The 57671-nt window shown below is 34.7% G+C and carries 52 protein-coding genes and 2 tRNA genes (1 of these 54 running past the window's edge); 24 read left to right on the top strand and 30 right to left on the bottom strand.

Annotated features, from left to right (window positions below):
* The 3 genes in view from FA046_RS16845 to FA046_RS16835 are tightly spaced (each overlapping or abutting the next) and all read left to right on the top strand, a layout consistent with a single transcriptional unit that may run on beyond the window.
* Positions 1-672, top strand: partial view of a DNA polymerase/3'-5' exonuclease PolX gene (locus tag FA046_RS16845; protein ID WP_136827708.1) — the final stretch only. Its footprint begins 1023 nt before the window's first position; only the last 672 of its 1695 coding nucleotides appear in the window; its start codon lies beyond the left edge, outside the window; its stop codon occupies positions 670-672.
* Positions 669-1655, top strand: a complete 987-nt coding sequence (locus FA046_RS16840) for a glycosyltransferase family 9 protein (protein WP_225870947.1) — start codon at positions 669-671, stop codon at positions 1653-1655. The genes FA046_RS16845 and FA046_RS16840 overlap by 4 nt, the downstream gene beginning before the upstream one ends.
* Complete coding sequence (locus FA046_RS16835; protein ID WP_136827707.1) at positions 1648-2151, top strand: SixA phosphatase family protein; 504 nt, start codon at positions 1648-1650, stop codon at positions 2149-2151. The genes FA046_RS16840 and FA046_RS16835 overlap by 8 nt, the downstream gene beginning before the upstream one ends.
* Positions 2152-2162: 11 nt before the next feature.
* Here FA046_RS16835 and dprA read toward each other — a convergent pair whose 3' ends face one another.
* From dprA to FA046_RS16815, 4 genes are all read right to left on the bottom strand, one after another.
* Complete coding sequence (dprA, locus tag FA046_RS16830) at positions 2163-3251, bottom strand: DNA-processing protein DprA (RefSeq protein WP_136827706.1); 1089 nt, start codon at positions 3249-3251, stop codon at positions 2163-2165.
* 95 nt (positions 3252-3346) lie between these two features.
* Positions 3347-3979 (bottom strand): 16S rRNA (guanine(527)-N(7))-methyltransferase RsmG, encoded by a 633-nt coding sequence (rsmG, locus tag FA046_RS16825; protein WP_136827705.1) that lies wholly within the window; start codon positions 3977-3979, stop codon positions 3347-3349.
* Positions 3969-4583, bottom strand: a complete 615-nt coding sequence (locus FA046_RS16820; RefSeq protein ID WP_136827704.1) for a sigma-70 family RNA polymerase sigma factor — start codon at positions 4581-4583, stop codon at positions 3969-3971. Before FA046_RS16820 ends, rsmG begins: the two co-directional genes overlap by 11 nt.
* The gene (locus FA046_RS16815) at positions 4574-5698 is read right to left on the bottom strand and encodes a glycosyltransferase (RefSeq protein WP_136827703.1); all 1125 of its coding nucleotides are present in this window, start codon (positions 5696-5698) and stop codon (positions 4574-4576) included. Before FA046_RS16815 ends, FA046_RS16820 begins: the two co-directional genes overlap by 10 nt.
* Before the next feature lie 124 nt (positions 5699-5822).
* Between FA046_RS16815 and tgt the strand changes: the two genes are divergently transcribed.
* The 10 genes from tgt to FA046_RS16765 all read left to right on the top strand — a co-directional run bounded on the left by tgt (position 5823) and on the right by FA046_RS16765 (position 17843).
* On the top strand, positions 5823-6953 hold the full coding sequence (tgt, locus tag FA046_RS16810; protein ID WP_136827702.1) for a tRNA guanosine(34) transglycosylase Tgt: 1131 nt from the start codon (positions 5823-5825) through the stop codon (positions 6951-6953).
* Positions 6953-8047, top strand: a complete 1095-nt coding sequence (locus FA046_RS16805; protein ID WP_205943692.1) for an LptF/LptG family permease — start codon at positions 6953-6955, stop codon at positions 8045-8047. Before tgt ends, FA046_RS16805 begins: the two co-directional genes overlap by 1 nt.
* A gap of 2 nt (positions 8048-8049) precedes the next feature.
* The gene (locus tag FA046_RS16800; RefSeq protein ID WP_136827701.1) at positions 8050-8955 is read left to right on the top strand and encodes a DMT family transporter; all 906 of its coding nucleotides are present in this window, start codon (positions 8050-8052) and stop codon (positions 8953-8955) included.
* A gap of 676 nt (positions 8956-9631) precedes the next feature.
* Positions 9632-12286, top strand: coding sequence for a TolB family protein (locus FA046_RS16795; RefSeq protein ID WP_136827700.1), 2655 nt, complete (start codon positions 9632-9634; stop codon positions 12284-12286).
* A 2-nt stretch (positions 12287-12288) separates the two neighbouring features.
* Entirely contained in the window at positions 12289-12618 is a 330-nt protein-coding gene (locus tag FA046_RS16790; protein WP_136827699.1) for a hypothetical protein, read from the top strand.
* A 41-nt stretch (positions 12619-12659) separates the two neighbouring features.
* Positions 12660-13037, top strand: coding sequence for a GxxExxY protein (locus tag FA046_RS16785; protein ID WP_136827698.1), 378 nt, complete (start codon positions 12660-12662; stop codon positions 13035-13037).
* 577 nt (positions 13038-13614) lie between these two features.
* Positions 13615-14496: an NAD(P)-dependent oxidoreductase gene (locus FA046_RS16780; RefSeq protein WP_136827697.1), complete on the top strand. Its 882-nt coding sequence runs from the start codon at positions 13615-13617 to the stop codon at positions 14494-14496.
* 9 nt (positions 14497-14505) lie between these two features.
* Positions 14506-15585, top strand: coding sequence for an MBL fold metallo-hydrolase (locus tag FA046_RS16775; RefSeq protein ID WP_225870946.1), 1080 nt, complete (start codon positions 14506-14508; stop codon positions 15583-15585).
* Between the two features lie 397 nt (positions 15586-15982).
* Positions 15983-17230 carry an OmpA family protein gene (locus FA046_RS16770; RefSeq protein WP_136827695.1) on the top strand — a complete coding sequence of 416 codons (1248 nt, stop codon included), beginning with the start codon at positions 15983-15985 and terminating at the stop codon, positions 17228-17230.
* Positions 17231-17552: 322 nt separating this feature from the next.
* On the top strand, positions 17553-17843 hold the full coding sequence (locus tag FA046_RS16765; RefSeq protein WP_136827694.1) for a DUF3817 domain-containing protein: 291 nt from the start codon (positions 17553-17555) through the stop codon (positions 17841-17843).
* Between the two features lie 2 nt (positions 17844-17845).
* Here the strand turns inward: FA046_RS16765 and FA046_RS16760 are convergent, their stop codons facing one another.
* The 10 genes from FA046_RS16760 to truA all read right to left on the bottom strand — a co-directional run bounded on the left by FA046_RS16760 (position 17846) and on the right by truA (position 28194).
* Entirely contained in the window at positions 17846-18202 is a 357-nt protein-coding gene (locus tag FA046_RS16760; RefSeq protein WP_136827693.1) for a septal ring lytic transglycosylase RlpA family protein, read from the bottom strand.
* 15 nt (positions 18203-18217) lie between these two features.
* Positions 18218-18580, bottom strand: a complete 363-nt coding sequence (locus FA046_RS16755) for a methionine-R-sulfoxide reductase (RefSeq protein ID WP_136827692.1) — start codon at positions 18578-18580, stop codon at positions 18218-18220.
* A 26-nt stretch (positions 18581-18606) separates the two neighbouring features.
* Complete coding sequence (locus FA046_RS16750) at positions 18607-18822, bottom strand: cysteine-rich CWC family protein (RefSeq protein WP_136827691.1); 216 nt, start codon at positions 18820-18822, stop codon at positions 18607-18609.
* 64 nt (positions 18823-18886) lie between these two features.
* Positions 18887-21256 (bottom strand): ribonucleoside-diphosphate reductase subunit alpha, encoded by a 2370-nt coding sequence (locus FA046_RS16745; protein ID WP_136827690.1) that lies wholly within the window; start codon positions 21254-21256, stop codon positions 18887-18889.
* Between the two features lie 80 nt (positions 21257-21336).
* Positions 21337-22305: a ribonucleoside-diphosphate reductase small subunit gene (locus tag FA046_RS16740; protein ID WP_136827689.1), complete on the bottom strand. Its 969-nt coding sequence runs from the start codon at positions 22303-22305 to the stop codon at positions 21337-21339.
* A gap of 427 nt (positions 22306-22732) precedes the next feature.
* Positions 22733-23095 carry a septal ring lytic transglycosylase RlpA family protein gene (locus FA046_RS16735; protein WP_136827688.1) on the bottom strand — a complete coding sequence of 121 codons (363 nt, stop codon included), beginning with the start codon at positions 23093-23095 and terminating at the stop codon, positions 22733-22735.
* Between the two features lie 270 nt (positions 23096-23365).
* On the bottom strand, positions 23366-24244 hold the full coding sequence (gene sucD / locus FA046_RS16730) for a succinate--CoA ligase subunit alpha (protein WP_136827687.1): 879 nt from the start codon (positions 24242-24244) through the stop codon (positions 23366-23368).
* 74 nt (positions 24245-24318) lie between these two features.
* Positions 24319-25581 (bottom strand): C4-dicarboxylate transporter DctA, encoded by a 1263-nt coding sequence (dctA, locus tag FA046_RS16725; RefSeq protein ID WP_136827686.1) that lies wholly within the window; start codon positions 25579-25581, stop codon positions 24319-24321.
* A 40-nt stretch (positions 25582-25621) separates the two neighbouring features.
* Complete coding sequence (locus FA046_RS16720; RefSeq protein ID WP_136827685.1) at positions 25622-27418, bottom strand: ABC transporter ATP-binding protein; 1797 nt, start codon at positions 27416-27418, stop codon at positions 25622-25624.
* Between the two features lie 11 nt (positions 27419-27429).
* On the bottom strand, positions 27430-28194 hold the full coding sequence (truA, locus tag FA046_RS16715) for a tRNA pseudouridine(38-40) synthase TruA (protein ID WP_136827684.1): 765 nt from the start codon (positions 28192-28194) through the stop codon (positions 27430-27432).
* A gap of 149 nt (positions 28195-28343) precedes the next feature.
* On the opposite strand from truA, the gene FA046_RS16710 reads away from it, so the two are divergent.
* Together FA046_RS16710 and FA046_RS16705 are read left to right on the top strand one after the other, a co-directional pair.
* Positions 28344-28805 carry a DUF4293 domain-containing protein gene (locus tag FA046_RS16710; protein WP_136827683.1) on the top strand — a complete coding sequence of 154 codons (462 nt, stop codon included), beginning with the start codon at positions 28344-28346 and terminating at the stop codon, positions 28803-28805.
* A 132-nt stretch (positions 28806-28937) separates the two neighbouring features.
* Positions 28938-30668, top strand: a complete 1731-nt coding sequence (locus tag FA046_RS16705; RefSeq protein ID WP_136827682.1) for a T9SS type A sorting domain-containing protein — start codon at positions 28938-28940, stop codon at positions 30666-30668.
* Positions 30669-30727: 59 nt separating this feature from the next.
* Here the strand turns inward: FA046_RS16705 and FA046_RS16700 are convergent, their stop codons facing one another.
* The gene (locus FA046_RS16700; protein WP_136827681.1) at positions 30728-31015 is read right to left on the bottom strand and encodes a YgaP family membrane protein; all 288 of its coding nucleotides are present in this window, start codon (positions 31013-31015) and stop codon (positions 30728-30730) included.
* Between the two features lie 112 nt (positions 31016-31127).
* Between FA046_RS16700 and FA046_RS16695 the strand changes: the two genes are divergently transcribed.
* The gene (locus FA046_RS16695; RefSeq protein ID WP_225870945.1) at positions 31128-32381 is read left to right on the top strand and encodes a DUF2130 domain-containing protein; all 1254 of its coding nucleotides are present in this window, start codon (positions 31128-31130) and stop codon (positions 32379-32381) included.
* Positions 32382-32569: 188 nt separating this feature from the next.
* Here the strand turns inward: FA046_RS16695 and FA046_RS16690 are convergent, their stop codons facing one another.
* From FA046_RS16690 to dinB, 4 genes are all read right to left on the bottom strand, one after another.
* The gene (locus tag FA046_RS16690; protein ID WP_136827680.1) at positions 32570-33040 is read right to left on the bottom strand and encodes an RES family NAD+ phosphorylase; all 471 of its coding nucleotides are present in this window, start codon (positions 33038-33040) and stop codon (positions 32570-32572) included.
* A gap of 4 nt (positions 33041-33044) precedes the next feature.
* On the bottom strand, positions 33045-33488 hold the full coding sequence (locus FA046_RS16685) for an antitoxin Xre/MbcA/ParS toxin-binding domain-containing protein (RefSeq protein WP_136827679.1): 444 nt from the start codon (positions 33486-33488) through the stop codon (positions 33045-33047).
* A gap of 284 nt (positions 33489-33772) precedes the next feature.
* A complete protein-coding gene (locus FA046_RS16680; RefSeq protein ID WP_136827678.1) occupies positions 33773-36742 on the bottom strand; it encodes a DNA polymerase III subunit alpha in 2970 nt (989 codons plus the stop codon).
* 16 nt (positions 36743-36758) lie between these two features.
* Positions 36759-37949: a DNA polymerase IV gene (dinB, locus tag FA046_RS16675; protein WP_136827677.1), complete on the bottom strand. Its 1191-nt coding sequence runs from the start codon at positions 37947-37949 to the stop codon at positions 36759-36761.
* A 75-nt stretch (positions 37950-38024) separates the two neighbouring features.
* Here dinB and FA046_RS16670 point away from each other — a divergent pair, with 75 nt between their 5' ends.
* From FA046_RS16670 to FA046_RS16645, 6 genes are all read left to right on the top strand, one after another.
* Positions 38025-38639 (top strand): 2'-5' RNA ligase family protein, encoded by a 615-nt coding sequence (locus FA046_RS16670; protein WP_169303407.1) that lies wholly within the window; start codon positions 38025-38027, stop codon positions 38637-38639.
* A 98-nt stretch (positions 38640-38737) separates the two neighbouring features.
* Positions 38738-39463: a peptidase gene (locus tag FA046_RS16665; protein WP_136827675.1), complete on the top strand. Its 726-nt coding sequence runs from the start codon at positions 38738-38740 to the stop codon at positions 39461-39463.
* 5 nt (positions 39464-39468) lie between these two features.
* On the top strand, positions 39469-40314 hold the full coding sequence (locus FA046_RS16660; RefSeq protein WP_136827674.1) for a transglutaminase-like domain-containing protein: 846 nt from the start codon (positions 39469-39471) through the stop codon (positions 40312-40314).
* A gap of 29 nt (positions 40315-40343) precedes the next feature.
* Positions 40344-41252: a DUF72 domain-containing protein gene (locus FA046_RS16655; protein WP_136827673.1), complete on the top strand. Its 909-nt coding sequence runs from the start codon at positions 40344-40346 to the stop codon at positions 41250-41252.
* Between the two features lie 133 nt (positions 41253-41385).
* Positions 41386-41461, top strand: a tRNA-Lys gene (locus tag FA046_RS16650).
* Positions 41462-41519: 58 nt separating this feature from the next.
* Positions 41520-41595, top strand: a tRNA-Lys gene (locus FA046_RS16645).
* 135 nt (positions 41596-41730) lie between these two features.
* Here the strand turns inward: FA046_RS16645 and FA046_RS16640 are convergent.
* From FA046_RS16640 to FA046_RS16625, 4 genes are read right to left on the bottom strand one after another with little or no spacing between them, the layout of a single operon-like run.
* On the bottom strand, positions 41731-42705 hold the full coding sequence (locus FA046_RS16640; RefSeq protein ID WP_136827672.1) for a polysaccharide deacetylase family protein: 975 nt from the start codon (positions 42703-42705) through the stop codon (positions 41731-41733).
* A gap of 39 nt (positions 42706-42744) precedes the next feature.
* The gene (locus FA046_RS16635; RefSeq protein WP_136827671.1) at positions 42745-43920 is read right to left on the bottom strand and encodes a glycoside hydrolase family 27 protein; all 1176 of its coding nucleotides are present in this window, start codon (positions 43918-43920) and stop codon (positions 42745-42747) included.
* 8 nt (positions 43921-43928) lie between these two features.
* Entirely contained in the window at positions 43929-46040 is a 2112-nt protein-coding gene (locus FA046_RS16630) for an alpha-L-rhamnosidase-related protein (RefSeq protein ID WP_136827670.1), read from the bottom strand.
* 53 nt (positions 46041-46093) lie between these two features.
* On the bottom strand, positions 46094-46948 hold the full coding sequence (locus FA046_RS16625) for a sialate O-acetylesterase (protein WP_136827669.1): 855 nt from the start codon (positions 46946-46948) through the stop codon (positions 46094-46096).
* 257 nt (positions 46949-47205) lie between these two features.
* Between FA046_RS16625 and FA046_RS16620 the strand changes: the two genes are divergently transcribed.
* Positions 47206-47757, top strand: coding sequence for a MutS-related protein (locus FA046_RS16620; RefSeq protein WP_225870944.1), 552 nt, complete (start codon positions 47206-47208; stop codon positions 47755-47757).
* A gap of 51 nt (positions 47758-47808) precedes the next feature.
* On the opposite strand, the gene FA046_RS16615 is transcribed toward FA046_RS16620, so the two are convergent.
* From FA046_RS16615 to FA046_RS16585, 7 genes are all read right to left on the bottom strand, one after another.
* Complete coding sequence (locus FA046_RS16615; protein WP_136827668.1) at positions 47809-48825, bottom strand: arabinan endo-1,5-alpha-L-arabinosidase; 1017 nt, start codon at positions 48823-48825, stop codon at positions 47809-47811.
* Between the two features lie 11 nt (positions 48826-48836).
* Entirely contained in the window at positions 48837-50816 is a 1980-nt protein-coding gene (locus FA046_RS16610; protein WP_136827667.1) for an alpha-L-arabinofuranosidase C-terminal domain-containing protein, read from the bottom strand.
* Positions 50817-51004: 188 nt separating this feature from the next.
* Positions 51005-52501 (bottom strand): L-arabinose isomerase, encoded by a 1497-nt coding sequence (araA, locus tag FA046_RS16605; RefSeq protein WP_136827666.1) that lies wholly within the window; start codon positions 52499-52501, stop codon positions 51005-51007.
* 84 nt (positions 52502-52585) lie between these two features.
* Positions 52586-53287, bottom strand: a complete 702-nt coding sequence (locus FA046_RS16600; protein WP_136827665.1) for an L-ribulose-5-phosphate 4-epimerase — start codon at positions 53285-53287, stop codon at positions 52586-52588.
* A 2-nt stretch (positions 53288-53289) separates the two neighbouring features.
* Positions 53290-54960, bottom strand: a complete 1671-nt coding sequence (locus FA046_RS16595; RefSeq protein ID WP_136827664.1) for a ribulokinase — start codon at positions 54958-54960, stop codon at positions 53290-53292.
* Positions 54961-55087: 127 nt separating this feature from the next.
* Positions 55088-55795 carry an NUDIX hydrolase gene (locus tag FA046_RS16590; protein WP_136827663.1) on the bottom strand — a complete coding sequence of 236 codons (708 nt, stop codon included), beginning with the start codon at positions 55793-55795 and terminating at the stop codon, positions 55088-55090.
* Positions 55796-56047: 252 nt separating this feature from the next.
* Complete coding sequence (locus FA046_RS16585) at positions 56048-57031, bottom strand: acyl-ACP desaturase (protein ID WP_136827662.1); 984 nt, start codon at positions 57029-57031, stop codon at positions 56048-56050.
* Between the two features lie 402 nt (positions 57032-57433).
* Between FA046_RS16585 and FA046_RS17430 the strand changes: the two genes are divergently transcribed.
* The coding region (locus tag FA046_RS17430) for an ISAon1 family transposase N-terminal region protein (RefSeq protein ID WP_205943678.1) at positions 57434-57671 on the top strand (238 nt) is incomplete at its 3' end.

The following is a 57671-nucleotide window of genomic DNA, read 5'->3' as shown; positions in this document are numbered from 1 at the left end:
ATGGCCATTTACTGTCGTGATACTTTAGCTTTGAGCTATTTGGGCATGTGTGACCATTCTAAAACAGCTGTTTATGCCAATGGATTAAGCATTGAAAGAGTTTTACAACAACAAGAAGAAATAGATTACTTAAACAAAAAACTGGCTCCTTTTAAAATTTTTAAAGGTATTGAATCTGATATTTTAGGTGATGGCAGTTTAGATTATCCTGATGAAATTCTCAAAAAATTTGATTTTGTGGTGGCATCTGTTCATTCTAATTTAAAAATGGATGAAGAAAAAGCGACGCAAAGGTTAATTAGAGCCATAGAAAATCCATACACTACTATTTTAGGTCATCCAACCGGTAGGTTATTATTAAGTAGAAGTGGCTACCCTTTAGACTTTAAAAAAATTATTGATGCTTGTGCTGCAAACCACGTGGTGATAGAAATTAACGCCAACCCTTTGCGCTTAGATTTAGATTGGAGATGGCATCAATACGCATTAGAGCAGGGTGTTTTATTATCTATTAATCCGGATGCGCATAGAAACGAAGGTTTTTTAGACATGCAATACGGAATTAATGTTGCAAGAAAAGGTGGTTTATATCCTCAAAAATGTTTAAACTCATTTTCTCTTCCTCAAATTAATACTTTCTTTGAAGAAAGAAAATCAACAATAAAAATTTGAAAACTAAAGGACTAAAAATACTGATTATCCGCTTTAGCTCTATGGGAGATATTATTTATACCTCTCCGGTAATTAGATGCCTAAAAAATCAGTTAGAAAATGTAGAGATTCATTACCTCACCAAACCTTCCTTTAAATTTTTATTAGACAACAATCCATACTTAGATCAGCTCCATTTATTACAACCCAAACTTGCTGATACCATTAGCGCTTTAAAAAAAGAGCAATTTGACATTGTGATTGATTTACACAACAGTTTAAGATCTCTTTTGGTTAAAACGCAGTTGGGTGTAAAATCATCAACCTATAAAAAAGAGCGTTTAAAAAAATGGTTGGCTATTAAGTGGAAAATCAATTTAATAAAGCCTGATCATTTGGTTGATCGTTATCTAAAAACAGTTGCCTTTTTAGGAATTAAAAATGATGCAAAAGCTATTGATTATTTTTTACCTGCTGACGCTTTATCCATAGAAAAAATACTTCCGCACTATTATAATAAGCCATATATTGCTTTTGTTATTGGAGCCACTCATTTCACCAAAAGAATGCCTAATAACAAGGTAATTGAACTTTGTGAACAACTAAATTTACCTGTTATTTTGTTAGGAGGAAAAGATGTAGAAGACAATGCCAATGCTATTCACCAGGCAACTATTGATAAAACGGTGAATATGGTTGGGAAAATAAATCTTAACGATTCTGTTACGATAGTTAAAAATGCAGCCCACGTAATAGGTTTTGATACAGGATTAACTCATATTGCCGAAGCATTTAATAAAAAACTAGTTACTATTTGGGGAAGCACAGTTCCTGAATTACTGGGTGTGCAACCCTATCAAGTTGATCATCATTACGAAGCTGGAGTAGAGCTAAGCTGTAGGCCATGTTCTAAATTTGGTTTATCGGCTTGTCCAAAAAAACATTTTAATTGTATGAAAACCATAGAACTGGAGAAAATCGTAAATTTTATAATTCATGAATAAAAAACTTCTGATTGTTCGCCACGCAAAATCTGATTGGAGTACTTCTTCAATTTCTGATTTTAATAGACCTTTAAATGATAGAGGCAAAAAAAACGCACCCATAATGGGTATTAAACTCAAGAAAAGAGATTTCGTACCTGATTATATAGTTTCTAGTCCAGCAAATAGAGCAATTTCCACAGCAAAATTAATAGCGAAAGAATTAGATATTGCTGTAGAAAAAATACAGCTTAATTCTTCCATTTATGATGCTTCTTGCGATACTTTACTAAAAATTGTAAATAATTTTGATCAAGAAACAAATGTTGCGACTTTGTTTGGTCACAATAATGGCATTACAGATTTAGCTGTTTATTTAACCGATGCAGATATTTTTAATATCCCTACTTGCGGAATGGTTTTAATTACTTTTCCTTTTGACGATTGGAAAATGGTGAGTAAAAATACCGGAGAAGTGGTTTTCTTTGATTTCCCAAAAAACTCAGAAATGGTTTAAATTTTTGTTTATTAGTTTAATCTATAAACTTTACCCGGCAAAGCAACAATTACAGATTGCATCTCTAAATTAAGTAAAGCCATTGCTAATTTACTTTGTGGAATATTCATTTTAAACTGCAAATCATCAATAGGAATACTACCATTCTCTTTAATTAAATTCACAATTTTTAGATCTTCAGTACTTAAATCTAATAAAAGTTGAGGTTCTATTTTTTGGGTGATTAGCTTGTCATCCATCCAACCCATAATGTATTCTATATCTTCTACTCTTGTTAAAAGTTGCGCCCTGTTAGTTTTAATTAAAAAATTACAACCGTCAGAAAACTCGTCATCTACTCTCCCTGGCACTGCAAAAACATCTTTATTGTAAGAATTGGCAATTTCGGCAGTAATTAATGCCCCACCTTTTCTGGTTGCTTCAATTACAATTGTGGCATCAGCCATACCTGCAATAATTCTATTCCTTTTTGGAAAATTAGACCTATCTGGATTGGTTTCTGAAGGAAACTCTGTAAGCAAGCCGCCTTGTGCTAGCATTTTCTCTGCAAATGGTCTATGCAAAGCTGGGTAAATTCTATCTAAACCATGCCCTAAAACCCCAACTGTTGCCATTTTTTGATTTAAAGCCGCTTTATGTGCTGCAATATCAATTCCGTAGGCTAAACCACTTACTACCAATAAACCATGTCTTTGTAAACCTTCTACTAGTTTATCACAAAAAGCTTTACCGTAATTAGTGGCATTTCTGGTTCCAACAATGGCTACTATCTTTTGATTATTAAGATTTGTGTTTCCCTTAAAATATAACAATGCAGGCGCATCGTAGCAATTTCTTAGTCTTTTAGGATAATTATTGGAAGTAATAAAAAGAGGTTCAATTTTATACTTTTCAATAAAATTGAGTTCCTTTTCTGCCCGCTCAAAAGTTTTATGCTTAATAATAGCTTCTGCTGTTACACCGCCAATTCCTGGGATTTTTTCTAATTGATTCTTTTTTGATTTAAAAACCTCTTCGGCATTACCACAATAGCTAATTAAAGATTTAATGGTTATTCCACCAATTCCTTTAATCATGGTGAGCGCTATTTCATGCAGCATACTTATTTAATGTTTTAGGTAGAAACAAATAATTATTAAGGCAAAATGACTGTGCAATGCAACATATTATATTCTCTATTTTGCAAGCTAAATGGTTATTGAGCAGGAAAATAAACAACAAATTTGGTTTGAAAAAATTCTTCCGTAAAATAATCTGACAAAGAATATAATTTGATATTTTTTAGTTGTGATGCGTTGAGTTCTTCCTTTAAGTCTCCTCCTTTTAGATAAAGTACCCCGTTAGGAAGCGTATGCTTACTTTCTTTCTTGAATTTACCTTTCACCCAAGGATAAAAATCTTTAAGCTGAGTAACCGCCCTAGAAACAATAAAATCAAAATTCTGATGAATTTGCTCGGCTCTGCTGTGCTTTGCCGTTAAATTTTTAAGCCCAATAGCTTGCGCAACCTCATTTACTACTTTAATTTTTTTTCCAATAGCATCAACCAATAAAAATTGTGTCTCTGGAAATAAAATAGCTAAAGGAATACCTGGAAAACCGCCCCCGGTACCCACATCTAACACCTGAGTGCCGGGTAAAAACTGACAAACTTTTGCTATCCCTAAAGAATGTAAAATATGCCTTTCATAAAGTTCATCAATATCTTTTCTACTGATTACATTGATTTGAGCATTCCAATTTTGATAAAGTTCAAAAAGTTGGTCGAATTGCTTAATCTGTGTAGGATTAAGATCTTGAAAATATTTTTGTATGATATTAGAAGTCACTTTTAAGGCTTTTCTTTCTACGGTTAAGTATGTTGTGTAATAAATCTCGTCCTCTAAACAATTGAGCTTTAACAGTGCCTAAAGGCAAATCTAATTGTACTGAAATTTCTTCGTAAGAAAGTTCATCAAAATATCTCAAAATAATTAGGGTTTTATAACGCAGCGGCAATTTATCTATAATTTCTTTTAACTGCTCTGTCTGTTGTTTTTTGATGGAGGTTTCTTCGGGATTTAAAACATCACTCCTAATTTCAAATGTTTTGTCTTCGCCTCCATCTCCTGATAAGGCATGAATAGAAGTAGTTTGAATTTTCTTTTTACGAATAAAATCTATACTTCCATTGGTAGCAATTCTAAACAACCATGTGCTAAAAGCATAATCAGGGCGGTATTTTTCTAAATTTTCAAAAGCTTTGGCAAAGGTTGTAACGGTAATATCCATTGCATCATCCTTGTTGTTTACCATCTTTAACACCATAAAAAAGATAGAATCTTTATAGCGCTGCATTAAATCTGCGTAAGCTCTTTGATCACCCTCTTTTGCCCTTTCTACAAGAGTAAAGTCGTTTTTAGCATTATCAGAAAAATTTGGATTTACTTCCATGTTGTTTTCTTTCTAAAAAAGCCTGCAAAACTTAAGGCTGTTAAATAAATATAGTAAAAAGGATCTAACAATATGAACCACCATCGTAAATCTTTATTTCTTAAGCTCACCATTGGTTTATAATAAGTGTACAATTGAGCTAAAAATCTTAAAAAAAAGATACTTCCCAAAGCAATAAGCTCTATTTTTAAGCTTAGGCAAATAATTAACAACAAATAAAACCCTACAGACGATATGGCTTGTAACCCTAAATTAAACTGATGCTGCTTTTTATATAAACTCCCTGCGCCCATGTGTCTCAATTTCTGATTCCAATAAGATTTCCAAGTAAGCTTTGGCTCGCTCCAAACATGAGACTCAGGTCTAATTTCTAATTCTGTATTTGCCGATGTTGAATTTTGGTTGACAAATAAATCATCATCACCAGATGGAATGTGCATGTGAGACGCAAAACCTTTTCCTTTAAAAAATAATGATTTTTTATACGATAAGTTTCTTCCGACACCCATATAAGGCATCCCATTTAAGGCAAAAGAAAAGTAATTAATAGCCGTTTGAAAAGTTTCATACCTTATCAATTTATTTAATACGCCACTTTTATGTAAGTATGGTGAATATCCTAACACAATTTCTGTAGCTGGATTGATATAGTTTACAGCTATTAATGATAGCCAATTTTCTGAATCGGGTTTACAATCAGCATCAGTAAATACTAAAATTTCATTGCTTGCGGCCTTAATTCCTAAAGTAACGGCAAACTTTTTAGCTGTTTTATAACGTGGATGCTCTTCTATCTTCACTACTTTTAAATGAGGGTATTTACCTTGAAAAACCCTTAAAACATCATCACTCCCATCTGATGAACAGTCGTTTACTACGATTACTTCAAAATCAGGGTATTTTTGCTCTAAAACAAAAGGTAAATATTGTTGCAAATTTTTAGCCTCGTTTCTAGCGCAAATTATTACAGATACAGGGAAGGTTGCCTCCGCAAGATTATTCTCTAAGGGCTTATAAGAAGAGAATTTTTTCTGAATTACCAAAAGGTAATAAAGCTGAATAATAAAACAAAGCTGGAAAAGAAAAAATAAGGTGTATTGTATGTAAATAATCAAGTGCTTGTATTAAGTTTGCAAATTTCTTAAAATTAGCTTAAAAACAAACTTTATGATGAAAATACTTAAACCTAAAGCTGCTTTAAATTTTACTATTTTTGCAAGCTATTACAATTTAAGGTAAATGAAGTTTAAGTTAGCAGTAAAAGATGCTTTTTCAAAAGCAAGAGCCGGAGAAATCACAACAGATCACGGAACAATACAAACACCTATATTTATGCCTGTAGGCACCGCAGGGACCGTTAAGGCGGTTCATCAGCGTGAGCTTAAAGAAGATATAGAAGCACAAATTATTTTAGGAAACACTTACCATCTTTATTTAAGACCTGGTTTAGAAACTATAAAATTAGCCGGTGGTTTACATAAATTTAATGGCTGGGACCATCCAATTTTAACAGATAGTGGCGGTTACCAGGTTTATTCTTTAACAGAAGTTAGAAAAATTAAAGAAGAAGGCGTCACTTTTAAATCTCATATTGATGGTTCAAAACATTTGTTTACGCCAGAAAACGTAATGGATATTCAAAGAGTTATAGGTGCTGATATCATTATGGCTTTTGATGAATGCACACCATACCCTTGTGATTACAACTATGCCAAACGTTCTATAGACATGACGCATAGATGGTTAAAACGCTGTATAAAGCGTTTTGATGAAACTGAACCACATTATAATTATTCGCAAACTTTGTTTCCTATTGTTCAAGGTTCCGTTTACAAGGATTTAAGGATGAAATCTGCGGAGTTTATTGCCAATCAAAATCAAGAAGGTAACGCCATTGGAGGCTTATCTGTTGGGGAGCCAGCCGAAGAAATGTATGCAATGACTGAGGTAGTTTGTAATATTTTACCAGAAGAAAAACCTCGCTATTTAATGGGCGTGGGTACTCCTATTAATTTACTGGAAAATATTGCTTTGGGAATTGATATGTTTGATTGTGTTATGCCAACCAGAAACGCCAGAAATGGAATGCTTTTCACCAAAAATGGAATCATCAATATTAAAAATGAGAAATGGAAAAACGACTTTTCACCAATTGAAAGTGACAGCGACCTTTTTTCAGATTTACATTATTCCAAAGCCTATTTAAGGCATTTGGTACATTCTAAAGAAATACTTGGCTCACAAATAGCTACACTTCACAATTTACATTTTTATATTTGGTTAGTTAAAGAGGCCAGAGAAAAAATAATATCAGGTGAGTTTTATGCCTGGAAAAACAAAATGGTTCAAATATTAGGTCAAAAACTTTAATGAATTTTTTGAATAAGTACATCAAAATTATAGACTGGTATATTATAAAAAAATACCTGGGAACCTTTGTTTTCACATTGGGTATTTTTGTTATTATCTCTATAGTTTTCGATATTTCAGAAAAACTAGACGATTTCTTAAAAAGCTCTGCAACATCCAGTCAAATTATATTTGAATATTATGGTGGCTTTATTCCTTTTTATCTAAACTTTTTATCTCCTTTAATCAACTTTATAGCTGTAATTTTCTTTACTGCAAAAATGGCTGATCAAACGGAAATAGTCCCCATACTTTGTGGTGGAGCCAGTTTTAATAGATTTTTAAGACCTTATTTTATTGCCTCAACCATTATATTTATTGTAAGTATGATATTTAATCAATTGATTATACCAGAGACCAATAGATTAATGACCAATTTTGAAAACACCTATCTAAAAAATCAAGACAATACCAGAAACAACATTCATATTCAACTAGACAGCAATACTTATGTTTATTTAGAATCATTTGACAATAAGACAGATATAGGTTACCGTTTTTCACTTGAAAAATTTAAAGGCGATGATTTAAAATCGAAGCTGATGTCTGATAGAATTGCCTGGGATTCTATTAGCAGAAAATGGAAAATATCAAATTACACCATCAGGTATGTAGATGGTTTAAAGGAGAAAATGGTAAGTGGAACAGAAAAAGACACCACTCTGGATATGAAACCCTTAGATTTTGATGTGAGAGACAACATTTATTCGGCAATGAATTTCAGGGAATTGAATGACAAAATCGAAAAAGAAAAGATAAGAGGCTCTGGTATCATGGTTAATTTAGAGTTAGAAAAATATAAAAGATGGTCTTATCCATTTTCAACCTATGTTTTAACGCTAATAGGCGTAGCTTTATCTTCCAGAAAAGTGAGAGGTGGCGTTGGCTTGCCTCTTGGAATTGGTATTGGGTTAAGTTTCTTGTACATATTATTGATACAATTTTCTAACGTTTTCGCCTTAAAAGGAGGCCTACCACCTATTATTGCTGTAATTATCCCTAATTTAATATTTGGAATACTGGGAGTAATCCTCGCTGTAAAAGCCCCAAAATAAACATGAAATTTTCTCTTAAAAGCAATTTACTCATACTACACCTTACGGTATTAGTTTGGGGCTTTACCGGCATTTTAGGTGCTTTAATATCTATCAATGAAATTTATTTGGTTTGGTATAGGGTATTAATAGCCGTAACTACGCTTTACATTTACTTTAAATGGAGCAATACTACTTTTAAAGTAAACAGAGAAACCTTTATTAAACTATTCTTTACAGGCGCTATAGTTGGCTTACATTGGATACTATTCTTTGGATCCATTAAAGCTTCTACCGTTTCTGTGGCTATGGTTTGCCTATCTTCCCTCACTTTATTTACGGCTGTTTTAGAGCCATTACTAAATAAAAGCAGAATGTCTAAGCTGGAAATACTAGCTGGTTTATTCATAATTTTTGGTATTTACCTTATTTTTAAATTCGAAACGCAGTACCAAACCGGTATTATTATGGGATTATGTTGTGCTCTTTGTGCCAGCATACTTTCAATTATTAACTCTAAACAAGTCAAAAACAGAGATGCATCTATCATTGGTTTTTACGAATTAACGGGCGCTTTTTTTTGGATAAGCCTTTACTTATTATTTACCGGCGGCTTTAATAGCGAAATTAAATTACCATTTTCAGACGTTATTTATTTACTGATTTTAGGCACCATTTGCACCTCGGTTGCCTATGTTGCAGGTGTATCTGTGATGAAAGAATTGAGTGCTTTTAGGGTAGCCTTAATTACCAATTTAGAACCCGTTTATGCTATTATTTTAGCACTAATTATCTTTGGAAAAAACGAACAAATGACCTTTGGATTTTATGCCGGAGCAAGCATTATTTTAGGTACTATATTTTTATATCCGGTAGTCAAAAATAAAATTGCTAAAAGAAAACTAAGAAAATCCATTCCTTTAGTTTAAAAATACAATACACTAAGCATCTTAATTAGTCACTTAAAATACAATATTAAGATTCAAAAACCACACTGAAAGATGAAATATATCTCCTCTTAAAACTCTTTATAAAGGCTTGAAATTCTAATTTTAAATCAAACTTAATCAAGTTATTTTTAAATTATTGGCTGCCGCTCTCTTCAATTTCGTGAAAAATATTACACTCAATTCAAAAAAACAAATAAGAATTAAGCTATAAAAACAAGCTACTTGGTGTATAATAATCTAAAATAAAAGCATTATCTTACTACAATCAAAAACACATTTTAATGCTCTTTTTTTAACAAAAAAACGTCTAAAAACATTAAAAAATGTTTAATTATGAAATTCAATCAAACATAAAATATAATTGATTATCAGTTATTTATAAAAATCAATTAAAATTAAAAATCAATTAGAAATCAATTCCAAATCTCTTAATTACTAAATAATTTAGCATTAGATTTATATGATACTAAAAAACTATTATAAATTATTACTAATCAGTACTTTATGTATAATAATATTATCAATTACTTCATACAGGGCTTTTTCACAATTATATAGTGCTGGACAAAATCCCCCAAGTGTAAAATTCAAGCAAATAAACACTCCTCAGTTCCAAATCATCTACCCTACCCCGCTTGAACAAGAGGCGCAAAGAATGGCAAATGTTTTAAATGCCATAGTAGCTGATGTAAGCAAAAGTTTAGGGCATGCGCCCAAGCCTATTTCCATTATCCTTCAAACACAGGGAGTACTCTCTAATGGCTTTGTACAAATGGGACCAAGAAGATCAGAATTTTACACTATCCCTGGTCAGGAATTTGACGCACAAGATTGGTTAAACAGTTTAGCGGTTCATGAGTTAAGACATGTGGTGCAATTTGATAAGTTGGCTCCCAACCTTAATGCCCCACTTTTTGAAGAGCTAAAATTAGCCTTGTTTGGCATCAACTTACCTCCCTGGTTTTTTGAAGGAGATGCCGTTGGAATTGAGACTATTTTAACTCAAGCCGGCAGAGGAAGACAGCCTGCTTTTGAAATGGTTTTAAGAGCCAATGAACTTTCGGGAAATCATTACAGTTATTCAAAAAATTATTTTGGTTCGTTAAAAAGTTACACCCCCGGTTATTATCCTTTAGGTTACTTTATGACCACAAAAATTAGAAGAGATTTTGGACCAAAAATTTTAGACCAAGTTTTAGAACGCATCAAACGTTTTCCCGTTAGGCCTTATAACTTCAGTTCGTCTTTAAAAAAATATAGCGGAAAAGGAACTCATCGGTTATACCAAGAAACCATGAAAGAAATAGACTCTTTATGGCGCATACAATCTAACGAAACAAAGCCCACTGTTTATACTTCTTTACAACAAGAAGACAACAAAATTCCAACCACCTATCTTTTTCCCTTTTCAACGGAAGATGGAGGCATCATTTGCTTTAAAGGATCTAAAGCCGAAACACCATCCATCATTTATATCAAAAACAAGAAAGAAGAAAAACTAATAAAAATTGGCTATCAAACAGAGCCTAATTTAAATTACGCAGCTCAAAAAGTTGTTTGGGATGAATATAGAGCTGACCAAAGGTTTGAGCAGCGTTCTTTTAATGTGATTTGCCTTTACAATTTGCAAACAAAAAAATATCAGCAACTAACGCACAAAAGCAGGTTGTTTTCTCCTGCCCTATCTTCGGATGGGAAAAAAATTGTAGCCGTAAAGGTCTCTACAGAGAATATTTTTAATCTGGTAGAGATCGATACAGAAACTGGAGAAGAAATTAAAAGCTATCCGAATCCTTCAAATTACACTTTACAAACACCTCAGTTTAACAAAACAGGAAATCAAATTATTGTAACCGCGGTAAACAACTTGGGAAAAACCTTATTACTTTACAATAGTGATGATGCTTCCTTTGTGCAACTGCTCCCACAAGAAAGACAAATTATATCGCGACCTACGTTTTACAAAAATCAAATTATCTACAAAGCTCACTACAACGGAATTGATAATATTTATGCTTTCGATCTCGATACAAAAAAAATAAGTCAGCTGAGTGCTGCTCAGTTTGGAGCATTTCATCCTTCGGTAAATGAAGAGCAACAGGTATTGTTGTTTAATGATTACCAACCAAAAGGCTACAACATCGCGTCGATTGATTTAAAAGCCGCTAATGCATTTCAGCTTACTGAACATACAAACACATTCGTGAATTATTTTGAGCCCCTTATAAAGCAGGAAAATGACTCAAATATTTTTAAACAAACACCAGAAAAAATTTTTGAAACTAGTGCTTACAGAGAAATAGACCATCTGTTTTATGTACATAGTTTAAGACTGATCAATGAAGACAACACCAACACTGATGACTTTAATTTTGGTTTTGATTTAGCATCAGATAATAAATTAAATACCGTTTCTTCTGCTTTAGGCTATCGTTACAATAACGCCTTAAATAAAAGTGAATATAGGGCTAGGATAATTTACCAAAAATTCTATCCACAAATTTCTGTTAATTATGAAAACAGGGCTCGTTTATCTTATGCCGAAGTAACCAACGGAACCATCAAAACAATAGTTCCTTTTCAATGGAGAGAAAATTACACTTCATTAAACGTAAACATTCCGTTTTTTGCCAACCGGTTAAATAAAAGTTTCAATTCTGGAATTAATGTAGAAACCTATTACACCAATAGATACCAACTGACTTTAAGACCCACAAATTTTTCGACTCAAATCAATTTCCCTTTGCAATATCAGGTTTTTGCCGGTTTCAACTCTCAAACTAGTCCACGAGATTTAGCACCAAAATGGGGTCAAAATTTTAGATTAAGTTATGAGCATCTCCCTTTTGATAAAAATTTAAATGGCAACAACCTTGTTTTTAAATCACAGTTTTATTTTCCGGGGTTAATGATGAACCATAGCTTACAGGCGAGCTTTAATTCTCAAAATAATGATGGGGTATATAATTTTAATACTGATATTTCAAGGGCAAACGGATATGCAAATATGGCTCCTCTGCAAAAGCTTTACAATACTTTGCTTTTAGATTATCGTTTCCCAATTGCTTACCCTGATTTAGAATTAGGGCCTTTAGCTTATATTAAAAGGATTAAAGGTGGCTTTTTTGCCGATTTTGAAAACATTGGCAATGGGAAAGGGTTAAGGTCTTACGGTGCAGAGCTACGAGCGGATATGAATTTATTAAGATTTTACCTTCCAAATTTTGATTTAGGCGGAAAAATCATCATCCCTAATGAAAGCAGTACAAAAAACCCGATATTCGAGCTAGGTTTAAACTTTTCTTTTTAATTATGAACTTTAAAACAATAGTGATTATAATTCTTGCAGTGCTAATCACTGTAATATTTATGCAAAATACAGATGAAGTAGTTTTCACTTTACTTTGGAAACAAATTTATATTTCTAAATTATGGATGATGCTTACCGTAACGCTGTTTGGTTTTATCATTGGCGTAATTGTAGCCCGACCAAAGAAAAAGAAAGAAATAGAAACTACGGCTTATCAAAACGCAAAAGATGTTCCTTTAGAAGTCAATAATATTTCTAAAGAAGATAATGATTACATCAGCATGAAAAAAACCAATCAGCTGAGTGATGAAGACCGTGATTATTTACAATAGAATTTTAAATACACTAAACCTATAAAGCTTTCGGAAAACAAATGGATACTAATATTATTTATCGTGAAGAGTCTTACGAAATAATAGGTAAATGTATGGAAGTTCATACCGCATTGGGGCATGGCTATTCTGAAATAGTTTATAAAGATGCGTTAGAAGTTATCTTCAGTCAAGATCAGATTTTTTATGATAGAGAAACAGCTTACGAAGTTTATTTTAGAGGAATATTATTACCCCGTAAATTTTACGCAGATTTTGTTGTTTATGATAAAATAATTTTGGAGGTCAAATCTGTTTCCTCATTAACTGATGATCATATTGCTCAAACAATTAATTATTTAAAGGTATCAGGTCATCAATTAGGCTTGTTGATTAACTTTGGAAGAGGCAAGCTTGAACACAAAAGGCTAATACTTTAATTAAATCAGAATATTATGCGCCCTGATTCGTGAAAATTCGTGTATTCGTGTCAAAAAAACAAAAATTAAATGCCACGAATACACGAATGAAAACTAATGCTGTACGTCTTATTTATAATTAAGCATAAATAGATGAACAAAATATTATGCGCCCAGATTCGTGAAAATTCTTGTATTCGTGGCAAAAAAAACAAAAATTAAATGCCACGAATACACGAATGAAAACTAATGCTGTACGTCTTATTTATAATTAAGCATAAATAGATGAACAAAATATTATGCGCCATGATTCGTGTATTCGTGGCAAAAAAAACAAAAATTAAATGCCACGAATACACGAATGAAAACTAATGCTAATACGCAGATGAACAAAAATATTATGTGCCCTGATTCGTGAAAATTCGTGTATTCGTGTCAAAAAAAACAAAAAAATATGCCACGAATACACGAATGAAAACTAATGCTGTACGTCTTATTTATCATTAAGCATAAATAGATGAACAAAAATATTATGCGCCATGATTCGTGAAAATTCGTGTATTCGTGGCAAAAAATCTTAAATCTAAAAATTAAAAAAATGTTAAAAATTGCTTTTATTGGCCTAGGAAATATGGGCATCGGAATGGCTCAAAATTTATTAAATGCAAATTACAGCCTAAACGTTTACAACAGAACAAAAGATAAATCATCTACCTTAAAAGGAGATGTAAAAGTTTTTGATCAACCAGATAAAGCTGTTGATGGGCAAGATATAGTAATCACCATGCTATCTGATGATGAAACTTTAAATCAATTAGCCAATGGCGAACATGGTTTTTTAGCATCCATGAAAAATGGCGCTATTCATATCAGTATGAGTACCATTTCTCCAGATACTTCCAGAGAATTATACAACATGCATAAAATTGCTGGCTCACATTATTTAACTGCTCCTGTTTTTGGTCGACCAAATGCAGCAGCTGAAGCTAAACTATTCATTTGTACCTCTGGCGATGTAGAAACCAAAGAAAAAGCAAAAGCTGTTTTAGAATTATTAGGTCAAGGGATTTATGATTTTGGCACCGAACCTGGCGCTGCAAACGTGGTAAAGTTGGCGGGTAACTTTATGATTATGGCATCTATGGAAACCATGGCTGAAGCTTTTACCTTGGCAGAAAAACAAGGTTTAGACCGTGAGCAAGTGGCAGAATTTTTTGGAAATACAGTTTTTAACGCCCCTATTTATAAAAACTACGGAACACTCATTGCAAAAAAACAATATCAACCTGTAGGTTTTAAATCTAAATTAGGCTTTAAAGATGCCCGTTTAGCCAGCAAAATGGCTTTAGATGCACAAATGCCAGCACCATTATTAAGTTTAGTTTACAACCGTTTGTTAAGTGCGGTAGCAAATGGAAATGGCGAAAATGATTGGGTAGAAGGTATTGCCGGAAGTGTTTCTACAGATGCGGGAGTTTAAAATATGATCATGTATATTGGCTTAGCAATAGCCGTAATTGCTTTTTTTGTCCTTTCTTTTTTAAATACCTCCGTTTTTGGTGCCGAGCCTAAGGAAGAGGATTTAAATCATTCTAAAAACTTTAGAGATGGCGTTTTCCATAATCAATCATTAACAGAAGTGATGCGCCCTGGTGCATCTTATTTTGAACTGATTAAAGATTTACTAACCAAGCCTAAAAACAACACACCAAACCAGCCTGTTGAGGTTATTAAGACAGATTTATTACAAATCAACTCCACAGAGCCTTATCTTATTTGGTTTGGGCACTCGTCTTACCTTTTGGTGGTTGATGGAAAGAAAATTTTGGTCGATCCTGTTTTTCACAACGCTTCGCCAGTTCCAATCTTTGGCAAGCCCTATCCTGCTACGCACAATTATCAAGCAGAAGATTTTCCGGAGATAGATTTAATACTCATCTCTCATGATCATTATGACCATTTAGATGAAAAAGCGATTAGAAAATTGATCCCAAAAACCAAGCATTTTTTAACTTCATTAGGTGTTGATGCGCATTTAAAACATTGGGGAATTTCTACAGAGAAAATCACCGCCTTAGACTGGGACCAAGAATTTTCTTTTGAAGGTTTAAAATTCACCGCTGCTCCTGCTCGTCATTTTTCTGGTCGTAAATTTAAAAGAGGAAATACTTTATGGAGCTCCTTTATTTTAAAAACTGCTACACAACAAATTTATTTAGGTGGTGATTCTGGTTATGATGAACATTTTAAATTGATTGGTGAACAACACGGACCTTTTGATTTAGCCATTTTAGAGTGCGGACAGTATGGTAGAGATTGGCCAAAAATCCACTTATTGCCAGAAGAAATGATTAAAGCAGCAAGCGAACTCCATGCTAAAAAACTAATTCCTGTACATTGGGGCAAATTTAGCTTAGCATTTCATCCCTGGACAGAACCAATAGAAAGAGCTTTAATAGCATCAGAAAACACAGAAATAGACATTTATACCCCACAAATTGGCGAGTTGCTACACTTTAATGAAGCTAATAAAACTACAAAATGGTGGAGAGCAATAAATAGTATCTAGAAATTTATTCCCCATTTTAGTTTTTTGAGAAGCACAAAGCCAGTGCTTCTCATCAACTTGTTTCCTGCTATACACTCATACTGCACCCCTTCGCACTATCTTTCGCTCGGCTTTAGCCTCTTTGCCGGTATCCGTTTCTATCAGGGCTAAAAACAACGTTCCATCTTTGTAAAAGCTTAAGCATTTGTGCATTTACAACACAATTCTACTCATTCCATTTATCAGCTTAAACAAATTAAAAACAAGCTCAATTTCATCAAATCCCACTAAAACATCATTTTTTCATTAAAAAAATTATGTAAACCCAGTATCCATTATTCTGTATTTTAAAACAATAGGTGCTTCTTTTGATAGCTAATTGCTTTGAATTTTATTGTTCACAATTAACACATTACCTATGTCTTACAATTTAGTAGAAACTGCAAAAAATTATTTTAGCAGCGAATTTATCAATCAAGCCTCTTCCTCTTTAGGAGAAAGTAGTTCGGGAATTTCTAAAGCATTATCTGCAATAGTCCCAACAAGTTTAGCTGGTGTTTTAAGCCATGCTACAGATAGTACCGATGGTGCAAATAGTGTATTTACTATGGCTAAAGCGGCTTCTACCACCCTTTCACCATCTCCAACATTGAGCAATCTTAAGAGCCACGAAACCAAAGGAGGAAACATCCTATCTCAATTATTTGGGAGTAACCAGTCGAATATCATCAGCAAAATTTCCCATTTTGCAGGTATAAAGGACTCTTCAGCAGGATCATTATTTAACATGGGTATTCCTGCAATCATGGGTCTTTTAGGTAAACATGCCGAACAAAACAACTTAAATTCCAGCGGATTAACTGATTTTATTTCTTCCCAAAAAGATCATATTATGGGTGCAATGCCATCTGGATTATCTTCTTTAACCAGCATGTTTGGGCTTGGTGCTTTAGGGAGCACAGCATCATCTATGGCTTCAAATGTAAAATCTTCTGTTGCCGATAGAACGCTTCATATAGCAGATAAGCCAAACGGAAGCTCTAAATGGTTAATCCCTTTAATACTTGTTATTGCTATAATTGCCGGACTTTTCTTCTTTTTAAGAACTTGCAATAAACCTGCAGACACCACTAACATAAATGATACGAGTAATGTAATCATCCCCGAAATTTCGGCTCCTTCAATTGCTGTAACTACCATTCCTGTAAAAGTAAAATTACCTAACGGAAAAGAGTTAGACGCTTTTAAAGGAGGAATTGAAGATCAATTAGTTGCTTTTTTAAACAGCGATTGGAAAGCAATGAGCGATGAAGAGCTCAAAGAAAAATGGTTTAATTTTGATAACCTAAACTTTGATATAGGAAAAGCTACTTTACTTCCTGCAAGTGAAAATCAGTTAGATAATCTTGCCGAAATATTAAAAGCTTTCCCTGATGCAAAGCTTAAAATTGGTGGCTATACAGATGCTTTAGGAAATCCAGAAAGCAATAAAAAACTTTCTCAAGATAGGGCAAATGCAGCAAAAGCAGGTTTAGAAAAACGAGGCGTTGGCTCCCAAATTATTGATGCCGAAGGTTATGGTTCTCAATTTGCAAAAGCTGCGGCTACTGCTCCTGATGCTGAAAGAGCTTTAGATCGTCATGTATCTGTTAGTGTAAGAAAATAATGATTTGTAGTTAAATCTGTCTTAAAACTCTTGTGATTTCAAATTCTCGCTTTAAGAAGTAGGAGTTTGAAATCACAAGAAAAGGCATTTTATCACCGCCTTACAAATTACTGTTTTGTGATTTTCAGTTTATAAATCATAATTTATAATGTATTTCATTTAAGGAGTCGGAAGACTCCTTTCCATTTTCTAATCCGTAGAGCGCTTACGCTTCACTCGACGGACAGCAATAGCCTTTTTCTGCAAATTTGACATTGATTATACCTTAAAAACCATTCTCCACAAAGCTTAAGCATTATCTTTGCCCAAAATCAAAGATTCAATGACCTCAAATTCACAAATCAGGATATTTAAAATCATCAGTACTTTAGAAGCTATTTCTTTTTTGCTATTGCTTTTTATCGCTATGCCCTTAAAATACTTATTTGGACATCCAGAAATGGTAAAAGTTGTAGGAATGGGACATGGCGTTTTATTTGTTCTTTATGTAATAGGAGCCTATTATATGTATGAAAAACTAAACTGGAGCTTTAAAATTTTAGCTATTACTGTGTTTTGCTCAGTACTACCTTTTGGTCCATTCTATGTAGAAAAGAAGTTTTTACCTCAATAATTTCATTTTTTGTAAACAATTTTAACATTACCTACACCCTCTTTATCAATAGCTATTTTACCGGCTGCTTTTTTAGATAAATCAATAATTCTACCTGCTACAAAAGGTCCTCTATCATTAACTACAACCTTCACTGTTTTACCATTTTTAAGATTTGTCACCTTAACTTTTGTTCCAAAAGGCAAGGTTTTATGGGCTGCTGTTAATTTAGAATTTCTAAATATCTCTCCTGATGCAGTTTTTCTCCCGTTAAATTTATCAGCATAATAAGATGCTTTCCCTGTTTGAATAGTTTTGGGGCTACATCCTACAAAAATTGCACAAATCATCCACATCAAAACAAGAATTTTCGTATTCATAGAAGTGAAATTAATTTAAGCTTTTGGGATAAACTTCATACTTAAGGAATTTACGCAGTGACGAGTGTTTTTTGATGTTAGCCTTTCTCCTTCAAAAACATGGCCTAAATGCCCACCGCAATTAGCGCAAACAATTTCTATTCTTCTACCATCAGCATCGGGAATCCTTTTTACTGCGCCGGGAATTTCATCATCAAAACTTGGCCATCCACAATGAGAATCAAACTTATCATCAGATTGATAAAGCGGTGTGTTACATTGCCTGCAAACGTAAGTTCCGGCTTCTTTTAAATCTGTGTATTCTCCAGCAAAAGGTCTTTCAGTACCTTTATGTAAAATCACATATTCTTCTTCGGGGGTGAGTTTATTGTATTCCATAATGTTCTTTTAAAAGAAACGTAAAATTATAACGTAAGTTTTAATGTGGCCTGATATTCTTCCTTTAACGCTAGTAAACATTTTGCACACATGCATCCTTCATAGTTTTCAGAAATATATTGTACTTCATTTAAACTCAATTGAACTTGCGAACATTGACATTGGGTATAGTTGTTGGCTTTACATTCTATCTTTTGGCCACAACGCTCACAGGCAATAATCTCATGTTTTGTATACTCCATATTTCTAAAATAAAAGGCCTAAAGCTTACGCTAAAGGCCTATTTAAAAATTTGATGTTTTTGTATTATGATCCGCAAGAAAGACAACCGTCTTCCATGCTGCAACTTTGTCCATCTAAAGGCACTTCAACCTCATCATGCTGAATAACTGGATCTATCTCTTTTACAGCTTGACTTTGCACACTAAATTTTACTGCTTGTGCCGCAGCTTGAGTACGCAAATAATACATACCGGTTTTTAAACCTTTTTTCCAGGCATAAAAGTGCATAGAAGTTAGTTTAGATGCAGATGGCGCATTGATAAACAAGTTTAAAGATTGAGATTGACAAATATAAGCCCCTCTATCAGCAGCCATATCAATGATATTACGCATTTTGATTTCCCAAACTGTTTTGTACAATTCCTTTATGGCAGCAGGAATGGTATCAATATTTTGAACAGAGCCGTTAGCTAAAATAATGGCTTCTTTCATTTTATTATTCCATAAGCCTAATTCTACTAAATCTTTTAATAAATGCTTATTTACAACCACAAACTCACCGCTTAAAACTCTACGGGTATAAATATTTGAAGTATAAGGTTCAAAACATTCGTTGTTTCCAAGAATTTGAGAGGTTGATGCTGTTGGCATTGGCGCTAACAATAACGAGTTACGCACACCAGTTTTCATCACCTGAACTTTCAATTTTTCCCAATCCCAACGTTTTGTATCAGGCTTAACATTCCATAAATCAAATTGGAATTTCCCTTCAGATAAAGGAGAACCTTTAAAAGTTTCATAAGCGCCTTCTTTAATTGCTAAATCTGCAGATGCCTGCATAGATGCAAAATAGATGGTCTCAAAAATTTCGGTATTTAATTTTTTAGCCGCATCACTTTCAAAAGGCAATTTTAAAAGCATAAAAGCATCTGCTAATCCCTGTACACCTAAACCAATTGGACGATGACGTAAATTAGAATATTCAGCTTCTATTACCGGATAATAATTATTATCAATAATGCGATTTAAATTAAGCGTAACCTGATAAGTTACATCATATAACCTTTTATGATCAAAAGTGCCATTGCTGATATATCTAGGTAAAGAAAGAGAGGCTAAATTACATACTGCAACTTCATCTGGAGAGGTGTACTCCATAATCTCGGTACATAAATTTGAACTCTTTATTGTCCCTAAATTTTGCTGATTAGATTTGCTATTAGCAGCATCTTTATATAAAATATAAGGCGTTCCGGTTTCTATTTGTGCATCTAAAATGGCAAACCATAATTCTTGAGCTTTAATGGTTTTTCGAGCTTTTCCTTCTTGCTCATAACGCTCATATAATTTCTCGAATTCTTCTCCGTGGCAATCGGCTAATCCGGGTGCTTCATGCGGGCAAAATAAGCTCCAATTTCCATCAGCTTCTACCCTTTTCATAAATAAATCTGAAATCCATAAAGCATAAAATAAATCTCTGGCTCTGTTTTCTTCTTTACCATGATTTTTCTTCAGGTCTAAGAAATCAAAAATATCTGCATGCCAAGGCTCTAAATAAATAGCAAAGGCACCTTTACGTTTACCACCACCTTGATCTACATAGCGAGCGGTATCATTAAATACCTTAAGCATTGGCACAATACCGTTACTGGTTCCGTTTGTTCCGCTAATGTAAGAACCTGTTGCTCTTACGTTGTGAATACTTAAACCAATACCACCTGCACTTTGAGAAATTTTAGCGGTTTGTGTTAAAGTTGCATAAATACCTTCTATGCTATCATCTTTCATCGCTACTAAAAAGCAGCTAGACATTTGAGGCTTAGGTGTTGCTGCATTAAATAAGGTTGGTGTTGCGTGTATAAACCAACGCTCACTCATCAATTCGTAGGTTTTGATGGCACTTTCCAAATCGTTTTTATGAATACCTACAGCCACTCTCATGAACAAATGCTGAGGACGCTCAGCTATACGACCATTTACTTTCAATAAATAAGATCTCTCTAATGTTTTGAAACCAAAATAATCGAAACTAAAATCACGATCGTAAATAATGGTACTGTCTAACAAATCAGCGTTTGCATTGATGATTTCCATCACATCATCAGCAATCATTGAAGCTGCTTTACCTGTTTTTACATCATGATAACCATGCAATAATCTCATGGTATCTGAAAAAGATTTTAACGTGTTTTTATGAAGGTTTGAAACCGCAATACGAGAAGCTAAAATAGCGTAATCTGGGTGGCGAGTAGTTAAAGAAGCGGCTGTTTCTGCTGCTAAATTATCTAATTCTGAAGTGGTTACTCCATCATATAAACCATCAATTACTTTTTTAGCTACCTCTACTGGATCTACAAAATGTTGATTTAAGCTGTAGCTTAGTTTCTCAATTCTTGAAGTGATTTTATCAAACTTTACAGATTCTGTTCTGCCGTCTCTTTTTATTACAAACATTTCTTTTGGTTTAGTATCAAGTAGTGAGTATCAAGTATCAAGATTGGTCTTGCTAATGATACTTAAATCTTGTTTCTTATTTAAAAATCTTCATCTAGTGAAAAGCCTTGGTCTTCTACGCTGTTTAGTACTCCGCTTTTTTGGTAATCGCCTACTCTTTTTTCGAAGAAATTGGTTTTTCCTTGTAGGGAGATCAATTCCATAAAATCAAATGGATTTGTAGCATTGTAAATGGATGGATAGCCTAATTCTGTTACCCATCTATCCGCAACAAACTCAATATATTGCTGCATTAATCTGGCGTTCATTCCAATTAAATCTACTGGTAAAGCATCTGTGACAAATTCTTTTTCGATACTTACTGCTTCTTTAATAATGTCATAAACTTCCTCTTTACTTAGCTTGTTTTCTAACATTCCGTAAAGCAGGCAAGCAAATTCGCAATGCATTCCCTCGTCGCGTGAGATTAACTCGTTACTAAAAGTTAAGCCTGGCATTAAGCCACGTTTTTTTAACCAAAAGATAGAGCAAAAACTTCCGCTAAAGAAAATACCTTCTACAGCTGCAAAAGCTACTAAACGTTGTGCAAAACTTCCATTCTCAATCCATTTAAGAGCCCATTGTGCTTTGCGTTGCACACATGGAACCGTATCTATGGCATGTAAAAGATGGTTTCTTTGTTTGGTATCTTTAATGTAGGTATCAATTAACAATGCATAGGTTTCTGAGTGAATGTTTTCCATCATAATTTGGAAACCATAAAAACAACGAGCTTCAGGAAGTTGAACCTCACTCATGAAATTTACTGCCAAATTCTCATTCACGATGCCATCACTAGCTGCAAAAAAAGCAAGAATATGACTGATGAAATGTCTTTCTCCATCATTTAAATTCTCCCAGTCTTTTTGGTCTGATGAAAGATCAATTTCTTCGGCAGTCCAAAAGCTAGCTTCATGGCGTTTGTACATTTCCCAAATAGCGGGGTAATTAATGGGGAGGATTACAAAACGGTCTTTGTTTTCTCTGAGTAATAATTCTTCCTGTTGCATGTTTTTAATTTTTAAAATCTACACTAGGGAATTGACAAAAGAATTTAAATAATCTGTTACCAAAACAGTTTAATGCTTCAATTGATCAATACCTTTTAGGTGAAAGTTTTAACAAGTCTTTGTTCATTTGGTTTCAAAATCACGTCTGTTTATAGGTTAAATCAATATTTACGAAAGTAAAATATTGATTTCCTGTCTGTTAATTTTGAATCCGATACCGGACAAACAGCGTTACGTTGTGTTTTATGCTTTTCGACTAAAACATGGTTATATTTTAGTTTAAGCTCATAAAAATGTGATACCTGAACAAGCCTTGTTAAAGAACTATTTCAAAAATAGAACATGAAATTGGAATATGTATAGATAAGTTTTTAACAAACAAGAAACTTATAAACAAAGGGTGTTATTGGATATAAATGGAGTGTTTTTATTTAGCCTTTTTTAAAACATAACTAATTCTACACGGCACAATGCCTTTCCCAAACAAGCCAATTTCTTTGGCCGCTGCTTGAGAAAGATCTATCATTAATCCTTTACCAAACGGACCACGATCATTGATTTCTACTTCAACTGATTTACCGTTGTTTAAATTGGTAACGATTACTTTTGTACCAAATGGTAAGGTTTTGTGTGCTGCTGTAAATTTATGGTTGCGAAATTTTTCTCCACTGGTGGTTCTTCTTCCTTCAAATTTACTGGCATAATAGGTTGCCTTACCCGTTTTGTAAATGGTATCCTGCTGTAAAAAGAAGGAGGAGATGACTAAAGAAATAAGGGCTAATAACTGCATTAATCTAATTTAGATATGTTGTAAATATCGGTATATATAATTAAAAACAACAATTATGCCGTTAAGTGTGGGTTTACAGCAATGTCTTTGTAAAATAAACGGGATGGTAGGGGTTTGTGCGTAGTGCAACGCAGCACCGTAACAAAGTGAAGCCCCGAACAGCCCGACTAGCGGAAGTTTACTGCACAAGCTTTGCTTTTCTAAAAAATGGAAAACAAAAAAAGTCGCTTCTTATGAAAGAAACGACTTTTTAAATATGATGAATTTTTATTAAGCCAATTTGGCCATTAACTCTGCCATGGCAGCACCAATTCCGGCTGGAGATTCTACTACGGTAATTCCGCATTCTCTCATGATTTTCATTTTAGCGGCTGCTGTATCATCAGCGCCACCTACAATTGCACCCGCATGACCCATTCTACGTCCCGGAGGCGCTGTTTGGCCAGCAATAAAACCAACTACTGGTTTGGTACCGTTTTCTTTAATCCACAGTGCAGCTTCTGCTTCCATGCTTCCACCAATTTCACCAATCATGATGATTCCGTGAGTTTCTGGATCGTTCATTAATAATTCTACCGCTTCTTTAGTTGGTGTTCCGATGATTGGATCACCACCAATACCAATTGCAGTACTGATTCCCATTCCTGCTTTTACTACTTGATCAACCGCTTCGTAAGTTAAAGTTCCTGATTTAGAAACTACTCCTATATTTCCTTTTCTGAAAATAAAACCTGGCATAATTCCAATTTTAGCTTCATCAGCTGTGATGATACCCGGACAGTTTGGACCAATTAAACGGCAATCTCTATCGCTGATGTATTCTTTAACCAAAATCATGTCTTTAGTTGGAATACCTTCTGTGATACAAACAATTACCTTGATACCAGCTTCTGCAGCTTCCATAATGGCATCAGCAGCAAAAGCTGGTGGTACAAATATGATAGAAACATCAGCACCTGTTTGATCTACCGCATCCTTAACGGTATTAAAAACCGGACGATCTAAATGAGACTGGCCACCTTTACCTGGAGTTACACCACCTACAACTTGGGTTCCGTACTCAATCATTTGAGTGGCATGGTAAGTACCTTCGTTTCCGGTGAAACCTTGTACAATTACTTTAGAATCTTTATTAACTAGTACACTCATGGATATTTTTTTTGTTGGACAAAGCTAAAAGAATCAATAAGAATCTCAAAGCTTTTAAAGTGAAAAAGCTATTTTTAATTCACTTGGTCGTCATTTATTGGGCTGATGGCATTCTCATACCTTAACTGATCAAATTCTTTTTCACTTTTAGCAACTACAACCGCAGCAATTCCGTTTCCTATCATGTTTGTAATGGCCCGGGCTTCTGACATAAAACGATCAACCCCTAATAAAATAGCCATTCCTTCTACAGGGATGATTTTTAAAACCGTTAAAGTAGATGCTAACACAATAAAACCACCCCCAGTTACTGCTGCAGCCCCTTTTGAGGTAAGCATTAATACACCCACAATAGTAATTTGGGTAAGAATAGGTAAATCGATATTAAAAACCTGGGCTAAAAATATGACCGCCATAGACAAATAAATGGAAGTGCCGTCTAAATTAAAAGAGTAACCCATTGGTATCACCAAACCTACAACAGATTTAGAGCAGCCAAAATTCTCCATTTTTAACATCATACTGGGCAAAACAGATTCTGATGAAGAGGTTCCCAAAACAATTAAAATTTCTTGTCGGATGTATTTAAGGTATTTCCATAAACTAAATTGGTAAAGGCGGCAAACCAAATTGAGCACTATAAAAATGAATAGCGCCATGGTGAGGTAAACGGCAAACATTAGTTTAGCCATAGGCATTAAAGCATCTAAGCCATAAACGCCTACGGTGTATGCTATTCCTCCAAAAGCACCTAAGGGCGCCAGTTTCATTACAAACTTCATCATGTTAAACAATACTTTGTTTAATTTATCAAAAGTGATGATGAGCGAGGCACCAGCACTTCCCATTTTGGTTAAACCGAAGCCAAAAAGCATGGCGAAGAACAAGATTTGTAAAATATCGCCTTTGGCAAAAGAATCTATGATGTTATGAGGCACAATATGCGTGATAAAAGATCCCCATTCTATATCGGCTGCACTATTTTGGTATTGTTGAATTTTTTCGGGATCGGTGATCTTCATGTTTACCCCTTGGCCTGGTTTCATTAAATTAGCTACTACCAAACCAATGATAATTGCGAAGGTGGTGATGACTTCAAAATACAATAAGGCTTTACCCCCAACTCTACCCACCTTTTTCATATCATCCATGTTGGCAATGCCTAAAACAATGGTGAAGAATATAATTGGGGCTATCAACATGCTAATCATGTTGATAAAAGTTTGACTGATGAGTTTTGCTGAAGCTGCTGATTCGGGAAGTAAAGCGCCAAAAAGTACTCCTAATAAAATAGCTACTAATACCTGAAAACTAAGATGCGATACCAATTTGTTCATACGGAAACCAATATTTTTTGTGAGAAAGATAGAAATTTAATTATTTAGGCTCTTTTTTTATACCTACCGAACTAAATTGTAAATCGTAAAGATGCTTGTAATACCCATTTAAAGCTAATAATTCTTGATGCGTACCCATTTCTTTAATTTCGCCGTGGTCTAATACAATAATTTTATTGGCGTTTTGAATGGTAGATAAACGATGGGCTATGACAATAGAAGTACGGCCTGTCATTAATTTTTCGATGGCTTTTTGAATGAGTTCTTCTGTTTCTGTATCCACCGAAGAAGTAGCTTCATCTAACACCAAAATTTTAGGCTGATGGACCAATGCCCTTATAAAAGAAATTAATTGTGCCTGCCCAACAGATAAAGTTGCGCCTCTTTCTTGTACATTGTATTGATAGCCACCCGGCAAACGCATGATAAAATCATGGGCGCCTACATCTTTTGCTGCCGCGATGATTTGCTCTAGCGTGATCTCGTCTGATTTTAAACTGATGTTGTTTTGAATGGTATCTGAAAACAGAAAAACATCTTGCAATACAGTAGCAATTTGTGATCTCAAATAATTTAGCTCAAAATCTTTGATGGGGATGCCATCAATGGTGACCTCACCTTTGCTGATCTCGTAAAAACGATTTAAAATATTAATGGTAGATGATTTACCTGCTCCGGTAGCCCCCACTAAAGCTAAGGTTTCGCCTTCTTTTACTTTAAATGAAATGTCTTTTAAAATCCACTCTTCGTTGGTAGGTGTTTCTTCTGTTTGTTTATAAGAAAACCAAACTTTGTTAAATGCTATTTCGCCCTTCATTTTTGGCAAAATGATGGCTCCATCATTCACCGTTTTCTCATCGGTATCTAAGACTGTAAAAATACGATCGGCACCTACCATGCCCATTTGGAGGGTATTAAATTTATCAGCCAATTCTCGGATGGGCCTAAACAGCATGTTGATGTACATGATAAAAGCCACTACCACACCAGGAGAAACTTGCTGGTTTAAAATACTTTTAGACCCATACCATACCAATAAACCTAATGATAAAGCAGAGATGATTTCGACCACCGGAAAAAAGATAGAATAATACCAGTTTGAGCGAATGTGTGCATCTCTGTGGTTGGCATTTATTTGGTTAAATTTTTTAAACTCCTGATCTTCCCGGGCAAAATACTGGATAATGCTTACCCCGGTAATGTGCTCCTGTAAAAAAGTATTGAGTGATGAAATTTGCGTTCTCACGTCTTGAAAAGCTGATTTTATGGCTTCCTTAAAAACATAAGTGGCCACCATTAAAAATGGCATCGGAATTAAAACAATTAAGGTTAAGCGCCAATCGGCATATAGCATTACCGCAATAATGGTGATCACTTGCAGGCTGTCGCCGATGATAGAGATTAAGCCTTCGCTAAAAATATCGGCAATGGTTTCTAAATCTGAAACGGTACGGGTAATGAGTTGCCCGATGGGTGTTCTGTCGAAATATTTGAGGCGGAGTTTGGTAATGTGGTTGAAAATATCCGTACGTAAATCTTTGATGACCGATTGCCCTAAAGCATTGGTTAAAAAGGTATGGAAATATTGGATGAAAGTTTGTACCAGCAGGATAGCGATCATAAGCAATGTCATGTTAAGTAAACCGCTGGTATCGTTAAAAAAGATATAATCGTCGAGTGTTTTTTGAATTAATAATGGCCTGATGGGCGCCAAGGCCGCAATAAGCAAGGTTAAAGTAACCGACCAAAAGAACTTACTTTTATAAGGACGGGCATAATTAAAAACCCTTTTTAATAATTTCCAGTCGTAAGTTTTGCCGGTGATTTTGCTCGCCATTTAAATTCTTTTTATTTTTTTTGGATGTATGGATAAGCTACTTCTGTTAAAAACAAACCGCAAGCGGGTACAGATGCGCCTGCTGCTGATCTGTTTTGACTTTGTATAATCTGATGCAAATTTGCAGGTGCCATTTTTCCTTTTCCTACCTCTACCAAAGTGCCCACAATTGCCCTCACCATATTACGGAGAAACCTATTGGCCTTTACATGATAAACCATTCCGTTTGGAGTAATTTCCCATTGAGATTGTGATACTTCGCAAATATTGGTAAAATTATCTGCGTTAGACTTACAAAAAGCGCCAAAATCTTGATACGATAAAATGATTTTTGCAGCCTCATTCATGGCCTCCACATCTAAAAAATCTTTAATGAGCCAGCTGTTATCTGTTTTAAAAGGATCTTTATTAAAATGGATATGGTATTGATAGGCTCTTAAAGTAGCATCAAAGCGGGCATGAGCCTGAGCTGCTACTGCAATAATTTGCTTAATGGCCATATCATAAGGTAGTAAAGCGTTAATGGCTTTTATAAATTTTATGGCTTGCTCTTCAGAAAGCGTTTCTTCTAAATCAAAGTGCGCAAAAAACTGGGTAGCATGTACGCCGGCATCTGTACGGCCACAGCCTAAAGTTTCTATGGGCTTTCTAAAATAGGTATGTAATGCCTGCTCTAAAACCTGCTGAACAGCTATTGCATTGGGTTGCTTTTGCCAACCATGGTAAGCCGTACCTTTATAAGCTAATTCAATAAAATATCTTTGTGTAAAAATCACTGCACAAATTTAACGCTATTTTAATTTAAGAAAGGAATGTTGGGGAGGAAGTTTAAAGTTAAAAGTTGTAAGTTTGAATCAGTTGTTGGTTATCAGTTGGCGGTTATCAGTTGAGAGTTACCAGTTTTGCCGGTTATTAGTTAAATTATATGATTCAAAGAATTCAAACTGTTTATTTATTTGTGGCTTCATTAGCTATTTATGCTTTATTTCTTTTCCCGTTAGCCAATATTTTAACGGCCGATGGTGCTAAAAAAATTATGATTACGGGTGTTTTTCAAACCTTGAATAATCAGGTGGCGCAAACCGAGTCGTTTACGTTGTTAACCATTGCCACTGGCATTTTAGGGTTGATTCCTTTGGTTTTAATTTTCTTATTTAAAAACAGAAAAAAACAATTGCTATTGGTTTACCTTACTGTTGTTGTATTTATAGGTTTTAGTTTTTGGGTAGCGCAAACGGTAAAAGGGGCTTCACAAACCCTAATGCAAATTAGCGATTATGGCATTGGAGCCGGATTGAGTTCTGTGGCCATTCTTTTTTTAGTTTTAGCAGCAAAAGGCATCAATAGAGATGATAAATTGGTTAAATCTGCAGATAGATTGAGGTAATTTCATCTTATTGCCTGATTTTCATGCGATTTTGTTAAGAACTTGTCATAATTGTGACAAACTTCTTGAATTATTAACATGAATTTAACTTTATCATATTTACTTTAGCGTTTAATCATTTAAAAAGAAAATATGAAAAAAGTTTTACTCTTATTATCATTCTACCTTTTAATATCTTTTTCTCCTGATAAAACATTTGCACAATTGTATTGGGGTGGTAGTGGTTCATGGACAAGTGCTGGATGGAGCACAACAAATAGTGGCCCCTATACTTCTGCATGGGTTTCGGGTAGTGCTGTTATTTTTAATGTACCAGCTAGTACTATAACTGGAGCAACCACTACTTTTTCTTCCATAACTGCCAATGAGGATGTAACTGTTACTTCTGGTGGCACAATAAATACTGGAGCTACTATTGCTACTATAACGGTTGCAAATGGAAAAACATTGGATTTTGGAAGCCAAGCAATTTCAACAGCAGCTGGAACTGGATTTGTAAAAAACGGAGCAGGTTCCTTAGCATTAGCTGGAGGAACATACACAGGTGGATTCACACTTAATAGTGGAACCGTAATTTTAAGAGGTGTTAACGGAATGGGATCTGGAGGTACACTTACCATAAACGGAGGAACTATTGCTGGTAGTGGAAATAGGGATTTAACAGGTAAATATACTTCAATAATAGTTGGAGGGAATTTTACATTAGGTTCTAGTGTAAGTCCTGCATCAAGCAGCGCAAGTTTAACATTTAATGCTCCAATAAGTTTAGGAGCAAATGATAGAATTATATCCTTAGGTGCTAATGATACACGACTAAATGGAATTATAAGCAGTACGGGTGGTGGACTTACCATAGCAAATAGTACCGGCATTGTGAATGAATTAGTAATTGCAGGTTCAAACACTTATACAGGTCCAACAGTTATAGGAGTTGATTCAAGATTAGCTTTAGCAGCAACTGAAGTAATTCCTAATAATTCGCCAATTACTCTTAATGGAGGATCAATATTTACCGGACAATTTAATGAAACTTATTCAACATTAAGATTAACAGAAAATTCAAATATTATTCTAAGTTCATCTTCTGTACAATCTCATAATTTTTCTGCAAGTAATTTAATTGGCTGGACAGCTGGAAAGACCTTAATCATTAATAACTGGCAAGGAGGTTATAACAGTACGTCAGGTACAGCAGGGAAAATTTTCTTTGGTAATAATGCCTCAGGACTAACAGCTCAACAATTATCTCAAATAAAGTTTTTTAATGGAACTGTTAATTCTGATGCTGTTCAATTATCTACAGGAGAAATAGTTCCAACTGGCACCCTCCCCATCTCCCTCACCTCATTCACAGGCAAAGCAGTTAATCAAACTATTTTATTAAACTGGAATACCGCTTCGGAAGTGAATAATAGTTATTTTGATGTTTTACGTTCTGTAGATGGAAAATCATTTACTGCTATTGGCAAAATAAATGGATCGGGTAATTCTAACAGTGCAAAAGATTATTCTTTTGTTGATGAGAACCCTTATGCGGGTAGCAATTATTATCAATTGGTTCAGCATGATTTTGATGGAAAGACCTCTTCATCGGCAATTATTAGTGCTGATTCTAAAATAGCAGCGACTCAATTATCAGTTTATGCGAGTTCATCGGAAGTGAAAATCTCTATTTCCTCTCCAAACCAGGGTAAATGTTTGTTACAGTTATTTGATATTGCCGGAAGAAAATTAGCGGAGCAATCTGTTGCTGTAAACAAAGGATTTAATAGTGTGGTGTTGCCTTTAAGTTTGCAAAATGGAATTCATTTTGTGAGGTATACTACTGACGGAGAGACCATCAATCAAAAATTTGTAAGATAATTTATTAAAATATAATATTATAAAAATGGCCTTATGAATATCATGAGGCCATTTTTGTGTTAACCTACTATAAGAATAGGTTCTGGACCTTGAGGCTCGTTTTCAAATTTTTCTGTAATGGCACAATAGCCACTCATGCCTCTTTGCAATAAACCAAAGCCTACTACTAATTCTGTAGTTGCAATAAGAGGATGAGAAAAAACATTTCTTATGCCTTTAAACATGATATAAGCGCCTGTAGCCAAAGAAAGTACTCTTTCTGTTTTTCCTAAGTTGGTATAAAGCGTTTCTTTCAAAAAGGTTTCTTCTAAAGTATCCTTTAGCTCTTCTATTTTATCTGTAATCATCGTTTTAAATTTAAATTCAATTTTAAATAGCAATGATGATGCCTGTTCTTAAATTTGCGTTTTCAATCCAAAAAAAATAATCATACCTTGAAAATCTATATTCATAAAATCTATGTCGACAGAAGTTAAATGCCCAAGCTGTGGTCATTCTTTTCCTATTGAGGAAGTGATGGCCGAAGAATACAAAAATAACCTACGTAAACAAATGGTGGATTTCACCAAGAAAAAGGAAGAAGAATTCACCAAAAAGGAGCAGGATTTTTTACAAAAGGAAAAGCAGCAGGCCTTAGCGTTTGAACAAAAGCTGGCTTCTGAAAAAATGCACCTGCAAAAGCAATTGGAAGAAAGCTTAAGGAAAAGTATTGCTTCTGATTTTGATAACCAATTGCAGTTGTTAGAAAACGCTAACAAAGAAGGAGAAGAAAAACTTAAACTGGCTCGTGAAAAAGAATTAGCATTTTTAAAAAGGGAGGCGGAGTTAAAAAATAAAGAGGCAGAAATGGAATTGGCCTTGCAAAGGAAGTTACAAGAAGAAAGGAATTCTATTACCGAGCAAATACGCAAACAGGAAAATGAGAAAAGTTTATTAAAAGATACTGAAAACCAATTGAAAGTTAAAGAGCTGGAAAAGCAAATTGAAGATCAGAAAAGATTGGTTGACGAAATGAAGCGGAAAGCCGAACAGGGCTCTATGCAAATGCAAGGCGAAGTACAGGAACTTATTTTAGAAGAGTTACTGAAGACTAGCTTTCCTTTTGATGTGATTAGTGAGGTTGGAAAAGGGATACGTGGCGCAGATTGTATACAAACTGTACGCAATAATAGTGGCCAAGCATGCGGAAAGATTATTTATGAAAGTAAACGGACCAAAGATTTTGGTGGTGATTGGATAGAAAAATTGAAGAAAGATAAAATTAGCGTGGGTGCAGATGTGGCTTTAATTGTGACGCAATGCTACCCTAAAGGCATGGATTGTTTTGGCGAAAAAGATGGCGTATGGATTTGTTCTTTTGAGGAATTAAAAGCAGTGGCTTATGTTTTAAGAGACGGAATCATCCGATTATTCTCGGCTTCAAAATCTCAGGAAAACCGTGGCGATAAAATGCACATGCTGTATGATTATTTAACAAGTTCTGAATTTGGCAGTCAGTGGAACGCCATTAGCGAAGGTTTTATGAGCATGCGAATGTCTATACAAACAGAGCGTACAGCAATGGAAAGAATGTGGAAAGCCAGAGAAAAACAATTAGAAAAAGTATTATTGAATGCTGCGCATATTAGTGGATCTGTGGAGGGGATTGCCGGTCAGGATGTGATTAAATTAAATTTAACAAACGAGGGTGAAGATTTATTTTTAGAAGATTAGGGAGGAATAAGCTATGGATTATTCTAAATATTTATTAATCCTATTGGGATAATCTTCGGATTGCATTAAACAGAAAAACAACTATAAAAAGGATAACCCGAGGGTTATCCCTACAGAAACAATTCTTAAAAGGATAGCAAGCCGGAAAAGACAAAGATTTATTAGCTACAGAAATCACACTAACTAACTTAAGTAATATTCAGTTTCAACCTTTGATCAAAATTGAATGGCGTAATGTCCAAAACTTTAATTTTAGAAAATTTTGGATGCAAGGGATTTAATAAATAGTTATATTCTCTATCAACAATTGCCGATGGAACTTTTAATACCGCACTTTTCATCTCTAAAACCCATTTATTCCCTAATTTTTGTGTAAGAGGATAATGCAAAACCTTAAACCATTCTGTATTGACCTCTTGTAACTGACTTAGCGTAATTTCTGAAACCAATAGATCATCAGGAATTGAAATTACAGCCATAGAAAACTTACCCGAGTTTAAAGCTGCTCCACTTTTATGAGCTAACACTTCTAAGCAAGAAAGAGCAGCAGAACCACCGGTATAAATCATCCCCTCTCCTTCTGTATTCCACCTTCCGGCAAAACCAGAAGAGGCCAAAGAACCAGCGTATTTGGTTTGAGCAATTCTATAAACCAACATCAGCTTAAGCTAAAATACCATGATCTATGCGGTTTAACTCATTCATTACCATATTTATACCGGTAATAGAATCTAATAAATCATTTGGTTTGGCATCAATACCTATGTTGTGTTGGGGCAACCAGTTTTTAAATTCTTGTACAGAACCAAAGGTATCTATGCCTTTATCATAAAGTTCTAATAAAAATAGCACATGCTCACTTAAACTTGTGCTTAACTCTTTTGCGGCACTTAAGTGTTTACGAAGTGTAGGTTCTGTTAAATCTAATTTACGAGCAATATCTAAACGAGTAGAACCGCTAATTTCTAATAAATCTTTTAAGGAAGAAGAAGATAAGCCTCCTTTAATAACAGACAAACGATTAACCGGAGACTCAAAATAAGTTTGATAAGGAACTAATAGCTCTTGAGCGGTACTTATTAAATTGTTTTCTTCATAAGTTTTCATACACAAATATAATATTTTTCATTTTAAAATGAAACTATTTTCACAAATTTATTTGCTACGATAAAAGCTTTCAAATCCCATAAACGATAAAATAAAAAGTTAGGCCACGAATACACGAATGAACACCAATACTATGCGCTCTGATTCGTGAAAATTTGTGTATTCGTGGCAAAAATTAATCTTAAACTATGCAACAATAAAAGGTTAAGCCACGAATACACGAATGAAAACTAATGCTATGCGTTTTGATTCGTGAAAATTAGTAAAATTCGTGTAAAACAAACTCAATCCCCCGCATTCCACCAGCCTAATTTTTCTATACTTATCACTTCTACAGTATAAAAATTAAATTCTTTAGTCACTTTTCCTTTAATCAAATAACAACCATAACCTTTAAAAGAAAACCGAGCGGCAACATCAGGAAATAAAACGGTGTCAATCCAGTTTCTTTCTTGGTCTAAAAAAGTTCCGAAAAACATGGTTTGTCCATGCTTAGTTTTGGCGTACTTGGTAGTGACTAAATAACCTACAATTACAATTTCTTTCCCTAAATGTAAAGGAATATCAGCTGCTTTAATTCCTTTAATACCTTGATTAGCCATTAACTCAAACGGAGAAGATAAAGGAAAGCCTAAAATTTCCATCTCATCTAATAAATCATTTCTTTTATCGTAATGAAGCTGAGGAATGCTGAAATTTTGATTGGGCTTATGTTTAAATAATGATTGGTTGACCAACTTTTTCGGCTGCTTATTCAGTAAAAAATGAGCTTCCCATAATAGTTTTTGCTTGCTTTTACCTGTAAACCTAAAAGCACCAATTCTAATGAGGATAATCAATTGCTCTAAACCTACCGCTACCCTATTTACAAAATCGGACAAATCTTCATAATCACCATTTTGGGTTCTTTCCTCTAAAAAAGTATCAACTAATTTTTGTTCTAAACTACCTACATGAATAAAACCCAAACAAACCGTAATTCCTTTAATGGTGGTGAGGTAAATACTTTGATTTACGCATGGCGCTTGTATAATTGCTCCGTTCTTTCTGGCTTCATGTACGTAAATTTCTGTTCGGTAAAAACCACCAAAATTATTAATCACCCCTACCATAAACTCCAAAGGAAAATAAGCTTTGAGGTACATACTTTGGTAACTTTCTACCGCAAATGAAGCCGAGTGGCCTTTTGCAAAAGAATATCCTGCAAAAGATTCTATTTGTCGCCAAACTTCTTTAGCCAAAGCATCGGGATGACCAACTCTTCTGCAATTACTAAAAAAGCTTTCTTCTACCTTTAAAAACTCCGCTCTTGATCTAAATTTACCGCTCATTCCTCGCCGCAAAACGTCGGCTTCGCCTAAATCTAAACCAGCAAAAATATGTGCCACTTTTATCACATCCTCCTGATAAACCATTACCCCATAAGTATCTTCCATCAAATCCCATAAAATAGGATGCGCTAAAGATTTTCCTTTATCTGCTTGGTGATGCCTTAAAATATATTCCCGCATCATCCCAGATTGCGCCACACCTGGCCTAATGATAGAACTTGCGGCCACCAAAGTGAGGTAATCTCTACACTCTAACTTAGCCAACAACATCCGCATAGCAGGAGATTCTACATAAAAACAACCTATTAAATTCCCTTTTTCTAAGTGTTTAACAATTTTTCCATCTTGCATGAATTTTGGAATATCATGAATATCAATCTCCACACCTTGATTTTGCTTTACGATAGCCAAAGTATCTTTGATATGCCCCAAACCACGCTGACTCAAAATATCAAATTTATATAAGCCTAAATCTTCTGCTTCATGCATATCAAACTGGCAAATTGGAAAGCCTTTTGGCGGATGAAAAGTTGCGGTGTACTTAAAGATAGGCTGATCTGAAATTAAAATTCCCCCAGCGTGAATGCTGAGATTTTTAGGAAAATTAGCCAGTTTTTCTGCAAAAAAATTGATTTCTTGATATAGTTTTTCATCGGCGTAAGCCTTAATTCCTTTCTTTGCTCGCTGTGCTAAAACTTCAATTTCTTCGGTTGGCAAGCCGTATATTTTCCCCAGCTCTCTATAAGTAGAATTTGTTTGAAAAGTGGTATAGGTAGCTTGCAAACACACATGCTCTAAGCCGTAAGTATCAAAAATGTATTGAATAATCTCATCTCTATCTTGCCAAGAAAAATCAATATCAAAATCGGGTGGGTTTTTGCGATAAAGGTTAATAAAACGCTCAAAATATAAATCCAACTCAATAGGATCAACATCTGTAATACGTAAACAATAAGCCACCACGCTATTGGCCCCACTGCCCCTGCCTATGTAGTAAAAACCTCTTTTACGAGCGAAAGAAATAATTTTATGATTGATTAAAAAATAAGGCACAAAATCTTGACTCCGAATCAAAGTCAGCTCTTTCTCTATCCTATCTTTTACTTTTTGGGAGATGGTTTGATAACGTTCAATTGCACCATTGTAAGTTAGTTTTACCAGCATTTCATAATCATTTTGTTGTGCCGTTTCTTTATCAGGATGTAAATCAATTACTGATTTATTTTTGTGTTGCTTAAACTCAAAATTGATAGGTTCGCAATTATTAAGCAGCGCCGAAGTGTTTTTTAGTAAAGTAGGATGATGCTGATACAAATCATAAAAAGCGGTTTCATCTAGCAGCATTTCATCGGCGAAAGCCAAATCTTTAGCTTCTAATTTAGAAAGGATGGTGTTTTTGTCTATAGCCCGCAGCAAATGATGCAAATGAAAATCTTGCGGCTGCAAAAAACTCACCGGATGTAAAATCACCATTTTATGAAGCCATTTTTTCCATTTTGGAGATTGTAAATCGTGTAAATTTTTATGGTTTACACCGATAAATTCATGCGCTTTAAGGTCAAATTCTTGATGCTGCTGAAAAGGATAAATCACAAAAACATCATCCGTTACAGGGCAAACATCCTCAAAAGGTTTTTCTGTTTTTAAATGATAAGAAAGCAAGCGATTGAGTTGTTCAAAACCATGATGATTTTTAGCAATTCCAATAAATTTTTGCTCGTGATTATTCCTAAAATCTATTCCTAAAATTGGCGAAACACCTGTGTTTTGCGCCAAACGCATAGTTTGCAAACAACCTGATGTGTTATTGATATCAGCTAAAACAAAACGCTCTAAACCTATACTTTTAGCCTTATTTAGGAGGTTTTGCGGAGTAATCGTTCCGTATAAAAAGCTAAACCAAGTATGGCAGTTGAGGTACATGTGATTAATTTTTTCATCAGGATTTTATCCCGTTAAACGGATTAAAAGTTCGGGCGGCATCAGCCATTCCAATAGCTCGGCAAACAGTTTTATCGCCGTAGCGCTTATTGAGCTTATCTAAAGCTTGGTATAAATGAATTTGAGACACATTATCTTCAAACAAATTAATTTGAAAATGCCCTCTTACCAAATTGCTAAACCTTACGCCAATTAATCTAATGAGCATACGGCGTTGATACAATTTCCTAAAAAGCTCCTTAATTTTTGGAATCAGGATATGATCTGCAGAGGTATGTGGAATTTTAAGCTGTTGCGAATGCGTATTAAAATCTGAATACCTTATTTTAATGCTAATGCAAGAAGTGAGAAAATTTTCTTGACGCATTTTGAAACACAAATTCTCTGTCATAGAAACCAACATGGCTTCTAGCATTTCTATATCCATGGTATCTTTCTCAAAAGTATTTTCACTGGATAAAGATTTTCTATCGGTATAAGGCGTAATGGGTGAAAGATCTATGCCATTCGCTTTTTCCCACATCATAATGCCCGGTTTCCCAAAAGCCGATTCTAACAATTGAACCGGCATTTGCTGTAAAGTATATACCTTTTCTACCCCCATTCTTTTAAGGTTTTGAGCTGCTTTTTCGCCAATCATAGGGATTTTACGTACCGATAATGGCGCTAAAAAAGGTATTTCGTCTCCGTAAGCCACATATTTATAACCATTAGGTTTGGCCAAACCGGTGGCCACTTTAGACACCGTTTTATTTTTTGATAAGCCAAAAGAGATAGGCAAACCTGTTTCGTGAATTACCTTTTCTCGTAACTCTGTAGCGTGTTTTAAAGTCCCAAAAAACCTATCCATCCCCGTCATATCTATATAAAACTCATCAATAGATGTTTTCTCAAAAACTGGGGATTCTTCCTCAATAATTTCGGTAACTTCTTGTGAGGCTTTGCTATAACTTTCATAATCTCCTCTAATAAAAATTAAATCGGGGCAAAGCTGCTTGGCTAACTTACCCGGCATGGCAGAGTGAACGCCATATTTACGAGCCTCATAACTACAAGAAGCCACCACACCACGCTCATTAGAGCCGCCAATTGCTACGGGTTTATTCAATAATTTAGAATTAGCTCTACATTCTACAGAAACAAAAAAAGAATCTAAATCTATATGTACTATTTGCCTCTCCTGTGTCATAATCCAAAAAATTATACCTCAAAATTAATACTAATATATTTAGCTTTTACTATATTTACTAAATATATTAGTTTTATGAAATCATTATATTTTATAGCCATTTTGCCTCCAAAGGCTACAGACGAAAGAATTGACCTGATTAGAAAAGAATTTTCTAATCAGTATAAAAGTTATGAAGCTTTAAAGCCACCTGTTCATCTTACTTTAAAAGAGCCTTTTACGCTTGATAAAAAAGACGAAGCCTTGTTACTTAGAAAACTAGAGGGATTGAGCTTTATTCATCAACCTTTTCATCAAGAACTAAAAGATTTTAATCGTTTTCAAAAACACAGCATTTATATTAAGGCTAATAAATGTGAAGAAATTATAAATCTTAAAAAGAATATTAAAAAACTTTTTAGAGCATACTTTTTTAATGTACAGCAAGATCAAATGCCTTTTAATCCTCATTACACCATCGCTTACAGAGATATTCCAGAAAAAGAATTTGATTTAGCCTGGGAAGAATATCAGCACAAAACTTTTGAAGCTCATTTTACCTGTACCCATTTTACGCTTTTAAAACATACAGGTATAAAATGGATTACCGTACAAGACTATAAATTAAGAGGTTGCCCAATACAAACACTTTTTGATCATTTAACTTCATTTCAGCTAGAAAAAGCACTACAACAGTTAATTGTTAAATAATTAAGCTTTCGCCGATGAAATAAAAATTAAAAAACGCCGAACAGTTAACAGCTATTGCTTATTTACTATCTTCGATGGCTTAAAAATTTATTTGTAAAATGACTTATTGTTTAGCCATAAAAGTAAAACAGGGCTTGGTAGCTATAGCTGATACCCGTATTACCTCTGGTACAGATACCACTATAAAAAAGAAATTATTTACCGTTCAAAAAGATCAATATTGTTTGTTTTTAATGACCAGCGGATTAAGATCTGTGAGAGATAAAGCCTTATTATATTTTAAAGAACTCACAGAGCAAGAAGACTTTAACAAGCTTTACAAAGCCGTAAATGCCTTTGGAGAGCAAATAAAAAGAGTTGCTGAGGAAGATAAAATATCTTTAGAAAATTCGGGCTTTAAATTTGATTTACACACCATTATTGGCGGGCAATTAAAAGATGATGAAGAGCAAAAGCTGTTTTTGTTGTACCCAGAAGGTAACTGGGTAGAATTAGGCGAAGGTGCGCCTTATGTGATTATCGGTAATTCTGGACATGGAAAAGCAATTTTGAATAGAGTTGTAGACGAAGACTCCTCTTTACAGGAAGCTTTAAAAGCCGGATTTCTATCTTTTGATTCTACCAGGGTAAGTTCTAATAATGTAGATTTCCCAATAGATGTGATTATTTCTGAAGCCAATAGCTATCATCTTATACAGCATCGATATGAAAAGGAAGATTTAGAAAAAATCTCGATACAATGGGATAAAGAATTAAAAAATGCTTTAAATAATATTTCGGAAGATTGGATGAGTGCCGCTTTTGAAAAAACTGAAACCAAATAAAAGTCATGAAATTTAAAATTGATGTTGAGTTGAAATACCGAGTTGCTACAGATAGTACGTTGATTTTAAATATCCATGCATTAAAAACAGCACACCAAAAAGTTTTATCAGAATCTTTCAAAACCAGTTTAGACATCAAAATAGAAGAATTAAATTCTGTTCAAGGAGAGCATCGCTTTGTGAGATTAGAAATCCCAAAAACCAATCATATAGGCATCAGCTATCAGGCTACCGTAGATAATTCTTTCACCATAAAAGATTATACCATGGTACCAGAGCTAAAAATCGCAAAGCTTAGTCCCGAGATTTTAACCTACCTATACCCTAGTAGATATTGCCAGTCTGATAAGTTATATAACATGGCAAACAACCTATTTGGGCATATAGAAAATGATTTCAATAAGGTAATTGCTATTTCAGAATGGATTTATAAAAATGTTAAATATTTAGGTGGTGCCAGCAATTCGCAAACATCTGCATTAGATACTTTGGTAGAACAGGCTGGTGTTTGTAGAGATTTTGCTCATTTAGGAATTGCTTTTTGTAGAGCGCTTACCATACCGGCCAGGTATTTTACCGGCTATGCTTATCAGTTAAATCCCCAAGATTTTCATGCTTGTTTTGAAGCTTATATTAATGGCGACTGGGTTTTATTTGATGCTACCAAATTAGCTCCGTTAAACGGGATGGTGAAAATTGCAACCGGCAGAGATGCCGCCGATACTGCTTTTGGAAATTTATTTGGTGATATTAATTTCACATTTTGTAAAATATCATGTGATACTGAAGAAGAAAATTTCGAACCTTTTCATCAGCAAGAACAAGGTCATCAGGGAATTTCTTATGCTTAATTTTTTGCTAACCTATTAAAAATCATTTTATGGAATTTGGTAAAGTTGAGCCACAAACACTTAATGAAATAAATTTCAAGCTTCCGCCTGATACGGCAATTACGCAATCTGTTTTAAAAGCAGCCGATAAAAAACCACTAAAAGCATACGTAGGTTGTGCAAAATGGGGGCGTAAAGAATGGGTTGGTAAAATCTATCCGAAAGGAACAAAAGACGCTAATTTTTTAGATGAGTATGCTAAACATTTCAATAGCATTGAAATGAACGCTACTTTTTATAAAATTTATGATGCTAAAACCATTGCCAAATGGAAAGAAAAAGCGGCAGCAAGCAATAAAGATTTTAAATTTTGCCCTAAAATATCACAACCTATAAGTCACATCAAAAGATTAAAAGACGCCGAAGAACTTACTACCGAGTTTTATAAAGGTATTATGGCTTTTGAAGAATATTTAGGCCCCGTATTTTTGCAATTGAGTGATAATTTTGGTCCTAAAAATTTAGACCTCTTAAAAAACTACCTTGAGCATTTACCGCAAGATGTTCCGTTTTTTGTAGAAGTAAGACATAAAGATTGGTTTGAACCTGCAAATAGCGAATTACTTTTTAATCTCTTAAACAAATTAAACATTGGCGCTGTAATTACTGATGCTTCTGGCAGAAGAGATTGCGTACACATGAGTTTACCTACGCCTCACGCCTTCATAAGGTTTGTGGGCAATAATTTACACCCTACAGATTATCAAAGAGTAGACGATTGGGTAGAAAGGCTAGCTTTATGGAAAGAACAAGGCCTGCAATCTTTTTATTTTTTTATGCATCAGCATGAGGAAAAAGACTCGCCCGAACTTTGTAAATATGTAATTGAGAAACTTAATACCCGTTTAAAACTTAATATTAAAGCGCCACATTTTATTAATGAGCATACTTTATTTTAAGCCTAAAGAATTCTTTTTGCTGATTGTAAGAGGTTTAGCTTAAAATACTAAAAAAAACAAAAAATGATTTGCAGGATTAGCTGGAAACCCTATCTTTGCACAACTTTAAAAAACTATTAGTTTAATAAAGTATGATTCCGTAGCTCAGCTGGTAGAGCATTACACTTTTAATGTAGTGGTCCTGGGTTCGAATCCCAGCGGGATCACCAGAAAAATTTAAAAGCCTCAGAAAGTGAGGCTTTTTTTATCAAACATCTTACAATTAATGATTCCGTAGCTCAGCTGGTAGAGCATTACACTTTTAATGTAGTGGTCCTGGGTTCGAATCCCAGCGGGATCACCAATAAAAAAGCCTCTTGAAAAAGAGGCTTTTTTGGTTTTATGTCTATTTTATTTCTTATTGAGTTTTAACCACAACTGACAATTTCTTGTTCATACGTGATGGCTTTCTTAAGTAACCTCTTATTATGATAAGAGGTTATTTCTTCTTTTTGATTTCAATCTCAATAAGATCACCAAAAGGATCAAAGTTAAATAACACTTTATTTGGCAGTATTTTCGGTATTAGCTTTTGTTTCCCTTGACTGATTTTAATTTTTTTTATCCCTCCCTCTTCTAAAATCGCTGTTAAAGGTTCTGTAAATAATGTTTTATCTAAGGAACAAGTAGCAGTAATGATATAATGCGTATTTGTATTCTGCTTAATTTTTATCACTGTTGAATCACGTTCATTAACGTAGGCAACCACTTCCCGGAAAGTGCCTATCCATATTTTATCTTCCAATGCTTTTACTTTTTTAAGGTGATCCCAAAAGATACTCGGATTGCCAAAATGGTCATATCCATAAGTAATACCATGTGTCATCCCGACGCCCCAATCTTGATCTTTCAATAATTTATTTACCCAATCTTCAAGATTTTCAGCGGTTGCTTTACCACCTATCGATCGTTGGAATAACCTAGTACCTACACGGTTTTTGTTGGCAATTTTGATCCCTTCGGTAGATTTGGTATTGTTTGGATAAGCAAAAGTGCGAGGTATAGCGCCAATATTAGCATAGATGGCACTATCATTCTTTTTAATGTCTTCTTCTATTTCCGCTAGGGTAAATTTCCCGAAGTTTCTATGTGCCCAACCATGGTTAGATATTTCTTGACCTGAAGCCGCCATTTCTTTCAAGTCCTTCCAAGTCATTCTCGTGGTATCTTTTATGGCATTTGGATCTTCATTTATTTTAGAACCATTTATCACAAAAGTTCCTTTCAATCCTAGTTTTTTTAACCATGGAGTTACTAAGGTATTGTGTTCTTTTAAGCCATCATCAAAGGTATAACTAATGGCTGCCGCCTTGTTATCTTTAAACTTTGCAATGTGGATATCGATGGCGTTTTGTCCATAACAAAAATTGAGGCTTAAAACTGTAAATAATATGGTTAAATAGATTTTACTCATTTTAGATTACATTAAATTATCTTTCACTATACCGTATAATTAATCAGCTTTTACCACAATTACCCCATGCTTTGGCAAATTAAAGTTTTTCGCTATTCCTATTTTCCCTATTTTTTGATGCAACCAAAGATCTCGTAACTGATTATTTTTACTCAATCCAACTTTTTTGGCAATCAATTCAAACGAAGCTTCTTTGCCGCCCCTATTTATAATGGCTACCGCTTTGGATTTTCCATTTTTACCTAAGGGCTTAACCCATACTTCAATGTCTTTGTCCTTAATGATTCTTGTTGCCTGCTTAAACCCCTCGTCTTGATTTAAGGCAATGATTTCTTTATTGGTGAGGATTGCTATAGTTTGTTCAGACATATTTCTTAGGTCATTTCCAGCCAGTAATGGAGAATTAAGCATACACCACATCGAAAAATGGGTTTTATCCTCATCATAGCTCATCCCCCTTCCCACTTGCAGCATATCCATATCATTATAGTGCCCTGCCGAGGCGTATTGGTATAAGTTTACATTCAAATCAATGATCTTAAGAATAGATGAAAAATTTGGACGTATATCTCCTGATATTCTCCATGAATCTGATTGTTTAATTGCCCACGTACCGGGGAATTGCCAGCGGCAAATGTTAAACACAATATTGCTATCAATATTTTTAACGACTTTTATAATTTTAGTGTATTCGGTTTCCTCATCTAACTTCATCCTTTCGCCACCACACCAATCTACCTTAAGAAAATCGTAACCCCAGTCTTTAAAGAAGAGTTTGCAATCTTGGTCTACATAACCATAAATTCCAACCCCAATTCCATTTTTATCTTTGTCATAAATAGACCCGCATGTGTTTTTTCCTGCATCACTATAGATGCCTGCCTTTAAGTTTTTACCATGTATATAATCGGCAAGAGATTTCATCCCTGATGGAAATTTGTTTGCATCAGCAAATAATTTACCAACCGAATCCCGACCTCCAAAATAGCCATCATCTATGTTCACAAAACGATAACCAGCATCATACATGCCCGATGAAATCATAGCATCGGCTTGCTCCCTGATCATTTTCTCGTCAATATTGACATGAAAATGGTTCCAACTGCTCCAGCCCATGATTGGAGCTTTTGCTCTTTGTGCGTAGCTATGATTAATGCCCAACAAGATGAACAATGATAAGAAGGTAACATTTTTTAAAAGATGAAAAGTTTTCATTGTAATACTCAGAGTTTTTTAGTGATAGTTAACGGTCCGATAAATTTTTGATTCCCCCAGTAGGCTATGCAATCTTTTGGAACGGTTAGGTTCATTATCCCGTCTGAAATATCTACCGTTATCGTTCCTTGAGGTGTAGGAATTGCTGATGAAAGCCAAGAAATGCTTCCAAGCTTTGGGCTAATCTCGAATGTCTTCCAACCATCTGTTAATGGTCTTAATCCTAATAAAACCGTTGGTAGAACTGCTGCAGGACCTGAACTCCAAGCATGACAAAGACTTTTGCCAAAAGGACGACTATAAAAGGAATACATTTTTGCAGCTGTTTCCCTTGGGCTATAAGCTTCCCAAAAAGTGGTTGTTCCTGGGACTTTTAACATTCCACCCCAAATATCATTCACAGCTTGGATTGATGAGTTGAGGTTGTCAGTTTTGGCCAGTGCCAACACTTCGAAACCGCTCATGTATGGTGTTCCAACCGCTGGTGCTGATTTGCCCCTAAGTATTGACCCAATTTGCTCATATTTTGATTCACCTGATAGTCCTGATATGACTGCTAAGATATTGGCATGCCTAGAGAGGTTTTTTGGAGTGTAAGGGTCATCCATCCAACTGCCCTCATTTTCATTCCAAGCTCGTTGCGTTAAATCTTTCTTTAAGTCCATTGCTGATGCTTGCCATATTTTGGCAGCATTTCCATCGCCAACACGCTTAGCTAATTCAACAGCACTTTGTTGAGCCCACCACCAAAGCACCTGCAAAGTTGAGGTTTTATTTACCTTCACCCAATCTATGAAAAGCCACTTGGTATTCTTGACATTGATCATTCCAAGACTATCACATTTAGTCTTCAAAATTTCCATCGTTTCTTTAATACGTGGCCATTGCCTGTTCAAGTGCTCGATATCCTTGTAATAAAGCTGGTATTGATTTTCTGAAATCAACCACCACAAGTCATAGTCAATGATACCGTTGATGTCCTGCTTTTTAATTCCTGCCCTATTTAATACCGCTAGGCTATTTTTAACAGGTTCGGCATCACCAAAGGTAAAGGCATTAACCATCATGCTCATGGCTAGATCACCTGCCCAAGGTAAACGATCACGTTTAATCCCATCGTTTAAAAACTCATTTCTGCATAACCTAAGTGTATAAGCGCTGTTCATCCAAATTCTGTTCAAAAGAGTATCTGAACTGGCAAAGGCCCCACGATACTGGGCAGGATAAAATAGCGCCCCAACACGTATTGATTTTACTATACCACTGGTCACTTTCACATATCGAAATGCCAAGGGAACCTTAGAACGCCATTTACCAGCCGAAAGCGGAATAAGTTCCATCGTTTGCTCTAACGATTTATCCGTAATGGTCTGGTTAGCTTCGGCAAGGGATTCGCCTACACAGATACTGGGTTGATCCTTAACTTCCAAGTATACATAGGCCAATAACTCCCTCCCAAAATCGAAAACATTAGTCTCAAGTTTTTTAGCTAGTACATTAGTCTCTGTTGGCTGATTTTGATGTGGAAAAGCTCCATTTTTTAATTGAGAGAATTGCTCAGGGACTTGAAGTGGTTCATTCTCTGTCTTCCATTTCCAAATAGTATTGTTTGTATTAAAGGGACCATCCTTGATCAGTAAACATGGTGGCTCTGCCGTTGTAGAAAGTTCAAATTCTATTTGAGAGGCTTCTATTGGGATGGCAAGTGCGATAGTCTGTTCTTGTTTTCCCTGCTGTATTACCTCTACTGGCTTGCCATTTATTTTAACTTTTGCAGTTGCATTGGTATAGAATCTTAAATTTTTAACGGTAACTGGCTTTTTAACAACGTAGATAAAACTGGCTTTCGCATAAGGTTGGTGGTATTCTCCAGGGTAACCCACTTTCAGTTTTGCTTCATCAACATCTTTTCTCAATTGTTGTAAACGCCAACATTGCAATTCGGTATAACCGTAGAGCCATTTTGCACCTACGACCTCTTGTTTAACAGGAAGATTACCACTGGATTGATAAGCTGGATCTATGATATATTTTTTTGAGCGTTCATGTGCCTTGGTTTGCGCAAAAGATTGATGACCAAAAACACATACAACTAGAATAAGAATTAGATTTTTTATCATTTTAATAAAACATAATTGGATGCAATAATTCAATTGATAGCTTTAAGGGGCAATCATTTTATGGCTCCCTGTTGCTTAATGGACTTAAGCATCAAATTCGCATATCGTTGTCCCATTATTCTAGCGCTTGTGGCATTAAAGTGCAGATAATCGCCGATGTGATCTGTATCTGTTGCGACGACGTAATCAAAATTTGCTAAAATACTTTTCAAGTTTTGGAGTGTGGTATTGATTTGAGCTACATAAGGATTAAACTGCATTTTTTTTTCCTTATCAGGTTGTTGTGTTTGAAATGCTGGCAGTTCTCCAGCAATAAATGTCAATGTAGGGTTTTTAAGATCGGTACGGAAACCATTCACTACTTTGTTTAGTTTTTCTTGGTAGTTCACAACTCCTTTTGCGGTACAATCTGTTTCTCCCTGATGCCAAATCACCCCTTTTAAAGTCCCACTTTGTATTGCAGTTCTTGTTCTTAAAATTGCCACTTTATAATTTTTACCGGTTTTAGCGGTATCTACGGCAGGAAGCCATGCATTTATAGATGACCCACCTACTGCACATGGAATCAATCCTATATAGATGGAGGTGTCGGCCTCTGCCATTAATTTGCCAAAAGTTAAACCAGGTCCAACGCCAGCGTAAGACCGATCAAAATGTATGGGGTCTTTAGCTACCTCCCATTCGCCCCTGCTGTTGAGGGTTAAAACCTTGGGATTTGGCAATGTATCAACAGATTCTACCTTACCTCTTCCAGCCATATTAGATTGTCCAACCAAAAGAAATAAATAAAACTTGCTTTTGTTTATTGGTGGCTTAACCGTTTTTCTAACTATGGGCTTGATTTGAGAAAATGCTTGTTGTAGGCAAAACAAACAAATAAGGCATAGAATTAATTTGATAGTTTTCATAATGGACCTCCATCAGGTTTAACTCTTTTCTTTTGTTGATTGCCTAAAAGGGCAAAAAACGCCACAATAATGGTTTTCTTGAAGTTCATTAGGTTATTTGGTTTATACCATCTCAATATAGAATGCTAAATCATTCTTTGAAAGAAATGTTATTAAAATTATTGTTTTTATCACAAGTAATCATCCTGTACCATGCTGTAAAACGTGAGCATTGGAGGCTTTGTCATATCCCTTTTTCTTAAAAAGCTGATAAAAATGTGATTTTCCTTACTGGAGCAAATATGGCTGGTAAATCTACCTTCATGAAATCGTTTGGAATTGCTATTTATCTCAGTCACATGGGATTTCCTATAGCAGCAAAAAACATGGCTATTTCGGTACATGAGGGTATTTATACTTCAATAAACGTTACTGACAACCTAAACGCAGGCTACAGCCATTTTTACGCAGAAGTTTTGCGGGTAAAAAAAGTTGCCGAAGAAGTAGCAAGAGGTAAAAACTTGGTGGTCATTTTTGATGAGCTATTTAAAGGAACAAACGTTAAGGATGCCTTTGATGCTACGGTTGCGGTAACAGAAGCTTTTTCTGAATTGAGGAACTGCTCGTATATAATTTCTACCCACATTATAGAGGCTGCGAACGAATTGAAACGCTTAAACAATTTTAGTTTCGTCTTTTTACCAACCAAGATGCAAGGTACGGTGCCAATTTACACCTATAAACTAGAAGACGGTGTAACCGAAGACCGACATGGAAAAATAATTATAGATAATGAGCGTATCATTGAAATTATTTTAGGGCAGAAATAGTCTGATAGATTATGATTGTATTTTTAAATAAGCCAGACAAAGTGGTCTGGCTTATTTAACTTTAACCAACACTGGCCAACCTTTTTTATCCCAAGCTAATTTTTCTACTCTAAGTTTTGATTTGCCATTATCGGCTGCATCATAACCATGAAATATCAAGTAATCTGTATCATTAAATGTGTACACAGAATTATGCCCTACGCCATACCAGTTTTTATCTCCTTCTAACAAAATACTCCCTCCGGCTTCAGCCATTGAAACACCTGTTTTATCTAAATAAGGTCCTGTTAATTGCTTAGCTCTACCAACAATCATTTTATAAGTACTTTTTGGCCCTTTACAGCAATAATCAATAGAAGCAAACAGATAATAGTACTTTCCTTTTTTAAAGATAAATGGCGCTTCTATGGCGTTTCCTCCGGCATCTTTAGGATTATCATCTATTGATAGTGGATTTTCTTCTGATACTTTTTTCTTACGACTGGCAATAGTTGGTATTTGAGTAAGATCTTCCACAACGCTCATTCTATCTTCACTCAATTTAACCAATTTTAAACCATCCCAAAATGAGCCAAAAGACAAATATGGATTTCCTTTTTTATCAGTAATTAAATTAGGATCTATAGCATTCCAGTTTGTTTTACCCGGAAAAGATTGAATGATTTTCCCATGATCTACCCAGCGATATGCCAAACTAGTAGGATCTAAAGTTGTGTTGGTGGCCAAACCAATACAAGAAGTGTTTTTACCAAAAGCCGATACAGAATAATAAAGGTAGTAAGTGCCATTATAAAAACTAATATCTGGCGCCCATATGTGTCCTTTAAAAGATGGAATTGCTTGCTTAGCCCATTCTGGAGGCGCTGCAAAAACCGGCTTTTCAGATTTCCAGTTTTTTAAATCCCTAGAAGACCACATGGCTATTCCTTGCCCTGTACAAAATAAATAATAAGTATCGCCTTGTTTTGCCAATACAGGATCATGTACAGAAACATTTTGTTTCAAATCCTGCCCCATCACATGGAACGTGAATGAAATAAAAAGCCATACACTAAAAACTACTTTCATTAAATTGTGAATTACAACATTTTAACCCTTAACACACTAAATGAGTTAGCCGCTAGTTTTAACTTCACCGTTTTACCTTTAATTGCAATCTGCGTTTCATTTGGAACTACTTCTGAAGGCTTACTGATAGAGTTCACATCTCCCAAATTATTAGAGGTTAATACAGTTAAGTTTGCTTTAGATGGAAGCTTATTCACTCCCTCAACGTTAAATGAACTTTCGGCTTCTTTATCAGACGTGTTCACTATTTTTAAAATAAGCTCATTTGTCTTTTTATCAACTACTGATGAAGCAAAAATTCCACCATCACCAATTAATGCTGTTTTATTATTATTGAGCAAAGGCACTACATGTGTTCCTATATTAGTTGAATATAATTTTTGAACAAAATAGTTTGGCGTACCATAAGCCTGAAGATTATCTACCCATATCATATCTGGTGTCCATTGCCAAGCATCAACATGGGCAAAAAGTGGCGCATAAGAAGCCATTATTACCACATCTGCATTACGCTCTAATCCGGTCATAAAAGCGGCTTCAGAAATAGCGGTTTGTAAGTTGTTTTTATTGTTTACACTTACTATTTTATCACTTTGCGCTGCATATTCACCAGCAAAAATTTTAGGGCCATTTCTTGGGTAATTATCATATCTTGATACATTTTGAAGAAACCATTCGGGTTTACGATAGTAATGTTCATCAATAATATCAGCATTCATTTTTCTGAGTTCGGTATTTAGCAAGTTAAAACGATCGCCATCCGGATCTGTTCCAGAACTGTTTACTAATTTAATGTTAGGATATTTATCCTTAATTGCTTTGGTAAAGATTTTTAATCGTTCTAAATATTGTGGTCCCCAGTTTTCATTACCAACACCTAGCATTTTTAAATTGAAAGGTTTTGGATGTCCCATTTCTGCCCTCACTCTCCCCCATGTAGAATTTACATCGCCATTGGCAAATTCAATTAAATCTAATGCATCCTGTACGTAAGGTTGTAATTGGTCTATTGGAACAAGTTCTGCGGTATTAAATTGGCAAGCCATCCCGCAGTTTAAAATAGGCAAAGGTTCTGCTCCAATATCATCAGCTAACTGAAAATATTCAAAAAAACCTAAACCAAAAGTTTGATAATAATCTGGAGTTGGACGATGAGCAAACTCGGTATTCCAACGGTTAACAATCAATTCCCTATTCTCTAAAGGTCCAATCGTTTTTTTCCATTGATAACGAGTAGCCAAATCATGACCTTCTACAATACATCCTCCCGGGAAACGAATAAAACCAGGCTTCATATCAGCAAGTAATTGCACCATATCTGAACGCATCCCACCCGGGCGACCTTTCCAAGTATCAGATGGAAATAAAGAAATCATATCTAAATCAACTACGCCGTTACCCTCAAATCTGATTTTAAATTTTGCTTTTTGTGCCGTTGCTGTTGCGTTAAAACTTACCGACTGTTTATCCCAATTACTTCCTGAGCCAGAAGGAATAGATTCTCCTTTTCCAATCACCTCATTTTTCTCATTCAATAACTCTAAATAAAGTTTTACGCCAGGTTTAGCCTGACGATACATGAATGAAAAATCATAACGTAAACCAGCTTTAATCCCCATTCCTCTAAAACCTTCATTAATAATGCTGATGTTATTGGCCTCATTCACATTCACTCTCAAAAACCGTGGATTGGAAGTATTAGCTCCCTGTCTGTTTAAAACTAATATATCGCCCTCACTTTTTTTACCTTCAACCGCCCAACCCATTAATGGTTTATAAAACTCAAACGAACGGTTTTTAATGAGTTCGGCATAAATACCACCATCAGCACCCATATTAATATCTTCAAAAAACACCCCCCACATTGTAGGCGAAATTGGTGCTTTTAACTGATTTGCTTTAACGGTAAAAGACTGCTGAGCTTCACTACTTTGAAAGGATAATCCACAAATTAGCAATATGGAACAAAATAAATAAACTGATTTTTTCATTGTATTTGGTTTATTTTTGGGCGTTTTAACACGCTTTTCACTACCTGCCTGCCGCAGGCAAGGTATCTTTTTGGCAACCTATAACAATGGCTATGGCCAAAAAGGATGCCGTTACAATCGTTAACGCACTTTTTAAACGGCAATAACCACCTCTAAATGTTGTTATTACCGTTTAATAACTACTCAAATTACTTATTTCTATAAGCCATATCGCTCCAAAGCAATTCATTTTTAAGCTGATTGAGTTGAGTTTCTTTTCCTATCAAAATACACTCAATACCTGCTATAGCAGCAAAATCTTGTAAATGTTCTCTTTTTAAATTCTGACTATATGCGGTATGATGTGCACCTCCTGCATAAATCCATGCTGCACAACCTGTTTTCATATCTGGTAAAGGTTTCCATAAAACTCTGGCCACAGGTAATTTTGGCAACTCATGAGTAAGATCTATCGCCTCTACTTCATTAACAATTAGCCGAAAACGATTTCCCATGTCTACAATGGAAGCATTTAAAGCGTCTCCACCAGCAACATTAAAAACTAATCTTACAGGATCAGATTTTCCTCCAATACCCAGTGGATGAATTTCTACTTTTGGCTTTCCTAAAGCAATAGCCTCATCAACTTCAAGCATATGAGAGCCTAATACCATAGAATTATTCCCATCAAAATGATAAGTATAATCTTCCATAAAAGAGTTTCCTCCTGCTAAGCCACTACCCATCACTTTACATAATCTTACCAAAGCAGCAGTTTTCCAATCTCCTTCTCCGGCAAAACCATAGCCTTTATTCATTAAACGTTGTACCGCAATTCCAGGTAATTGAACCATTCCATGCAAATCTTCAAAAGTATCGGTAAAACCTTTATAGTTACCTTCTCTTAAAAAAGTTTCTAAACCTATTTCAATTTTAGCGGCCTCAATTAAAGAAGAATGATTTACACCTCCTTTTAATAAAGTTGGGTCTACGTCATAGCTTGCTTCATATTCAGCAATTAAATTAAGAATTGCTTGCTCACTAACCGAATCTATTACTTTAACCAAATCTCCAATTCCATAAGTATTTACAGAATAGCCAAATTTCAATTCGGCTTCCACTTTATCACCATCAGTAACGGCAACAAAACGCATATTATCGCCAAAACGAACAAATTTAGCGCCTTGCCAATCATGCCAACCTGCGGCAGCTCTTGTCCAAGCGGCTATTTGCGCAATAGCTTCCGGATCTTGCCAATGTCCAACTACAACTTTGCGATTTAAACGCATTCTCGAAACTATAAAGCCAAATTCTCTATCGCCATGCGCACTTTGATTTAGATTCATAAAATCCATATCAATATTAGCCCAAGGAATTTCGCTATTAAATTGAGTATGTAAATGCAACAATGGTTTTTTAAGGATACTTAATCCTCTAATCCACATTTTTGCTGGAGAAAAAGTATGCATCCAAGCAATTAATCCTATACAATTTTCAGCAACATTTGCTTGCTGAATGATTTGAAAAATTTCTTCTGTACTTTTAACAGTCGGCTTAAAAATTACCTGAACCGGAATTTCCGCATCAATATTTAAAGATTGTGCTATTTGTTGAGAGTGTTCTGCAACTTTATCAAGTGTTTCTTTACCGTACAAATCTTGGCTACCAGTAATGAACCACACTTCCAATTTTTTTAATTCTATCATTTTTATGATCTATATCTATTATAAAAGATTGTTGTTTTTTTCCGATTATCAATTATCTCATCCAGAAATTTTGATCTACGCTATTTACTGACCGTAATAGCTATCCACTCCATGTTTTCTTTCATAATGCTTACGAATCAAAGAATCTTTTAACTTTAATGCCTTCGGATTAATTTGTTCGGTTAAAAAAGCCATTTGAGCTATTGTTTCTAATACAGCACTATTGTAAACTGCTTTTTCGGCAGTCTTTCCCCAAGTAAACGGAGCATGATTACCTACTAATATCATTTCAACTTCTTGATAACTTAAACCTTTGTCTTTTAAGCAATTCATAATTTGAAATCCGGTTTCATACTCATAATTACCCTTTATCATATCATCATCCATAGGAGGTGCACATGGAATATCTGAAGTGGCATGATCTGCATGAGTGGTCCCATAAATAGGAATATCTCGCTGAGTTTGAGCCCAAGCAGTCCCATAAGTAGAATGTGTGTGTACAATTCCGTTAATGTGATCCCAATGTTTATACAAAACAGCATGTGTTTTAGTATCTGAAGACGGTCTTAAAGCTCCTTCAACAGTGTTTCCATCAAAATCCACAATCACCATTTTATCTGGCGTTAAATATTTATAGGGAACACCGCTTGGTTTAATAGCAAATACTTTTAAATCTCTATCTGCAGCACTCACATTCCCAAAAGTAAAAACCACTAAATTTAGCTCTGGCAATTGCATATTAGCTAAATAAGCTTCTTCTTTAATATGCTGATAAATTTTACTCATGATTATAAATTAGATTCTATAAATGTACCTGCCTCTTTATATTTAAGGTATCGCTTAGCATAAATGGCTACTTTTTCTTTATTAGGATGATACTCAGTATCAAATCCTTGTCCCATGGCTTTCATTGCGTCTTCAACTTTTGGATATATCCCAGCCACGGTTGCCGCAAACATAGCTGCACCCAATGCACAAGTTTGTTCTGATTTATGAATGCGAATTGGCATATCCATCACATCAGCCATCATTTGCATAATAAATGGCGACTTTTTTGCAACTCCACCTAAACCAATTAAGCCTTTAACTTTTATTTCTTGCTCATTAAAACGATCTACAATTTTCTTTGCTCCAAAACAAGTTGCCTCTACCAAAGCTCTAAAAATAGCTGGCGCATCTGATCCTAAATTAAGTTCTAAAATAGCGCCTTTAAGTAATTGATTTGCATCTGGAGTTCTACGCCCGTTCAACCAATCTAAAGCCAATTCACTATGCTCTGTAACTTCTATTTCAGATGCTTTTTGACTTAATCTAATAATGATATTATCTTTTACCTCTTCTGCCAAAGCATACGCCATTTCACTATCTATCAGTTTAGAATATGATAATAATTCATCAGTCGGCCATGCTAAAACATTTTTAAACCATGCGTAAATATCACCAAATGCAGATTGGCCTGCTTCAAATCCCAACATACCTGGAATTATAGAACCTGGAACTTGACCACAGATTCCTTTTACCAAAATATCTCCAACTTCTTCAACCGGGGCTACTAACATATCACAGGTGGAAGTCCCCATTACTTTACTTAAATAATAAGGTTCTATTTCTCCTCCCACAGCTCCCATATGGGCATCAAAGGCACCAACACCTATCAAAACATTTGTACTAAGACCTAATTTAGCTGCCCATTCCTCACATAAATAACCTGCAGAAACATCAGCCGAAAAAGCTGTTTTAACTGTTCTATCCCTAAATCCATCTAATAATGAATCTAATGTTTTAAAAAATTCATTGGGTGGCATGCCGCCAAATTCTTCAGCAAATAAAGCTTTATGACCGGCAGAACAAACGCCTCTTTTAATTTCATCTGCATGTTTACCTCCAGTTAATACAAACGGAATCCAATCACAATGTTCCACCCAAGAATAACAAGCCGCTCTAACTTTCTCATCTACCCTAAGTATGTGCAATAATTTTGACCAATACCATTCAGAAGAATAAATCCCACCTACGTATTTTAAATAATTAATATCGAATTTCTTTGCATGCTCATTAATTTCAGATGCTTCATTTACAGAAGTATGATCTTTCCATAGAACAAACATTGCATTAGGGTTTTCCTCAAATTCAGGCAATAATGATAAAGGAGTTCCTTCTTTATTAACAGCTATAGGTGTAGAGCCTGTAGTGTCTATTGAAATGGCTTTCACATTGGATGCCGCAGATTCACCAATTTTAAACAAACATTCTTTAATAGTATGCCCCAAACCTTCCAAATAATCTTTAGGATGTTGCCTAAACTGACTTTTAATTGGATTACAAAATTTATTCTGCTTCCAACGTGGATAGTAATAAATGGAGAATGCTAGTTCTTTTCCATTCACCGCATCAACTACCACAGATCTTACAGAATCTGTACCGTAATCTACTCCAATTACCAAAGGATTGTTAATCATTATATTTTTAAAAGTATTATAAAAGGTTTATTTACTAATTCAAAAGTGGGAATTTTTTTAAATTAATGTCAAAATAACACTTATTATTTTAAAAATAAAATTTCTGCACACATTTTTTTGTGTTTAGCTAATCAATTAAACTCTCTGGATTGGGTATAAAGTTTAAAAAAGCTTGAAATTTATCAATATACCTAGTTTTGTCTAACGTATAATAAAAAGCTCCTTTTTTAGAACTATCCTTATCTTTTTCTAATTGTTTGATAAGCAACTTTGTAGATAATATTTTACGACTAAAATTACGCTTATCAAAAGTAGAATCATAAATTCCTTCGTATAAATATTGAAGTTGTGGAATAGTAAATTTTTCTGGCAAAAGTTCAAATAAAATTGGATGAAAAGCTGCCTTATATCTTATTTTTCTAAGTGCCTTGTTTAACATTTCCTGATGGTCAAAAATCAACTGCGGAATATCTTTAATAAGAAACCATTCTGCATGATAATCATCATTCAGTTGCTTTTCATATTGATGAATATCAATTAAAGCAAAATAACTAATAGATATAGTTCTCTCGGTAGGGTCGCGATTTGGATCTCCAAAAACTTTAAGCTGTTCTAAATAAACCCCCTCCAAACCTGTCAATTGCTCTAAAACTCTATTAGCAGCTTGATCAATATCTTCATCAAATTTCACAAATCCTCCCATCAAACTCCATCTATCCCTTTCAGATTCGAATCCTCTTTTGATCAGTAAAACTTTTAAATCTTGACCATCAAATCCAAAAACAATACAATCAACCGCCACAAGTACTGGGGTTTGGTCTAAATACTTAATCATTTAATCAACTAAATTTCTCGTGTAAATCTCTATAAAAGATTAAAATTCTTTCAAATAATAAATAATTACTCTTTTATAGAATTTAGATCCATTAAACCTTAAAGGTAATAAATCTTTAAATTTTACCCTTAAAATATATTCATAATCATAAATTAACCTTCAGCTACTACCTACAATGAAAAAAAACATGGAAAAAAAAATCCTGGCTATCTTTAATAACCAGGATTTCATCACTTTTTGAATTTTATCTATTTATGCTAATATCCAACTAAATTTATATTCTAATCCCGGAGATTTCATTCTATCAGCAATTCTTAATAAACGATCTGGCAATGCCACTATATAATCTCTAGCTTTTTCTCCTGCCTCGTTCAAATCCTTTATATTCTCAACATTCCAGTCTTCAATAAGATTCTTCATAATATCCACATAATCAACTGCTGTATAAACACCTAATCTTTGTGCTGCATCAGTAAAATGACCAAAAGTATGGCCAACCTTAGTACCCAATTCTCTTAAAAAATGAGCTGGCATAACAATTTTTTTACGCATCATATCTTCAAAGGCAATCATTACCTCACTAGCATCAACTTCAAAAGCTTTACTAATAAAAGCTTTATATGCTTTCGCATGTCTTGCTTCATCAGCCGCTATCAGTCCACAAATTTTAGATAATAATTTATCTCCACCTTGCTTTGCTAACATAGCTACTCTTCTGTGCGAAATATTGGTTGCAATTTCTTGAAAAGAAGTATAAATAAAATTTCTATATGGATCATGACCAGTGCCAATATCAAAACCATCTTGAATTAAATATTGCGTTGAGGCTTCCATCGCTCTCATATTAACCCTTCCAGATAAATAAAGATATTTATTTAATAAGTCACCATGTCTATTCTCTTCCGCAGTCCATGCCCTAACCCATTTCATCCAGCCACCTTGTTCATTTCTAGATACATTATCAACCATACATAACCAAGATTCATAAGTAGGTAAAGCCTCCTCTGTAATAGTATCACCTATTAAAACAGCCATCAAATCGTAAGATAATTCTTTAGTACTTTCTTGTAATTCTTTTACCTCACTAAAAAAAGTATCCTTACTAGAATCTGGTAAAAAATCAGCAGGTTGCCACATTTCTTCAACGGGTTTTAAATAATCAGCCATTTCATTAACCATAAAAGGTTCCAAATAACTCATTACTTCTTTTCTCGATCCAACTGGTAATTCTATCATAAAAAATTTAAAAGTCAAAGATATATATATACTCAAACAATAACGATAATTAAATTAATTTACTATTGTAAAATTCTTAAAGTAAAAATAGAAGAAGCATAAATAGTATAATAGATAATTTGCTTTATGTAGGAGTAAAGATAATTTAGAAACGCCATTTCTATATTCCAAAAAAGTTATGTAGTCCTTCTTTCCGTTCATACGGCCTCAGGCCTTACACACGATGGCAGGTATCCACTTCAATAAGGTTTAGGTAGCCAAACCTGTACAATCAACCCAGAAAACCTGACCGCTCTTCTATCATTTCATAAACATAAAAAAGTTTCCAATAAGGTGTTTATGGATCAAGCGTAAAAGTTGGGGAGGAATATTTTTTAATTATTTTTGTAGAAAGACAATATTTTGGACTCTACATTACTATCAATAATACTTCCTGAGGGGCTTAGCGACTACTTTGAACTGGATAAAGTAGAGACGATAACAGATTCTTATTATATCTATCTGAAAGAAAAGAATATTGCACCAATAGAGTTTAGTGGTCAAAAACTGAGATCAAAAGGTTTTTTCGATGAGATTTCGGTGAGAGACTTTCCTTTACGTGGCAAGCCATGCTTTTTAAAGCTTAAAAGGCGTAGATGGC

It is taken from the genome of Pedobacter cryophilus, from assembly GCF_005116455.1.
Taxonomy (GTDB): Bacteria; Bacteroidota; Bacteroidia; order Sphingobacteriales; family Sphingobacteriaceae; genus Pseudopedobacter; species Pseudopedobacter cryophilum.
The sequence above is the reverse complement of the archived record's forward strand: the minus strand, read 5'-3'. Positions and strand labels throughout refer to the sequence as shown.

Coding starts and splice junctions, on each gene's coding strand:
- FA046_RS16690 (WP_136827680.1), bottom strand. CDS start 33,040: ATGTTGGTTTATAGAATTGCTCAAACCAAATACGCTGGTTCTTTGGCC.
- FA046_RS16785 (WP_136827698.1), top strand. CDS start 12,660: ATGGATACTAATATTATTTATCGTGAAGAGTCTTACGAAATAATAGGT.
- araA (WP_136827666.1), bottom strand. CDS start 52,501: ATGATAGAATTAAAAAAATTGGAAGTGTGGTTCATTACTGGTAGCCAA.
- FA046_RS16765 (WP_136827694.1), top strand. CDS start 17,553: ATGACCTCAAATTCACAAATCAGGATATTTAAAATCATCAGTACTTTA.
- FA046_RS16590 (WP_136827663.1), bottom strand. CDS start 55,795: ATGATTAAGTATTTAGACCAAACCCCAGTACTTGTGGCGGTTGATTGT.
- FA046_RS16710 (WP_136827683.1), top strand. CDS start 28,344: ATGATTCAAAGAATTCAAACTGTTTATTTATTTGTGGCTTCATTAGCT.
- FA046_RS16630 (WP_136827670.1), bottom strand. CDS start 46,040: ATGATAAAAAATCTAATTCTTATTCTAGTTGTATGTGTTTTTGGTCAT.
- FA046_RS16600 (WP_136827665.1), bottom strand. CDS start 53,287: ATGAGTAAAATTTATCAGCATATTAAAGAAGAAGCTTATTTAGCTAAT.
- FA046_RS16750 (WP_136827691.1), bottom strand. CDS start 18,822: ATGGAGTATACAAAACATGAGATTATTGCCTGTGAGCGTTGTGGCCAA.
- FA046_RS16735 (WP_136827688.1), bottom strand. CDS start 23,095: ATGCAGTTATTAGCCCTTATTTCTTTAGTCATCTCCTCCTTCTTTTTA.
- sucD (WP_136827687.1), bottom strand. CDS start 24,244: ATGAGTGTACTAGTTAATAAAGATTCTAAAGTAATTGTACAAGGTTTC.
- FA046_RS16805 (WP_205943692.1), top strand. CDS start 6,953: ATGAATTTTTTGAATAAGTACATCAAAATTATAGACTGGTATATTATA.
- FA046_RS16755 (WP_136827692.1), bottom strand. CDS start 18,580: ATGGAATACAATAAACTCACCCCCGAAGAAGAATATGTGATTTTACAT.
- FA046_RS16835 (WP_136827707.1), top strand. CDS start 1,648: ATGAATAAAAAACTTCTGATTGTTCGCCACGCAAAATCTGATTGGAGT.
- FA046_RS16760 (WP_136827693.1), bottom strand. CDS start 18,202: ATGAATACGAAAATTCTTGTTTTGATGTGGATGATTTGTGCAATTTTT.
- FA046_RS16770 (WP_136827695.1), top strand. CDS start 15,983: ATGTCTTACAATTTAGTAGAAACTGCAAAAAATTATTTTAGCAGCGAA.
- FA046_RS16680 (WP_136827678.1), bottom strand. CDS start 36,742: ATGTACCTCAACTGCCATACTTGGTTTAGCTTTTTATACGGAACGATT.
- FA046_RS16660 (WP_136827674.1), top strand. CDS start 39,469: ATGAAATTTAAAATTGATGTTGAGTTGAAATACCGAGTTGCTACAGAT.
- FA046_RS16820 (WP_136827704.1), bottom strand. CDS start 4,583: ATGGAAGTAAATCCAAATTTTTCTGATAATGCTAAAAACGACTTTACT.
- FA046_RS16640 (WP_136827672.1), bottom strand. CDS start 42,705: ATGAGTAAAATCTATTTAACCATATTATTTACAGTTTTAAGCCTCAAT.
- dinB (WP_136827677.1), bottom strand. CDS start 37,949: ATGACACAGGAGAGGCAAATAGTACATATAGATTTAGATTCTTTTTTT.
- FA046_RS16610 (WP_136827667.1), bottom strand. CDS start 50,816: ATGAAAAAATCAGTTTATTTATTTTGTTCCATATTGCTAATTTGTGGA.
- dctA (WP_136827686.1), bottom strand. CDS start 25,581: ATGAACAAATTGGTATCGCATCTTAGTTTTCAGGTATTAGTAGCTATT.
- FA046_RS16790 (WP_136827699.1), top strand. CDS start 12,289: ATGAACTTTAAAACAATAGTGATTATAATTCTTGCAGTGCTAATCACT.
- FA046_RS16740 (WP_136827689.1), bottom strand. CDS start 22,305: ATGCAACAGGAAGAATTATTACTCAGAGAAAACAAAGACCGTTTTGTA.
- FA046_RS16745 (WP_136827690.1), bottom strand. CDS start 21,256: ATGTTTGTAATAAAAAGAGACGGCAGAACAGAATCTGTAAAGTTTGAT.
- FA046_RS16585 (WP_136827662.1), bottom strand. CDS start 57,031: ATGATAGAATTACCAGTTGGATCGAGAAAAGAAGTAATGAGTTATTTG.
- FA046_RS16595 (WP_136827664.1), bottom strand. CDS start 54,960: ATGATTAACAATCCTTTGGTAATTGGAGTAGATTACGGTACAGATTCT.
- FA046_RS16700 (WP_136827681.1), bottom strand. CDS start 31,015: ATGATTACAGATAAAATAGAAGAGCTAAAGGATACTTTAGAAGAAACC.
- FA046_RS16800 (WP_136827701.1), top strand. CDS start 8,050: ATGAAATTTTCTCTTAAAAGCAATTTACTCATACTACACCTTACGGTA.
- FA046_RS16615 (WP_136827668.1), bottom strand. CDS start 48,825: ATGAAAGTAGTTTTTAGTGTATGGCTTTTTATTTCATTCACGTTCCAT.
- FA046_RS16705 (WP_136827682.1), top strand. CDS start 28,938: ATGAAAAAAGTTTTACTCTTATTATCATTCTACCTTTTAATATCTTTT.
- FA046_RS16775 (WP_225870946.1), top strand. CDS start 14,506: ATGTATATTGGCTTAGCAATAGCCGTAATTGCTTTTTTTGTCCTTTCT.
- FA046_RS16655 (WP_136827673.1), top strand. CDS start 40,344: ATGGAATTTGGTAAAGTTGAGCCACAAACACTTAATGAAATAAATTTC.
- FA046_RS16720 (WP_136827685.1), bottom strand. CDS start 27,418: ATGGCGAGCAAAATCACCGGCAAAACTTACGACTGGAAATTATTAAAA.
- FA046_RS16780 (WP_136827697.1), top strand. CDS start 13,615: ATGTTAAAAATTGCTTTTATTGGCCTAGGAAATATGGGCATCGGAATG.
- FA046_RS16625 (WP_136827669.1), bottom strand. CDS start 46,948: ATGAAAACTATCAAATTAATTCTATGCCTTATTTGTTTGTTTTGCCTA.
- FA046_RS16685 (WP_136827679.1), bottom strand. CDS start 33,488: ATGAAAACTTATGAAGAAAACAATTTAATAAGTACCGCTCAAGAGCTA.
- tgt (WP_136827702.1), top strand. CDS start 5,823: ATGAAGTTTAAGTTAGCAGTAAAAGATGCTTTTTCAAAAGCAAGAGCC.
- FA046_RS16795 (WP_136827700.1), top strand. CDS start 9,632: ATGGCAAATGTTTTAAATGCCATAGTAGCTGATGTAAGCAAAAGTTTA.
- FA046_RS16695 (WP_225870945.1), top strand. CDS start 31,128: ATGTCGACAGAAGTTAAATGCCCAAGCTGTGGTCATTCTTTTCCTATT.
- dprA (WP_136827706.1), bottom strand. CDS start 3,251: ATGCTGCATGAAATAGCGCTCACCATGATTAAAGGAATTGGTGGAATA.
- FA046_RS16635 (WP_136827671.1), bottom strand. CDS start 43,920: ATGAAAACTTTTCATCTTTTAAAAAATGTTACCTTCTTATCATTGTTC.
- FA046_RS16670 (WP_169303407.1), top strand. CDS start 38,025: ATGAAATCATTATATTTTATAGCCATTTTGCCTCCAAAGGCTACAGAC.
- FA046_RS16665 (WP_136827675.1), top strand. CDS start 38,738: ATGACTTATTGTTTAGCCATAAAAGTAAAACAGGGCTTGGTAGCTATA.